General features: G+C 67.2%; 48 protein-coding genes (1 of these 48 running past the window's edge). 23 read left to right on the top strand and 25 right to left on the bottom strand.

Going from position 1 to position 57,671, the window contains the following annotated elements; translation table 11 throughout:
• The first annotated feature begins 28 nt into the window (after positions 1 to 28).
• The 3 genes from ACFPPA_RS00485 to ACFPPA_RS00475 all read left to right on the top strand — a co-directional run bounded on the left by ACFPPA_RS00485 (position 29) and on the right by ACFPPA_RS00475 (position 5,245).
• Complete coding sequence (locus tag ACFPPA_RS00485) at positions 29 to 1,249, top strand: helix-turn-helix domain-containing protein (RefSeq protein ID WP_377316199.1); 1,221 nt, start codon at positions 29 to 31, stop codon at positions 1,247 to 1,249.
• A 31-nt stretch (positions 1,250 to 1,280) separates the two neighbouring features.
• Entirely contained in the window at positions 1,281 to 1,967 is a 687-nt protein-coding gene (locus ACFPPA_RS00480) for a Vgb family protein (protein ID WP_377316197.1), read from the top strand.
• 167 nt (positions 1,968 to 2,134) lie between these two features.
• Entirely contained in the window at positions 2,135 to 5,245 is a 3,111-nt protein-coding gene (locus ACFPPA_RS00475; protein WP_377316195.1) for a WD40/YVTN/BNR-like repeat-containing protein, read from the top strand.
• Between the two features lie 15 nt (positions 5,246 to 5,260).
• Here the strand turns inward: ACFPPA_RS00475 and ACFPPA_RS00470 are convergent, their stop codons facing one another.
• The 3 genes from ACFPPA_RS00470 to ACFPPA_RS00460 form a co-directional block, all read right to left on the bottom strand.
• Positions 5,261 to 5,767, bottom strand: a complete 507-nt coding sequence (locus ACFPPA_RS00470; protein ID WP_377316193.1) for a hypothetical protein — start codon at positions 5,765 to 5,767, stop codon at positions 5,261 to 5,263.
• A gap of 94 nt (positions 5,768 to 5,861) precedes the next feature.
• A complete protein-coding gene (locus tag ACFPPA_RS00465) occupies positions 5,862 to 6,839 on the bottom strand; it encodes an aldo/keto reductase (RefSeq protein WP_377316191.1) in 978 nt (325 codons plus the stop codon).
• A 310-nt stretch (positions 6,840 to 7,149) separates the two neighbouring features.
• Complete coding sequence (locus ACFPPA_RS00460; RefSeq protein WP_377316189.1) at positions 7,150 to 8,064, bottom strand: LysR family transcriptional regulator; 915 nt, start codon at positions 8,062 to 8,064, stop codon at positions 7,150 to 7,152.
• Between the two features lie 116 nt (positions 8,065 to 8,180).
• Between ACFPPA_RS00460 and ACFPPA_RS00455 the strand changes: the two genes are divergently transcribed.
• Positions 8,181 to 9,059, top strand: a complete 879-nt coding sequence (locus tag ACFPPA_RS00455; RefSeq protein ID WP_377316187.1) for an NmrA/HSCARG family protein — start codon at positions 8,181 to 8,183, stop codon at positions 9,057 to 9,059.
• Between the two features lie 617 nt (positions 9,060 to 9,676).
• Here the strand turns inward: ACFPPA_RS00455 and ACFPPA_RS00450 are convergent.
• From ACFPPA_RS00450 to ACFPPA_RS00420, 7 genes are all read right to left on the bottom strand, one after another.
• Positions 9,677 to 10,438: a hypothetical protein gene (locus tag ACFPPA_RS00450; RefSeq protein ID WP_377316185.1), complete on the bottom strand. Its 762-nt coding sequence runs from the start codon at positions 10,436 to 10,438 to the stop codon at positions 9,677 to 9,679.
• A 103-nt stretch (positions 10,439 to 10,541) separates the two neighbouring features.
• Entirely contained in the window at positions 10,542 to 11,555 is a 1,014-nt protein-coding gene (locus tag ACFPPA_RS00445; protein ID WP_377316183.1) for an NADP-dependent oxidoreductase, read from the bottom strand.
• Between the two features lie 141 nt (positions 11,556 to 11,696).
• The gene (locus ACFPPA_RS00440; protein ID WP_377316181.1) at positions 11,697 to 12,485 is read right to left on the bottom strand and encodes an SDR family oxidoreductase; all 789 of its coding nucleotides are present in this window, start codon (positions 12,483 to 12,485) and stop codon (positions 11,697 to 11,699) included.
• A gap of 124 nt (positions 12,486 to 12,609) precedes the next feature.
• Positions 12,610 to 13,380 carry an SDR family oxidoreductase gene (locus ACFPPA_RS00435; protein ID WP_377316179.1) on the bottom strand — a complete coding sequence of 257 codons (771 nt, stop codon included), beginning with the start codon at positions 13,378 to 13,380 and terminating at the stop codon, positions 12,610 to 12,612.
• Positions 13,381 to 13,415: 35 nt separating this feature from the next.
• Positions 13,416 to 14,105: a histidine phosphatase family protein gene (locus ACFPPA_RS00430; protein ID WP_377316177.1), complete on the bottom strand. Its 690-nt coding sequence runs from the start codon at positions 14,103 to 14,105 to the stop codon at positions 13,416 to 13,418.
• 2 nt (positions 14,106 to 14,107) lie between these two features.
• Positions 14,108 to 15,178: a phosphotransferase family protein gene (locus ACFPPA_RS00425; protein ID WP_377316175.1), complete on the bottom strand. Its 1,071-nt coding sequence runs from the start codon at positions 15,176 to 15,178 to the stop codon at positions 14,108 to 14,110.
• Complete coding sequence (locus tag ACFPPA_RS00420; protein ID WP_377316173.1) at positions 15,175 to 16,407, bottom strand: acyl-CoA dehydrogenase family protein; 1,233 nt, start codon at positions 16,405 to 16,407, stop codon at positions 15,175 to 15,177. The genes ACFPPA_RS00425 and ACFPPA_RS00420 overlap by 4 nt, the downstream gene beginning before the upstream one ends.
• 140 nt (positions 16,408 to 16,547) lie before the next feature.
• Between ACFPPA_RS00420 and ACFPPA_RS00415 the strand changes: the two genes are divergently transcribed.
• Positions 16,548 to 17,474, top strand: a complete 927-nt coding sequence (locus tag ACFPPA_RS00415) for a LysR family transcriptional regulator (protein WP_377316171.1) — start codon at positions 16,548 to 16,550, stop codon at positions 17,472 to 17,474.
• A 7-nt stretch (positions 17,475 to 17,481) separates the two neighbouring features.
• Here ACFPPA_RS00415 and ACFPPA_RS00410 read toward each other — a convergent pair whose 3' ends face one another.
• Entirely contained in the window at positions 17,482 to 18,069 is a 588-nt protein-coding gene (locus ACFPPA_RS00410; protein WP_377316169.1) for a DNA-3-methyladenine glycosylase I, read from the bottom strand.
• A gap of 80 nt (positions 18,070 to 18,149) precedes the next feature.
• On the opposite strand from ACFPPA_RS00410, the gene ACFPPA_RS00405 reads away from it, so the two are divergent.
• Both ACFPPA_RS00405 and ACFPPA_RS00400 read left to right on the top strand, forming a co-directional pair.
• Complete coding sequence (locus ACFPPA_RS00405; RefSeq protein ID WP_377316167.1) at positions 18,150 to 19,058, top strand: DMT family transporter; 909 nt, start codon at positions 18,150 to 18,152, stop codon at positions 19,056 to 19,058.
• A 48-nt stretch (positions 19,059 to 19,106) separates the two neighbouring features.
• On the top strand, positions 19,107 to 20,225 hold the full coding sequence (locus tag ACFPPA_RS00400; protein WP_377316165.1) for a sterol desaturase family protein: 1,119 nt from the start codon (positions 19,107 to 19,109) through the stop codon (positions 20,223 to 20,225).
• Positions 20,226 to 20,238: 13 nt separating this feature from the next.
• Here the strand turns inward: ACFPPA_RS00400 and ACFPPA_RS00395 are convergent, their stop codons facing one another.
• Complete coding sequence (locus ACFPPA_RS00395; RefSeq protein ID WP_377316163.1) at positions 20,239 to 21,198, bottom strand: pyridoxal-phosphate dependent enzyme; 960 nt, start codon at positions 21,196 to 21,198, stop codon at positions 20,239 to 20,241.
• A complete protein-coding gene (locus ACFPPA_RS00390; RefSeq protein WP_377316161.1) occupies positions 21,195 to 22,211 on the bottom strand; it encodes an aldose 1-epimerase in 1,017 nt (338 codons plus the stop codon). The genes ACFPPA_RS00395 and ACFPPA_RS00390 overlap by 4 nt, the downstream gene beginning before the upstream one ends.
• A gap of 65 nt (positions 22,212 to 22,276) precedes the next feature.
• On the opposite strand from ACFPPA_RS00390, the gene pepN reads away from it, so the two are divergent.
• Complete coding sequence (gene pepN / locus ACFPPA_RS00385) at positions 22,277 to 24,928, top strand: aminopeptidase N (RefSeq protein ID WP_377316159.1); 2,652 nt, start codon at positions 22,277 to 22,279, stop codon at positions 24,926 to 24,928.
• An 87-nt stretch (positions 24,929 to 25,015) separates the two neighbouring features.
• Here pepN and ACFPPA_RS00380 read toward each other — a convergent pair whose 3' ends face one another.
• Complete coding sequence (locus tag ACFPPA_RS00380; RefSeq protein ID WP_377316157.1) at positions 25,016 to 25,267, bottom strand: hypothetical protein; 252 nt, start codon at positions 25,265 to 25,267, stop codon at positions 25,016 to 25,018.
• Positions 25,268 to 25,799: 532 nt separating this feature from the next.
• Here ACFPPA_RS00380 and mnmG point away from each other — a divergent pair.
• Both mnmG and ACFPPA_RS00370 read left to right on the top strand, forming a co-directional pair.
• Positions 25,800 to 27,677: a tRNA uridine-5-carboxymethylaminomethyl(34) synthesis enzyme MnmG gene (mnmG, locus tag ACFPPA_RS00375; protein ID WP_377316155.1), complete on the top strand. Its 1,878-nt coding sequence runs from the start codon at positions 25,800 to 25,802 to the stop codon at positions 27,675 to 27,677.
• A 95-nt stretch (positions 27,678 to 27,772) separates the two neighbouring features.
• On the top strand, positions 27,773 to 28,552 hold the full coding sequence (locus tag ACFPPA_RS00370; protein WP_377316153.1) for an RDD family protein: 780 nt from the start codon (positions 27,773 to 27,775) through the stop codon (positions 28,550 to 28,552).
• A 250-nt stretch (positions 28,553 to 28,802) separates the two neighbouring features.
• On the opposite strand, the gene ACFPPA_RS00365 is transcribed toward ACFPPA_RS00370, so the two are convergent.
• Positions 28,803 to 29,111: a hypothetical protein gene (locus ACFPPA_RS00365; RefSeq protein WP_377316151.1), complete on the bottom strand. Its 309-nt coding sequence runs from the start codon at positions 29,109 to 29,111 to the stop codon at positions 28,803 to 28,805.
• A gap of 291 nt (positions 29,112 to 29,402) precedes the next feature.
• Between ACFPPA_RS00365 and ACFPPA_RS00360 the strand changes: the two genes are divergently transcribed.
• The 3 genes from ACFPPA_RS00360 to ACFPPA_RS00350 all read left to right on the top strand — a co-directional run bounded on the left by ACFPPA_RS00360 (position 29,403) and on the right by ACFPPA_RS00350 (position 34,387).
• The gene (locus ACFPPA_RS00360; RefSeq protein WP_377316149.1) at positions 29,403 to 29,909 is read left to right on the top strand and encodes a winged helix-turn-helix domain-containing protein; all 507 of its coding nucleotides are present in this window, start codon (positions 29,403 to 29,405) and stop codon (positions 29,907 to 29,909) included.
• Positions 29,910 to 30,102: 193 nt separating this feature from the next.
• Entirely contained in the window at positions 30,103 to 32,418 is a 2,316-nt protein-coding gene (locus ACFPPA_RS00355; RefSeq protein ID WP_377316147.1) for a Tex family protein, read from the top strand.
• A gap of 118 nt (positions 32,419 to 32,536) precedes the next feature.
• Positions 32,537 to 34,387, top strand: coding sequence for an autotransporter domain-containing protein (locus ACFPPA_RS00350; RefSeq protein ID WP_377316145.1), 1,851 nt, complete (start codon positions 32,537 to 32,539; stop codon positions 34,385 to 34,387).
• Between the two features lie 103 nt (positions 34,388 to 34,490).
• Here the strand turns inward: ACFPPA_RS00350 and ACFPPA_RS00345 are convergent, their stop codons facing one another.
• From ACFPPA_RS00345 to ACFPPA_RS00315, 7 genes are all read right to left on the bottom strand, one after another.
• Entirely contained in the window at positions 34,491 to 35,369 is an 879-nt protein-coding gene (locus ACFPPA_RS00345) for a YbaY family lipoprotein (RefSeq protein WP_377316143.1), read from the bottom strand.
• A 164-nt stretch (positions 35,370 to 35,533) separates the two neighbouring features.
• A complete protein-coding gene (gene purD, locus ACFPPA_RS00340; RefSeq protein WP_377316141.1) occupies positions 35,534 to 36,829 on the bottom strand; it encodes a phosphoribosylamine--glycine ligase in 1,296 nt (431 codons plus the stop codon).
• An 84-nt stretch (positions 36,830 to 36,913) separates the two neighbouring features.
• A complete protein-coding gene (locus tag ACFPPA_RS00335; protein ID WP_377316139.1) occupies positions 36,914 to 38,287 on the bottom strand; it encodes an AMP-binding protein in 1,374 nt (457 codons plus the stop codon).
• A gap of 147 nt (positions 38,288 to 38,434) precedes the next feature.
• On the bottom strand, positions 38,435 to 39,007 hold the full coding sequence (gene tsaC / locus ACFPPA_RS00330; RefSeq protein WP_377316137.1) for an L-threonylcarbamoyladenylate synthase type 1 TsaC: 573 nt from the start codon (positions 39,005 to 39,007) through the stop codon (positions 38,435 to 38,437).
• Positions 39,008 to 41,536, bottom strand: a complete 2,529-nt coding sequence (locus ACFPPA_RS00325; protein WP_377316135.1) for a DNA topoisomerase I — start codon at positions 41,534 to 41,536, stop codon at positions 39,008 to 39,010.
• A 132-nt stretch (positions 41,537 to 41,668) separates the two neighbouring features.
• Positions 41,669 to 42,859: a DNA-processing protein DprA gene (gene dprA / locus ACFPPA_RS00320; protein WP_377316133.1), complete on the bottom strand. Its 1,191-nt coding sequence runs from the start codon at positions 42,857 to 42,859 to the stop codon at positions 41,669 to 41,671.
• 91 nt (positions 42,860 to 42,950) lie between these two features.
• Positions 42,951 to 44,072, bottom strand: a complete 1,122-nt coding sequence (locus ACFPPA_RS00315; RefSeq protein WP_377316131.1) for a LysM peptidoglycan-binding domain-containing protein — start codon at positions 44,070 to 44,072, stop codon at positions 42,951 to 42,953.
• 188 nt (positions 44,073 to 44,260) lie between these two features.
• On the opposite strand from ACFPPA_RS00315, the gene def reads away from it, so the two are divergent.
• From def to ACFPPA_RS00285, 6 genes are all read left to right on the top strand, one after another.
• A complete protein-coding gene (def, locus tag ACFPPA_RS00310) occupies positions 44,261 to 44,770 on the top strand; it encodes a peptide deformylase (protein WP_377316129.1) in 510 nt (169 codons plus the stop codon).
• A complete protein-coding gene (gene fmt / locus ACFPPA_RS00305; protein WP_377316127.1) occupies positions 44,767 to 45,708 on the top strand; it encodes a methionyl-tRNA formyltransferase in 942 nt (313 codons plus the stop codon). Before def ends, fmt begins: the two co-directional genes overlap by 4 nt.
• Before the next feature lie 25 nt (positions 45,709 to 45,733).
• Positions 45,734 to 47,035, top strand: a complete 1,302-nt coding sequence (gene rsmB, locus ACFPPA_RS00300; RefSeq protein ID WP_377316125.1) for a 16S rRNA (cytosine(967)-C(5))-methyltransferase RsmB — start codon at positions 45,734 to 45,736, stop codon at positions 47,033 to 47,035.
• A 92-nt stretch (positions 47,036 to 47,127) separates the two neighbouring features.
• Positions 47,128 to 48,843 (top strand): ArnT family glycosyltransferase, encoded by a 1,716-nt coding sequence (locus tag ACFPPA_RS00295; protein ID WP_377316123.1) that lies wholly within the window; start codon positions 47,128 to 47,130, stop codon positions 48,841 to 48,843.
• A gap of 250 nt (positions 48,844 to 49,093) precedes the next feature.
• A complete protein-coding gene (locus ACFPPA_RS00290) occupies positions 49,094 to 50,257 on the top strand; it encodes an O-antigen ligase family protein (protein WP_377316121.1) in 1,164 nt (387 codons plus the stop codon).
• A 12-nt stretch (positions 50,258 to 50,269) separates the two neighbouring features.
• Positions 50,270 to 51,271, top strand: coding sequence for a glycosyltransferase (locus tag ACFPPA_RS00285; protein ID WP_377316119.1), 1,002 nt, complete (start codon positions 50,270 to 50,272; stop codon positions 51,269 to 51,271).
• On the opposite strand, the gene ACFPPA_RS00280 is transcribed toward ACFPPA_RS00285, so the two are convergent.
• Both ACFPPA_RS00280 and ACFPPA_RS00275 read right to left on the bottom strand, forming a co-directional pair.
• Positions 51,259 to 52,113, bottom strand: a complete 855-nt coding sequence (locus tag ACFPPA_RS00280; RefSeq protein WP_377316117.1) for a glycosyltransferase family 2 protein — start codon at positions 52,111 to 52,113, stop codon at positions 51,259 to 51,261. The two genes, ACFPPA_RS00285 and ACFPPA_RS00280, sit on opposite strands and share 13 nt — an antisense overlap.
• Positions 52,114 to 52,150: 37 nt before the next feature.
• Positions 52,151 to 53,161 carry a glycosyltransferase family 2 protein gene (locus tag ACFPPA_RS00275; RefSeq protein ID WP_377316115.1) on the bottom strand — a complete coding sequence of 337 codons (1,011 nt, stop codon included), beginning with the start codon at positions 53,159 to 53,161 and terminating at the stop codon, positions 52,151 to 52,153.
• Positions 53,162 to 53,327: 166 nt separating this feature from the next.
• Between ACFPPA_RS00275 and ACFPPA_RS00270 the strand changes: the two genes are divergently transcribed.
• The 4 genes from ACFPPA_RS00270 to ACFPPA_RS00255 all read left to right on the top strand — a co-directional run bounded on the left by ACFPPA_RS00270 (position 53,328) and on the right by ACFPPA_RS00255 (position 57,332).
• Positions 53,328 to 54,143 (top strand): glycosyltransferase family 2 protein, encoded by an 816-nt coding sequence (locus ACFPPA_RS00270; RefSeq protein WP_377319409.1) that lies wholly within the window; start codon positions 53,328 to 53,330, stop codon positions 54,141 to 54,143.
• The gene (locus ACFPPA_RS00265) at positions 54,143 to 55,198 is read left to right on the top strand and encodes a CDP-glycerol glycerophosphotransferase family protein (RefSeq protein ID WP_377316113.1); all 1,056 of its coding nucleotides are present in this window, start codon (positions 54,143 to 54,145) and stop codon (positions 55,196 to 55,198) included. The genes ACFPPA_RS00270 and ACFPPA_RS00265 overlap by 1 nt, the downstream gene beginning before the upstream one ends.
• Positions 55,199 to 55,281: 83 nt before the next feature.
• Positions 55,282 to 57,009 carry an ArnT family glycosyltransferase gene (locus tag ACFPPA_RS00260; protein ID WP_377316111.1) on the top strand — a complete coding sequence of 576 codons (1,728 nt, stop codon included), beginning with the start codon at positions 55,282 to 55,284 and terminating at the stop codon, positions 57,007 to 57,009.
• A complete protein-coding gene (locus tag ACFPPA_RS00255) occupies positions 57,006 to 57,332 on the top strand; it encodes a tetratricopeptide repeat protein (protein WP_377316109.1) in 327 nt (108 codons plus the stop codon). Before ACFPPA_RS00260 ends, ACFPPA_RS00255 begins: the two co-directional genes overlap by 4 nt.
• Before the next feature lie 16 nt (positions 57,333 to 57,348).
• Here ACFPPA_RS00255 and ACFPPA_RS00250 read toward each other — a convergent pair whose 3' ends face one another.
• Positions 57,349 to 57,671 carry the final stretch of an LpxL/LpxP family acyltransferase gene (locus tag ACFPPA_RS00250; RefSeq protein WP_377316107.1) on the bottom strand. The gene runs 571 nt beyond the window's last position, so the window shows 323 of its 894 coding nt (coding positions 572–894); its start codon lies off the right edge, out of view; the stop codon is at positions 57,349 to 57,351.

Here is a 57,671-nt window from a genome sequence, read left to right as displayed (position 1 = left end):
GTGGCGCGATTGAGATGAGCCTGCTCCGATGGATTCGCTGATCACCGCGGCGGCGCGTGCGCTGGCGGCGGGCGACCCGCTCGGCGCACTGAAGCGCATCGCCTTGCGCGACGATGCGCCTTCGCTGGCGCTGCGCGGCGTGGCGATGGCCCAGCTCGGCGATTTCGTCCGGGCCAGGACGCTGCTGCGTCGTGCCATGCGTGCGTTCGGTCCGAAAGAGGCGATCGCCCGTGCGCGATGCATGGTCGCCGAGGCCGAGGTGGCACTCGCCTCGCGCGACCTCGGCTGGCCGGCGAAGACCCTCGACGCGGCGCGGGTGACCCTGGAAGCGCGCGGCGACCGGGTCAACGCCGCCCATGCACGGTACGTGGCGATCCGCCGCCTGTTGCTGATCGGGCGCCTCGACGAGGCCGAGCACGCGCTCGCCGGGATCGACCCGGAGCCCTTGCCGCCGGCCTTGCTGGCCGCCCACGCGCTGATGGTCGCGGGCATCGCGATACGCCGCATCCGCACGAAACCGGCGCAAGCCGCGCTGGAACGGGCCGGGCTGGCCGCGCGGCGCGCCGGCATCCCGGCCCTGATGGCGGAAGTCGAAAACGCGTGGCTGCTGCTTCGCACGCCCGCGGCGCGCGTGCTGACCCACGGCGAGGAGCGACGGCTGCTGCTCGGGGAGGTCGAGGCCCTGCTGGCGTCGGATGTCCTGGTGGTGGATGCGTGCCGCCATGCCTTGCGCCGGCAGGACGCCGTGGTCGCGCTCGCCGGTCGGCCGGTGCTGTTCACGCTGGCACGGATGCTCGGCGAGGCGTGGCCGGCGGACGTGCCGAGGAACACGCTGATCGCCCGTGCCTTCCGGGCCAGGGTCATCGACGAATCGCATCGCGCGCGGTTGCGCGTCGAGATGGCGCGGCTGCGCACGGCGCTGGGCATGCTGGCCGGGGTGCACGCGACGAAGCGCGGATTCGCCCTGGTACCGCATGGCGCGCGCCCGGTCGTCGTGCTGGCCTGGCCGATCGAAGAGCCGCATGCGGCCGTGCTCGCCCTGCTAGCCGACGGCGAGGCGTGGTCGAGCTCGGCGCTGGCGCTCGCTCTGGGAAGCAGTCAGCGCACGGTGCAACGCGCGCTGGACGCGCTCGCGACGGCGGGCAAGGTGCAGTCGTTCGGTCTCGGGCGGGCGCGTCGCTGGATGACCCCGCCCCTGCCCGGATTCACGACGACCTTGTTACTCCCCGCGCCGCTCGCGGGCGACTAGGATTCCACCATCGAATGACCCGGATGGAACCATGAAGCGATCAGCCGCCGACATCGTGCAGGAATACGGTCCCTTTCCGGGGGTCGACCGCGTGGGCGGGGTGGCCTATGACGGCGAGCGCGTCTGGTTCGCGTCCGGCGACCGCCTGAACGCGCTCGATCCGGCCAGCGGCGAAACCCTGCGCTCGCTCGACGTCGCGGCGCATGCGGGCACCGCCTTCGATGGCCAGCATCTGTACCAGATCGCCGAGGATCGGATCCAGCGAATCGACCCGGCCAGCGGCCGCGTGCTCGACACCATCCCGGCGCCCGGTGGCGGCGGCGACTCGGGGCTGGCGTGGGCCGAGGGCACGCTGTGGGTGGGGGAATATCGGGAGCGGAAAATCCATCAGGTCGATCCCCGCACGGGGACGGTGCTTCGCTCCATCCAGTCCAACCGCTTCGTCACCGGGGTGACCTGGGTCGACGGCGAGCTCTGGCACGGAACCTGGGAGAATGATGCGAGCGAGTTGCGGCATATCGATCCGCGCACGGGAGCGGTGCTGGAACAACTCGACTTGCCCGCGGGCATCGGCGTGTCGGGGCTCGACTCCGACGGCGGGGGGCGGTTTTTCTGCGGCGGGGGATACGGCGGAAAGGTCAGGGCCATCAGCCGACCGGGACGCGGAGCCGCGGCCGGCAAAGGCTCCCGTCCCCCCGTCGACGTCACCGACACGTAATCGGAGCGGCCACCGGACGCCATCGGCGATCTGCGGCATCGATCGGATGAATCGGCGGTCGCAAGCAACCCGCCCAGCCGCTCCCGTGACTTTCGGCCCATAAGCGTCACCTGCCGAAGCGCCCTACACTCACGGCTTTGAGCTTGCCCGTCCCCGGGGGATTGTCCATGCGCCTGCGTCGCTGCCTCACCGTGTTTGCCCTTGGCCTCGCCACCACGTTCGCCGCGCATGCCACGGTCGACCCCTCGCTGTACCAGGGACTGAGCTGGCGACTGGTCGGGCCGTTCCGCGGCGGCCGCGTGCTGACGGTGGCGGGGATTCCCGGCGACAGCCGGCATTTCTATTTCGGTTCGGTCGACGGCGGCGTGTGGGCCACGGCGGATGCGGGGCGCACCTGGCAGCCGATCTTCGACGACGGGAACGTCGGCTCGATCGGCGCGCTGGCGCTGGCGCCGTCGGACCCGAAGACGATCTACGTGGGCAGCGGCGAAGCCGACATGCGCTCGGACATCGCGCACGGCAACGGCATGTACAAGAGCACCGACGCCGGCGCGCACTGGAAGCACATCGGACTGGAGGACAGCCGCCAGATCGCCAGCGTGCTGGTCGATCCGCGCAACCCGGACGTGGTGTTCGTGGCGGCGCTGGGCCATGCCTACGGCCCGAACGCCGAGCGCGGCGTGTTCCGCTCCACCGACGGCGGCGCGCACTGGAGCAAGGTGCTGTTCAAGGACAACGACACCGGCGCGATCGACCTGGCATTCAAGCCCGGCGATCCGAACACGATCTACGCGGCGTTGTGGCAGACCCGCCGTCCGCCATGGAGCGTGTACCCGCCGTCGAACGGGCCGGGCAGCGGCCTGTACGTCTCGCATGACGGCGGCAGCCACTGGAGCCCGGTGCAGGGCAACGGCTTTCCCGCGCATCCGGGCCGCATCGGCATCGCGCTGGCGCCGAGCCAGCCGAACCGCGTGTACGCGCTGGTCGATGCCGCCGATGGCGAAGGCGGCCTGTACCGGTCCGACGACGGCGGCGCGCACTGGGAGCATGTCACCGCCGACCAGCGCATCTGGAAGCGCGGCTGGTATTTCTGCCGGCTCACGGTGGATCCGAAAAACGCCGACCGCGTCTACGTGATGAACACCATCGTGTTGCGCTCGGACGACGGCGGCAAGCAGTTCATCGCGCTGAAGGGCGATCCCACCGGCGACGATTTCCACCAGATGTGGATCGATCCGACGAATCCGGACCGGCAGATCCTCGGCATCGACCAGGGCACCGTGATCACCCTCAACGGCGGCAAGACCTGGTCGAGCTGGCTGAACCAGCCGACCGCGCAGATCTACCATGTCAGCACCGACAACCAGTTCCCCTACTGGGTCTATGGCGCGCAGCAGGATTCCGGCGCGGTGGCGCTGCCCAGCCGCGGCCAGAGCCACGACGGCATCACCATGGAACAGTTCCACGAGGTCACCGCGGGCGGCGAGAGCGGCATGATCGCGCCGGACCCGGACGACCACGACATCGTCTACGGCGACAAGGTCGACAAGCTCGACACGCGCACCAACCAGACCCGCAACATCGACCCCACCCTGGCCTACCCGGCGGCGCACTACCGCGGCGCGTGGACGCTGCCGCTGACGTTCTCCAGGCGCGGCACGAAGACGCTGTACTTCGCCAACCAGCGCTTGTTCCGCACCACCGACGGCGGCGACCACTGGGCACCGATCAGCCCCGACCTCACCCGCGAGGATGCCGGCACGCCGGCCACGCTCGACCCCACCACGGCGGCCGACGACAACCACGTCGACCAGCGGCGCGGGGTGATCTACACCATCGCGCCCTCGCCCCTGAACGGCCATGCGCTGTGGGTCGGCACCGACGACGGCCTGGTCTGGCGCACGGACGACGACGGCACGCACTGGCGCCAGGTGACGCCGAACGCGCTGACACCGTGGTCGAAGATCGCCGGCATCGAGCTGTCGCCGTTCGACGCCAACGTGGCGTACCTGGCGGTGGATCGCCACCGCCTCGACGACGACACGCCGTACATCTACCGCACCGGCGATGGCGGCAGCAGCTGGCAGCGCATCGACGGCGGCATTCCACGCGACAGCTTCGTCAACGTGGTGCGCGCCGATCCGCAGCGCAAGGGCCTGCTCTACGCCGGCACCGAGAGGGGCATGTATGTGTCGTTCGACGACGGGGCGCGGTGGCAATCGCTGCAGCAGAACCTGCCGATGACCTCGGTGCGCGACATCGACATCCACGGCGACGACCTGGTGCTGGCCACCCACGGCCGCGGCTTCTGGATCATGGACGACGCCAGCGCACTGCGTCAGGTCGCCGGCGTGCCTGCCGGGGCGGTCACCCTGTTCAAGCCCGCCGAGGCGATCCGCGTGCGCACGCCCAGCTTCACCGGCACGCCGCTGCCCAAGGACGAGCCGACCGCGGCGAATCCGCCCGACGGCGCGATCATCGACTACGCCTTGCCGGCCGGCGTGAAGGGACCGTTGACCCTGACCGTGCTCGACGCGCAGGGACACACCGTGCGCAGCTACAGCAGCGCGGACAAGCCACCGATGCTGGATCCGGCCAGGCTCGCCTACGCACCCGAATGGGTGCCGCAGCCGCTGCGCCTGTCGACCGCCGCCGGCATGCATCGTTTCGTGTGGGACCTGCACTACACGCCACCGGCCGGCGTCGAGTCCGAGCGCGGGCCCGCGGAAGGCGTGTGGGCGCCACTGGGGTCCTACCGCATCGTGCTGCAGGTGGACGGCAAGACCTATCGGCAGCCGCTGCAGCTGTCACCCGATCCGCGGGTGAAGGTGTCCATCGCCGCGATGCAGCGTGAGTTCGCGCTGGCACGCCAGGTCGAGCAGGCCCAGCTCCGCGCCGCCGCCGCGAGCACCGAGGCCGACAAGTTGCTCAAGGCACTGGATGCCCGGTTGCCCCAGGTCCGAGGCGCACTGCACGCGCAGATCGTGGCGTTGCTGACCACGGCGCAGGACCTGTCCGGCGTGGTGCTGCATCCGGATCCGCGCAACTCCATGGGCAGCCCGCCCAGGCGCACCGACAGCCTGCGCGCGTTGTCGATGAACCTGGCCAGGCTGGCTCAAGCCGTCGATGGCGCCGACGCCGATCCCGGCGCCGACGCACGGGCTTCCTATGCCAGCCTCAACGGCACGCTGGGCGCCACGCTCGACGCATGGACGCAGCTGAAGCGGCAGCTCAACGACAAGCTCAAGGCCGCCGGCGGCAAGCCGATCGCGCTGTAACTGCCGGACGCAGGCTCAGGCCTGCGGATCGACCCGCCCCGCCAGCCCATCGGCGGGGGCGACGTCGCCGGGCAGGTTGATCTCGATCCAGCGACCCACGAACACTTCCAGCGCCACCCGCGGCGGCACCTCGATGCCGGCGTCGCGCACGAACGCGGCGCAGGCCTGCACGAACGCCTGCCGCGACTGGCTGCAGGCCAGCCGGGTCGTCGCCTGCTGGCGGCGCAGCTGGACGATATGCGGCGAGGGCTGGCCCGGCTTGGCGAACTTCTGATAGCGGCGCAGCTCGTCGGCCACCTGCTCCGTCTCGAACGCCACCTGCAGCATCGTCCGGCGCGCCTGCAGCAAGCGGATCAGGTCGCCGACGACTTCACCGGAGCGGGCAGCGCCATCCCCCGGCCACAGCAGCCTGGCCAGCAGCGGCGACAGTGCAGCACCCGCGGGGCGGGGCGCCGCCGTGTCGTCGAGCGTCTCGAGGTAGCTGAGGAAGCCGGCGTGGGCAAAGGGCTTCGGGATGGCCATGGGACGCCTGCGGATGGGGTGCGCGGACGATACGTGTTTCGGCGGCGCCACGCCATGCGCTCGATGGTTTCGGATCTTGCCCGCGAGGATGCCCTCACGCGTGCCCGGACACCGCGTGCGGCACGTAGTGTTCCTCCAGCACGCCGATTTCCTCGGGCGTCAACGACAACGCGAGCGCCGCCATCGCATCGTCCAGGTGCTGCGCTTTCGAGGCGCCCACGATCGGCGCGGTGACCCACGGTTTGCTCAACACCCAGGCCAGCGCCACCTGCGCCTTCGGCACGCCGCGCGCGGCGGCCACGCTCGCCACCGCATCGACCACGCGGCGGTCGGCATCGGGCGTCACGTACAGCGTCTTGCCGTACTTGTCGGTCTGCAGGCGTTCGCTGCCCTCATCCCAGGCACGGGTGAGCCGGCCGCGAGCCAGCGGGCTCCAGGGAATCACCGCGACGCCCATGTCCTGGCACAGCGGCATCATCTCGCGCTCCTCCTCGCGGTAGAGCAGGTTGTAGTGGTTCTGCATGCTGACGAAGCGGGTCCAACCGTTGCGCTCCGCCACGTGCTGCGCCTTGGCGAACTGCCAGGCGTACATCGACGAGGCGCCGATGTAGCGCACCTTGCCGGCCTTCACCACGTCGTGCAGCGCCTCCATGGTTTCCTCGATCGGCGTGCGATGGTCCCAGCGGTGGATCTGGTACAGGTCGACATAGTCCGTACCGAGGCGACGCAGACTGTGATCGACCTCGCTCAGGATCGCCTTGCGCGACAGCCCCATGCCGTTGGGCCCCGCATGCATGCGCCCATGCACCTTGGTCGCCAGCACGATGGCGTCGCGCTGGCCGTGCTCCTTCAGCACGCGACCGACGAACTCCTCCGAGGTGCCGTCCGAATAGACATTCGCGGTATCCAGAAAATTGATGCCCAGCTCCAGCGCACGCCGGATCAGCGGCCGGCTGGCCTCCTCGTCCAGCGTCCAGGCGTGGGCGCCGCGCTCGGACACGCCATAGGTCATGCACCCCAGGCACAGGCGCGACACGTCCAGGCCGGTGTGGCCAAGCTTCACGTATTTCATGGCATGACTCCAGCAGGGTATGGGCCCTGCAGATTAATCGCCCGGGCGCGCCGGCGCACTCGCTCGTGCGCACATTCGTCCCCGCCAGGCCCGGGCCACAATGGCCCGCTGCTCTACCCCGGGCTCTTGTGCGGCGGCGAGGAAGAAAGGCAGGCCCGCAGAGTCAACACGGATGCCGACTCCCTTGCGCCCGGACAAGCGAGGGCATGGATGCCGGAGTCAGAGCAACGCAGGAACAGTTGCCGGAGCCCTACCGACAATCCCGGATAGCACCTCTGCAAAAACAAGAATGTCCTGCAAGCGACCCTCCCTAGTCGGGCTTCGCCGTAGCGTTTGCAAAGACTCGATGAGGGAAGGCTTCTTCCAGCGCATCGAGAAACGCCCGCACTTTGGCGCCAACCAACCTGCGCGAGTTCCGCAATGCCCATATCTCCACGGCGGGTCGGGTGTCCACGCCCCAAAGTGCCAGACGTCCCGCCTCCAGGTCGTCGGCCACCAGCAATCTGGGTAGCAACGCGGCGCCCACTCCCATCAGCACAGCCTCCCGTACCATCAGGAGGGAGGACAACCGCAAAGCCGGCACCGGTCGTGCCGCCGCTTCTGCTCCACCCTGCTGCGTGCGATATCGCCATACAAGGTCAGGGGCGGTCCGGCTCGGCAGGACGGCCTTCACCTCGGGCACGTCTGCGTCTTTGAAGCGCGGCGCCGGCATGGCAAATTCAGGATGCGCGACGACCACGCGCTGATCATCGAGGACGCGTCGCCCCACCAGTCGTTCGTCGCGCGAGGGATCAACCCGGATCACCAGATCAAAACCGTCATCGACAGGATCGACCTTGCGGTCCTCGGCGACGATCTCCAGTTGCACCTCGGGACAGGACAGTGCGAAGCGCGCACCGACGCGAGCCAGGGCGACATGCGCCAGTACCAATGGCGCGCTTACCCTCAACCTGCCTCGCGGGACAGAAGCCCCCAGCGTCACGACCTCGCCCGCTTCAGCTATGTCGGCAAGCGGGCCGCGCGTGCGCTCGTGAAGCGCGCGACCTTCGTCGGTCAACCGCAGGCTCTGGCCGCCGCGTTCGATCAACCGCACGCCCAGACTTCGCTCCAGCTCGGCCACGCGCCGCGACAGCGTCGCCTTGGAGCGTCCTGACATCCGGCTGGCCCGGCCGAAGCCGCCATGCGTGGCGACAAGTGCGAAATCCGTAAGCGCCTGCAGGTCCATGGGCATGTTCCACATTTGAGACGACAAGTCTTGATATTGGCATCTTCGCAGCATGGATGAAACGACCTAACGTGTTTCCACCCCAACGAATGTCGTCACACGACGAGGAGTTTCCCATGAGCATTCTTGTTACCGGAGCCACCGGCACGATCGGCACCCAGGTCCTTTATCATCTTCGCGGCGCCAATGTTCCGGTGCGCGCATTGACCCGCTCACCCGAGAACGCACACCTCCCGGAAGGCGTTACGGCCGTCGCCGGTGAGCTGGCGGATCCCGATTCCTTCCGGGCCGCGCTCGAAGGCGTCAGCACCCTGTTCCTGCTGGTGCCGAATGTCGCCGACGAAGTGACCCAGGCACTGCAGGCCTTGACCCTGGCTCGCGAGGCTGGCGTCAAGGGCATCGTCTATCTGTCCGTGTACAAGGGCGAGGCCTATGTCGACGTCCCGCACTTTGCGGGCAAGTACACGGCTGAGCGCATGATCGACGCGCTCGACCTGCCGGCCTCGGTGCTGCGGCCCGCCTATTTCATGCAGAACGACCTGCGGCAGAAGGATCCGTTGTTGGCCGCCGGTACATATGGCATGCCCATCGGCGACAAGGGCGTCTCCATGGTCGATATCCGCGACATCGGTGAAGCGGCCGCCCTCGAACTGCTGCGCCGTGAACGCGCTCCGGCACCGCTACCGCGCACAACCTACGAACTGGTGGGGCCGGATTGGCTGACGGGTGACGGGATCGCGAACATCTGGAGCGAAGTGCTTGGACGTCCCGTCCGCTATGGCGGCAATGAGCTGGCAGCGCTGGAAAGTCGCATGAAAACCATGATGCCCTCCTGGCACGCCATGGATCTGCGCATGATGCTTGCACGCTACCAGTCGGACGGTGCGGCAGCCACGCCGGAGGAGATCCAGCGTCTGCAGACGCTGCTGGGTCATGCACCACGCTCGTACCGCGATTTTGCAAAAGCGGCGGCCGCGCAGTGGCAGGACGTCTGAGAAGGCCGAAGCCGGATGCTTGAACGAAGGTGCGACGCTGGCTTCGCCAGCGCCGTACCGGATGCGATATTCATTCCATCATGATGGCAACAGCGAGAGTGCGTCGTAGCTAAGCCGCCGCGCCGCGGCTTCATTAAGCGCCCGCGACTGCGCCGTCAATTTCCACTCCCCAGCCCTTCCGCCGCTGCTTCTGCTCCGCTGCTTCTGCTCCGCCGCTCTTGCCGCCGCGCAGCGGCGGCGCACCGAGTGCGGGCCAGGATGGCCCGCTGCTCTACCCGGGGCCCCTGTGCGGCGGTGAGCTGGGGACGACAGGCCCGCAGGGGAGTCGACACGGATGTCGATTCCTTTTCGCCAGGGCAGGATGCCCTGTCGAAAAGCCCGGCCCCAGCTCACGGACTTGCCGGGCAGGGATGCCCGGCAAGCGCCAAGTGGGGTGGCCTTCTCTGTTGGTTACTTATCTCTTGGCCATGCAAGAGATAAGTAACTCGGGCGCCGCAGGCGCACGAAAGCTCTCGATTCAACACAGTCCACGAAAGACTGAAGGAGCTGCGCAGCTCCTTCCGGATGCAGGCGCATTTGAAGTGCGCTTTGACGCTTACCTCACTGTCCGGACTTCGCTACCGGCAATAGAGACGATCCACATCTGCCCTATCTTCTGGTGAGTAAACCTTGCCTAGAAATCGGCCGGAATAGTCCATCGCCCCGGTGAGGAATCGATGCGCGGTAGAGCTAGCCATCGGAGCCTCCAATTCAAGCCACACGGATAGAGCAAAACCGGCTTGAACCGCGAGTGATCCTTGCTCCTCAAGCAGGGCCCGAAGCGCCGCATTGTCGGGAAACGGGCCGATAATTGCGGCCCCACCCTTGGGGCGCAGCATGTCAAAGCCCGCCCTGGTGGGGTGACCTGCAAGGTTGCAGAACTTGTAGTAAATCCCCTCACGCGCGGACTTGCCTCGTCCATCATGAGTATCAAGTGCTTTACGAATGGCCACTGGACCAAATTCGCGTTGAAGCTGCTTGCGATCAGCAACACGCCAAACAGGAAGGGTCTCAGGGTTGATATGAAAATAGTTGATCAGATAAATGGTTTCGATGAGATCCCGCTGGATCAGCCCGGCTTTCTGGTAGTAACCGGACGCCATTAGTTTCCAAGCTGTCGCCAGTCCATTGAACACACGAATGCCCAAGTGTTGGATCGCGCGGCCATCGTCATCGAGTTCAACTTGCTGGCGGACGAAGACATCAATCAAGTCCATCGCCCGCTCCGTTAGATCGAGATGGGCGACCAAATCTGGATCGGCGGTTACGACCGAAATGTTCTTCTGGCGAACTTCTTCTTCGCCCCTGTGGAGCAACAACAGATTCTTAGGCACTCCCATCCTTAGCTCCTCTCCATATTTTCGGCATGCGATCACTGGATAGCTGAAGAACCAGATTTCGAGCGACCGGCAAGTCGGAAGCATGCGCTGCGGAAAGGCAAGACTACGCCTGCGGGTCTACCCGCAACACCAGCTTCCCCCGATGACTCCCATCAAACAACCGATTGAGCACCACCGGTGCATTCTCCAATCCCTCCTCCACCGTCTCCTCCGCCTTCAGCTTCCCCTCCCGAATCCACCCCGCGATGGCCCCCACCGCCTCCTTCGTCTTGGTGTAATCGAGCACCAGAAACCCGCGCATGCTGAGCCGCTTCATGATGAATGGGCTGAAGTCGTCGCTCGGCCTTTCGCCGCTGTTGTAGCCGGAGATCAGCCCGCACAGCGCGATGCGCCCGCCGATCACCATGCGCGACAGCACCGTGCGCATCACCTCGCCGCCCACGTTCTCGAAATTCACATGCACTCCGTCCGGCGTGGCCGCCTTGAGTTGCTGCTTGAAGTCCCCCGACTTGTAGTCGACCGCGGCATCGAAGCCCAGCTCGTCGACGAGGTGACGGCATTTGTCGGCACCGCGGCAGATGCCAACCACGCGGGCGCCGCGGATCTTGCCGATCTGGCCGGCGATGGAGCCGACCGAGCCGGCGGCGGCGGAGATCACCAGGGTTTCGCCGGCTTGCACCGGGGCGATGTCGGTCAACCCGTAGTAGGCGGTGACGCCGCTCATGCCGCAGGCGCCGAGCAGGGTCGGCAACGGGATGCCGGGATCGGCGGGCAGGCGCACGTAGCCCTTGGCGTCCTCATGCAGAACCAGATAATCCTGCCAGCCGGTGACGCCCTGCACCAGATCGCCCTCGTCGTACTTCGACGAGCGCGAGGCCACCACGCGGCCCAGGCCCAGCGCGCGCATCACCTCGCCGATCGCCACCGGCGGCAGGTATTGCGGGATGTCGCGCATCCACACGCGATTGGTCGGGTCCATCGAGATATACAGCGTGCGCACCAGCACCTCGCCCTCCTTCAGCTCGGGCACGGCTTGCTCGACCAGGTCGAAGTTGTCGCGCTGGACCAGGCCTTCGGGGCGGGTCTTGAGGCGCAGCTGGCGGTTGATCAGGGACATGGTGCTTCTCCGGGAACGGGGAACGGAATGAATTCGTCAGTCCAGCGAAAACTGGACGCCAGTGCCTTGATGTGGACCCAGGGGCGCTGGGTCCCAGCGTTCGCTGGGATGACGGGGGTGGTGGTCGTTGGCGATCATGGCTCAGACGGCCGAAGCGCCGCCGTCGACGCGCAGCTCGGCGGCGGTGATGTAGCGGCTCTCGTCGGAGGCGAGGTAGAGCGCAGCGTACGCCACGTCGTCCACCTCGCCCAGGCGCTTCAAGGGGATGCCGCGGGTGAGTTTGCGCACGGCCTCCTGCTCGCCCAGCTGCTCGAAGAACGGCTCGACGATGCCGGTGCGGATGAAGGCGGGGTGGATCGAGTTGCAGCGCACGTCGACCTGCTGGCTGGCGCAGTCGACCGCGACCGACTTGGTCAGCGAGGCCACCGCGGCCTTGGATGCGTTGTAGACGGTGTAGTCGGGAAAGACCTTGAACGCCGCCAGCGAGGAGATGTTGATGATCGACGCGGGTTGGTGCTGCTTCAGCAGCGGCAGCGCGTACTTGCAGCCCAGGTACACGGCGTCGACGTTGACGCCCATCACCCGCGCCCACTCCTTCGGCGTGAGGCTCTCGACGCCGCCGAGCGCGCCGATGCCGGCGTTGTTGACCAGCACCGAGAGGCCGCCCATGGCGGCGTCGGCCTCGGCCAGCACGCTCTGCCAGCGTTCCTCGTCGCGCACGTTCTGCTGTGCCGTCCACGCCACGGTGCGGCCGTGTTCGGCATTGATCGCTTCACCCACCGCGCGCACGCCGGCTTCGTCGATGTCGGTGAGGAACACCAGCGCGCCGTGGCGGGCCAGCATGCGCGCGATGGCGGCACCGAGGCCGCCGGCGGCGCCGGTGATGAACGCCTTCTTGCCGGCGACGCGGTGGGCGGAAACTTCAGTCATCGGGTATCTCCTGATGTCGCATGATTTTTTTAAGCGGGTATGGATCGACGGCGCCAGGAGCACCCCTCACCCCAGCCCTCTCCCCCGAACGGTGGAGCCGTTCGGAGGAGAGGGGGTCCAGTCGTCAGACGGACAGGTAGCCGCCGTCGACGTTGAGCACGGCGCCGGTGGTGTACGACGACGCGGGCGAGGCCAGGTACAGCACCGCGCCGGCCATCTCGGACGGCTGCGCCACGCGGCGCATCGGCACATGCGCCAGCGCCTGCTTGAGGATCGCCGGGGTGTTGACCAGCACCGAGGCGAACTTGGTATCGGTGAGCCCGGGCAGCAGCGCGTTGCAGCGCACGCCGGCCGCGGCGCACTCGACCGCGAACGCCTTGGTCATCGAGATCACCGCGGCCTTGGTGATCGAGTAGATGCCCTGCTGGAAGCCGGGCACCACGCCATTCACCGAGGCCACGTTGACGATGGCGCCGCCGCCGTTCTTCGCCATCAGCTTCGCGCCGTGGCTGGACATGTAGAAGTAGCCCCGAATGTTCACGTCCACCGTCTTCTGGAAGATCGCGGGATCGGTCTCGGTGATCGGGCCGAAGTACGGGTTGGTGGCGGCGTTGTTGACGAGGACGTCCAGACGGCCATGCGTTTGCGTGATGCCGGCGAACAGCGCCTCGATCTGCTCCATCTCGCCGATGTGGCAGGCCAGCGCCTCGGCCGAACCGCCGGCGGCGGCGATCTCGTCGACCACCCGCTGGCAGTCGGCCTGCTTGCGGCTGGAGACGATGGTGTGCGCGCCGTGCGCCGCCAGCAGTCTGGCGATCTCGGCGCCGATGCCGCGGCTGGCGCCGGTGACGAGGGCGATCTTGCCGCTGAGGTCGAACAGGTCGGGTGCGCTCATGGGGAGGTGTCCTTCTTCGGTACGGCGAAAGGGATTCAGCGATGGGTGACGAGGCCGGGGTCGCCGGCCAGTTCAAGATGCGGCCAGCCGTTGTAGCTGATCAGGCTGTGGCGGTCGCCGCCGAGCGCCACGCGGGTCAGCGAGGTGTTGACCAGCGGCCAGCCCAGCGCGAACGGGTTGTCCGCCGGTGCGCCGACCAGCGCGTTGGCGATCACCGCGATCGGGCCGCCGGAAGTGAACGCCCAGATCGTGCGCGCCTCGTGTGCGGCCAGCATCTGCAGACCGTGCAGCACGCGCTCGCGGAAGGCGGGCCAGCTGCGCGCGTACTCGCTGTCGTGGCGGCCGCCGGTCCAGCGTGCGACGGCGGCGACGAACAGCTGCTGGAACGCGCGTTGCGGATCGGCGCTGGCGCCCAGCTCGGCGCGCATGTCGTCGAACGAGGTGAGGTCGGGGCGATGCCGCGCCATGATCTCGACGTGATCGAGTTCGTCCAGCTGCGCCAAGGTCAGCTGCGGCGCCGCCACGCCGGCCGCCTCGATGCACAGCTCGGCGGTGCGGATGTGTCGCTGCATGGAACCGATCACGATCAGGTCGGGCTGCTGCCCGGTCTGCTTCAGCCACTGGCCGAGCCGGCGCGATTGCTGCTCGCCGACCGCGGACAGCTTGTCGTAATCCTCGGCGCCGAAGCTGGCCTGGCCGTGACGGATCAGCAATGCGCTGCCCATGCTCACCGCTCCGAGCGGGCGATCAGCCGCCGGCAGCGCTGACCCATGTAGGCCGCCGCCTGGCCGAAACCGGCGAACTGCGGGTTGCTGGTCTGGCCCAGCACGAAGCGGCGATGGATCTGCTGGATGATCACCATCAGGCGGAACAGGCCGAAGATCTCGTAGAAATCGAACCGGTCCACGCGCCAGCCGCTGCGCTCGCCGTAGTAATCGACCACCTCGCGCCGGGTCAGCATGCCCGGGACGTGGGTGGGCTGGCGGCGGAACGACTGGAATACCGCGTCGTCGTCGGCCTGGACCCAGTAGGCCAGCGAGCCGCCCAGATCCATCAGCGGGTCGCCCAGGGTGGCCATCTCCCAGTCGAGCACGCCGATGATGTCGAGCGGGTTGGCCGGGTCGAGCACCACGTTGTCGAAGCGGTAGTCGTTGTGGATCACGCAGATCGCGGTTTCGCCCACGGGCTGCTCCTGCGCCAGCCAGGCCAGCACGTCCTCGCACGGGTCGGAGTCGTCGGTCAGCGCCTTGCGCCAGCGCTCGCTCCAGCCGCCGACCTGGCGCGCGATGTAACCCTCGCCCCTGCCCAGCGCGGCCAGCGCCGGCGGCGTGGCATCGACCCGGTGCAGCTCGACCAGCCGGTCGATGAAACCGTGGCACAGCTGGCGCATGCCAGCTTCGTCGAGGCCGAGGGCGGGCGGCAGCTCGCGCCGCAGGATGATCCCGCGCAGGCGTTCCATCACGTAGAAGTCGGTGCCCAGCACGGCCGGATCATCGCAGCGGGCGAGGATCCGCGGCACATGTGGATAGGCGGTTTTCAGCGCCGCCATCACCTGCGCCTCACGCAGCATGTCGTGGGCGGATTTCGCCTTGACCCCGGCCGGCGGGCGGCGCAGCACCAGCTCGCGTTCGCCGTAGCGGATCAGGTAGGTGAGGTTGGAGGCCCCGCCGGGGAACTGGCGGATCACCGGCTCGCCGTGCAGGTCGGCGACGTGCTGCTTGAGGAAGGCATCGACGGCGGCGACATCGAGACGGTCTTCCTCGCGCATCTCGCGCGTGTCGTCGAGCGCGGCGTTCATGCGCCCGCCTCCATGGCCTTCAGCTGGGCGCGCAGTTCGAGTTTGGCGATCAGGCCGCGATGCACTTCGTCCGGGCCATCGGCCAACCGCAGCACGCGGGCGTACGCATACAGCGAAGCCAGCGGGAAATCGTCCGACAGCCCGGCGCCGCCGTGGATCTGCATCGCCGCATCGGCGGCGCGCTGCGCCACCCTCGGCGCGATCACCTTGATCTGCGAGATCTCGCTCATCGCCGCCTTCACGCCTTGGGTGTCGATCAGCCAGGCGGCCTTGAGCGTCAGCAGCCGCGCCTGCTCGATCGCCATGCGCAGGTCGGCGACGATGTCGGCGTTGCCGCCGAGCTTGATCAGCGGCTGGCCGAACGCGGTGCGCGTGGTGGCGCGGGTGCACAGCAGCGCCAGTGCGCGCTCGGCCGCGCCGATCGCGCGCATGCAGTGATGGATGCGGCCGGGGCCGAGCCGACCCTGGGCGATCTCGAAGCCGCGGCCGGGGCCGAGGATGATGTTTTCCGCCGGCAGGCGCACGTCGCTGAAACTCACCTCGCCGTGCCCGGCCGGTTCGTCCAGGTCATGGAATACGTGCAGCATCCGCTCGACGGTCACGCCGGGCGCATCCAGCGGACAGAGCACCATCGCGTGACGCTGGTGCGGCGGCGCGTCGGGGTTGCTGACGCCCATGAAGATCACGAAGCGGCAGTGCGGATGGCCGATGCCGGTGGACCACCACTTGCGCCCGTTGAGCACCACCTCGTCGCCTTCGATCGTGGCGGTGGCCTGCATGTTGGTGGCGTCGGACGACGCCACGCCCGGCTCGGTCATGCAGAACGCCGAACGGCTCTCGCCGGCCAGCAACGGCGCCAGCCAGCGCGCCTGCTGCGCCGGCGAACCGTAGCGCGCCAGCACCTCCATGTTGCCGCTGTCCGGCGCGTTGCAGTTGAACACTTCCGGCGCGATGAACGAGTGGCCCATCAGCTCGGCCAGCGGCGCGTAATCCACGTTGCTGAGCCCGGCGCCATGCCCGGGTTCGGGCAGGAACAGGTTCCACAGCCCGGCCGCGCGCGCCTTCGCCTTCAGCGCCTCCATCACCGCTGGCTGGCGCCACTGGCGCCAGTCGGCGCTGCCGCTGAGCTCGCTCGCATAGACGGCCTCGGCCGGGGCGATCTCTTCGTGCATGAAGCGCTGCAGGCGCTCGATCAGCGACTGGCTGCGTGCGGAGTGGGCGAAATCCATCGGTAGGTCCCGTGACAAGCGCGCCGGCGAAGCGGTCAGCCTACGCCGATAGTCATCCATCGGCCTAATGCATAGGTTTTATGTCCAGCCATCAACGACGCTAATATGCATGCACCGTCATTCCCGCCGAGCCGCCACCGATGAGCCGCCCCGATCTGCGCATGGATCTGAACCTGTTCCGGGTGCTGGAGGCAATCCACACCCAGGGCGGGATCAGCGCCGCGGCGCGTTCGCTGCACCTGACCCAGCCGGCGATCACCCACTCGCTGAACCGGTTGCGCGAGCTGTTCGGCGACCCGCTGTTCGTGCGCCAGGGCAACCGGGTGATTCCCACCGACAAGACCCGCGCGGTGATGGCCGAGGTGCAACTGCACCTGAAGGGCTTGCAGGCCACCACGCGGATGCAGCCGGCGTTTCGCGCCGCGGCGCTGGAGCAGGAGTTCAGCGTGGGCTTTCGCGACGTACTGGAGTCGATCGCGTTTCCGCCGCTGCTGGCACGGCTCGCTCATCTCGCGCCCGGTGTGCGCCTGCTCAGCCGGCGCATTGCCGCCAGCGAGGTCGAGCGCGAACTCACCGCCGGTGGCATCGACCTGGTGATCGACCGCCGCCTGGCCAGCAGCCCGCGACTGTCCAGCGAACACCTGCTGGACGAGTCGTTGGTGGTGGTGATGCGACGCAAGCATCCGCTGGCCGGCGGCAACCTGCGCAAGGCCGACTACCTCGCCGCCCGCCACGTCGCCGTGTCGCAACTGGGCGAGGCGGTGCCGCTTGATGTGCTGCTGACCCAGGACGGCCGCCCGCGCCGGATCCAGCTGGTCTGCCAGCACTATTTCTCCGCCTGCCAGGTGGTCGCCACCACCGACCTGCTGCTGACCATGCCCAGCTCGTACGCCGCCGGCTTTTCGCGCCTGTTGCCGCTGGCCACGCAGGCACTGCCGATCAAGCTGAAGCCCATTCCAATCCTCGCCTACTGGCACCAGTCCCGCGACCACGACCGCGCCCATGCCTGGTTCCGCCAGCTGCTGATCGACACCATCCGCGCCGCGCCGGAATTCGCCGGGCATTGAGCAGCGCTTACACTTCGGCGGCGCAGGCCTTGTGCCGGAAGCAGCCGACCAGATGGTCGTTGACCATGCCGGTGGCCTGCAGCAGCGAATAGCAGATGGTGCTGCCGACGAAACGGAAACCGCGTTTCTTCAGCGTCTTGCTCATGCGGTCGGACAGCTCGGTGCTGGCCGGCACCTCGCCCATGCCGCGCCAGCGGTTGCGCAAGGGCTTGCCGTCGACGAACGACCACAGATACGCGTCGAGGCTGCCGAACTCCTCGATCACCGCCAGCGCGACGATCGCGTTGTCGCGGGTCGAGGACACCTTCAGGCGGTTGCGGATGATGCCCGGATCGAGCAGCAGCTTGTCGAGTTCGCGATCGGTCATCGCGGCCACGCGGGCGATCTCGAACTGATGGAACACCTCGCGGTAGCGCTCGCGCTTGGCCAGCACGGTGCGCCAGGAAAGCCCGGCCTGCGCGCCTTCCAGCACAAGGAACTCGAACAGGCGGCGGTCGTCGTGCAGCGGCACGCCCCATTCGGTGTCGTGATAATCGCGCAACAGGGCGTCGCTGGTGGCCCAGTGGCAACGGGTCGGCTCGGCGGTCTTGGTCATGGCGGAAGGGTAGCCGTTCGGTGGCGCACACCGTAGCCGACACCGCTAGACTTGTCGCCCCTCTCCCGGCACGCCTGCTCATGTCGCCCTCCTCGTCACCGCTGCGCGGCGCCGTGCTCGCCTTGCTTGCCACCATTGCGATCTGGGCCTACAGCTGGGTCGTGATGAAGCAGGTACTGGCGCATGCCGGCCCGTTCGATTTCGCCGCGCTGCGCTACCTGATCGGCGCGGCCGTGCTGTTCGCCACGCTGCTGCTGTCGCGCCGTTCGCTGCGCCCGCCGCCGTTGTTGCCGACGATCCTGATCGGGCTGTGCCAGACCGCGGCGTTCCAGGGGCTGGAGCAATGGGCCCTGATCGACGGGGGCGCCGGTCACGTCGCCCTGCTCGCCTACACGATGCCGTTCTGGGCGGTGCTGCTGGCCTGGCTGCTGCTGGGCGACCGACCCACCGCGCGGCATTGGCTGGGCCTGGCGCTGGCCGCGACCGGCCTGCTGTGCATCATCGAGCCCTGGCATGCGCTGGGCAGCGTGCTGAGCACCACGCTGGCGATTGCCGGCGGGCTGGCCTGGGCGGCCGGCACGGTGCTGAGCAAGCGCATGTTCCGCCGCCATGCGCCGTCCGTGCTCAACCTCACTGCGTGGCAGATGCTGGTCGGCGGCGCGGCGCTGGGCCTCGTGGCGCTGGCCGTGCCGCAGCGGCCGATCGCCTGGGACTGGCCGTTCATCGCCGGGCTGGCCTACAGCGCGGTGCTGGCGTCCAGCGTGGCCTGGTGGCTGTGGTCGATCGTGTTGCAGCGGCTGCCCACCACGGTGGCCAGCGTGTCCAGCCTGGGCGTGCCGATCGTCAGCGTGCTGCTGGCCTGGCTGATCCTGCACGAACGACCATCGCCGATGGAGGCACTGGGCATCGTGTTCGTGCTGCTGGGCCTGCTGGCGGTCAGCGGCATCGGCACGCGGCGGCGCGCCCGGGCGCCGGTTCAGCCCGCGTGATTTCAGTCGGCGATATGCTATGCGCTCACGGATTGCGAAGAAGCAGCGATGTCTGATCTGTCGTCATGGTGGGCCTTCCTGGTCAACTGGCTCAGCGTTCACGCGGTGGTGCCACTGCTCGATGCGCTGCACCTGAGCGGATTGTCCGGCAACCCCGACGATATCGCGGCCTCGCTGCTGATCGCGGCGCTGCAGGTGGGCATCATCGGGCTGATCTTCCGCCCGCTGGAGACCTGGTTTCCGGCCGAGCAATGGACCGACCGCAAGCTGACCCTGGTCGATCGCAACTACACGTTGCTGATGCTGCTGGGCATCTTCCCGCTGTTCACCTACCTGGTGCTGACCCCGTTCAGCCATCTGTTCGGCGGCGCCGACAGCGCCAGCTCGAGTACCGGCTCGCCGCTGGCACTGACGCATTGGGTGCCGTGGTTCAACCTGCATCCGTATGTGCTGTTCGCGGTCTACTACGTGGTCTACGACTTCGTGTACTACTGGATGCACCGCACCCAGCACGCGATCCCGTGGTGGTGGGCGCTGCACAGCATGCATCACAGCCAGCGCCAGATGAGTTGCTGGACGAACGACCGCGGCAGCCTGGTCGACGGTTTCATCCAGTCGATGATCCTGGCCACGGTGGGGCTCGCGATCGGCGTCGATCCGGACGAGTTCGCCTGGCTGATGCTGATCGGCGAACTGATGCAGAACTTCTCGCACACCAACGCGCGCATCGGCTTCGGCCGGGTGTTCGAGCGCGTCTTCGTGGACCCGAAGTTCCACCGCCTGCATCACATGCTGGTCGACCCGGAGCGGCCGACGCTGCATATCTGCAACTACGGCCAGGTCCTGTCGATCTGGGACGTGCTGTTCGGTACCGCGCTGTACGGCCTGGCGCCACGGCCGACCGGGGTCGGCGATCCGGTCGTCGATGCCGACAACGACTACGGCCTGATCGGGCTGCACTGGGTCGCGCTGAAGCGCTTCTGGGGCGCGGTGCGCCGACCGGCCGGCTGGAAGCCGGGCGAGGTGGCGTTCGGCGAGGACTACCGGCCGATTCCGGTCAGCCAGCTGGATCTGCATGCGCTTGCCCATGCGCTGCCGACCGCGGGCTTCACGCCGCCGCCGGCACCGGCCAGCGGCGATGCGGCGGTGGAAGGCGCCATCGGCTGAGCGGCGCGCGTCCCTACCAGGGCAGGGCCTGCAGATCCACGTTGCCGCCGGTGATCACCACGCCGACGCGGCGCCCGGCGAAGCGTTCGCGCTGCTGGAGGATCGCCGCCAGCACGGTGGCGCTGGACACCTCCACCACCTGCTTCAGTTCCGACCAGATCAGCTGCATCGCCGCGACCGTCTCCGCATCGCTGACCGTGATCAGCTCCACCCGGTGAATGCGCAGCGCCTCCAGGTTGGACTCGCCGATCAGCGCGCGCAGGCCGTCGCAGATGGTGTCCGGTACGATCGTGGTCACCCGCCGGCCCTGCGCCAGCGATCGGGCCGCATCGTCGGCGCCCTGCGGCTCGGCGCCGAACAGTGCCAGCCCGGCGTCGATCGCGTGCGCGGCGATCGCCACGCCACTGGCCAGTCCGCCGCCGCCGACCGGCGTGATCAACGCATCCAGCCCGGCGGCCTGCTGCAGCAGCTCCAGCGCCAGCGTGCCCTGCCCCGCCATCACCCGGGTGTCGGCGTACGGATGCACCATCACCGCGCCGGTTCGGCCCTGCACTTCGGCGGCCATCGCCTCGCGGGCCGCCTGGGTCGGCGCGCAGCGATGCAGGATCGCGCCGGCGCGTTCGATCGCCTCGACCTTGGCGCGCACCGCGCCTTCCGGCACCACCACGTGGGCCGCGATGCCGCGGGTCGCCGCGGCCAGCGCCAGCGCGTTGCCGTGGTTGCCGGAGGAATGGGTGACCACGCCATGCGCGGCCTGCGCATCGCTCAACGCCCACACCGCGTTGCAGGCACCGCGGAACTTGAACGCGCCGCCGCGCTGCAGGTGCTCGCACTTGAAGTACAGCTCGGCACCGCTCAGTGCATCCAGCGTCGCGCTGCGCAGCACCGGGGTGACCCGCGCATGCGGCGCGATCCGGGTCGCGGCCGTGCGGATCTGCTCGATGTCCGGCAGGCCATCCATTACTTCACTCATGCGTACTCGACCTCCACGCCACAGCGGAAACTTCGTTCGGCGCCCGCTTCCAGCCGGATCGCCGCGGCGCACTCGGGACGGTTGAACGCATTGGCCATGCACTCCATCGGCTCCAGCGCGATCGCCCGGCGGACATCGCGGCTCACCGTGTCGGCAGTGAACGCATGCATCACGCCGCGCTCCTGCCATACCGCGATGCCCAGCCCGCTGGCCGGATCGCGCAGGCGGGTGCGTATGCGACCGTCGTCGTCGGCTTCCAGATCGGTGTAGCCCTGGTCGATGATGCTGTCGCCGATCCGGCGCGGCTCGCGGAAATCCAGTGCCGGCGCGTCGTCCAGCGCCACGTAGGCGGCGGCGCCGGACAGCGCGATCAGCTGGGCGTCCGTGCGTATCAGCGTCTGCGCCGGGATCTGCAATTGCCAGTCGTCGACGAGGCTGTCGTCGGCGAGGCGGAAATACGGATGCCAGCCGAAGAAGCACGGCGCGGCCTGCTTGCCGACGTTGCGCATGCGTGCCTCCAGGGTGAGGCCGGCGGCATCCAGGGTGTAGCTCAGGCGCAGATCGATCGCATACGGATAACCCGGCTGCGGGCGGATCGCGCAGGTGCTCAACTGCACCTGCGCAGCGTCGTCGTCCGCCGTCAGTGCATCGATTTCGAATTCCACGTCGCGCACGAAGCCATGCCGGCTGGCCCGCTCGGCACCGACCACGCCCGGCTGCAGATCCTGCGATCGACCATCGAAGTGGTAGCGCGCATCGGCAATGCGGCCGGCGAACGGCGCCATGATCGCAAAGCGCGAACCGGGCCGGCCGAGCACCTCGGCCGCATCGCGGTAGCCCGCGGCGAGATCGCGCGCGCCGCCGCCGAATGGAACCTCGAACCCAAGCAGGGCCGCGCCATGCCGCGCGATGCGCAGGCGCCGGTGGCCGCCGCGGTCATTCAGCACCACGATTTCCTGGTCGCCCAGTTCCGCCCGTTCCGCGCCGTAACGCGTCGTATTGAATGCCGCCACCGGGTTCTCCTGCGACTGAAACGCCCCATGTTACCCTTATCGGTCCCCATTCCCGCGCTGTTTCCATGCAAACTCTCTCAGAGCAAGCCCCTGCACTGATCCGCCTCAGCGACTACCGCGCGCCTGCCTGGCGGGTCGAAACGGTCGCGCTGGATTTCGACCTCGGCATCGATGCCAGCGAGCTTTGCGCGCGCCTGCTGCTGCGTCGCGACCCCGCGCAGGACGCACCGTTGCGGCTGGACGGCGAGGACCTGCAGCTGCTGTCGATCTCGCTCGATGGCCTGCAACTGCCGGCCACGGCGTATCGCTACGCCGACAACGTGCTGGAAGTCGACGGCGCGCATGATGGCAGCGTGCTGGAAACCCGGGTACGCCTGCGCCCGGCGGCGAACACCGCGCTGGAAGGCCTCTATCTCTCCGGTTCGCGCGAGTCGGGCTTCCTGCTGACCCAGTGCGAGGCGGAAGGCTTCCGGCATATCACGTTCTTCCCCGACCGGCCCGACGTGCAAGCGCGCTACAGCGTCACCCTGCGCGCCGACCGCGAACGTTTCCCGGTGCTGCTGGCCGGTGGCAACCCGGACGGCGCGGGCGAACTGGAGGGTGGCCGGCACTGGGCGCGCTTCGTCGATCCGCATCCCAAGCCGAGCTACCTGTTCGCCCTGGTCGCCGGTCGGCTGGAGAAGCTCGAGCGCGACTACGTCACCGCCGACGGCCGTCCGGTACAGCTGAAGATCTGGGCCGAGGCCGACGTGATCGATCGCTGCCACTACGCCATGGACGCGCTGGAACGCTCGATGCGCTGGGACGAGCAGACCTACGGGCGCAATTACGACCTGGACGTGTTCCACGTCGTCGCTACCAATGATTTCAACATGGGCGCGATGGAGAACAAGGGCCTCAACATCTTCAACGCGAAGTACCTGCTGGCCGACCCGGACAGCAGCACCGACGAGGAATACCGTCACGTCGAGGCCGTGGTCGCGCACGAGTATTTCCACAACTGGAGCGGCAACCGGGTGACCTGCCGCGACTGGTTCCAGCTGTCGCTGAAGGAGGGCCTGACCGTCTTCCGCGAACAGAGCTTCTCGGCCGACATGAACTCCGCGCCGCTCAAGCGCATCGAGGATGTCGCCCTGCTGCGGCGGGCGCAGTTCCCCGAGGACGCCGGCCCGCTGGCGCATCCGGTGCGGCCTGCTCAATACAGCGAGATCAACAATTTCTATACCGCCACGGTGTACGAGAAGGGTTCGGAACTGGTGCGCATGCTGGCCGGTCGCCTGGGTCGGGATGGGTTCCGTCGCGGCATGGATCGCTACTTCGAACGAAATGACGGCCGCGCCGCCACGCTGGAAGATTTCCTGGGCGCCCTGGGCGAGGCCAACGACACCGACCTGATGCCCTACCTGGCCTGGTACGGCCAGGCCGGCACCCCGCGGCTGAAGGCACGGGGTCATTACGATCCGGCGCGGCGCGAATACACCCTGACCCTGGCCCAGCATGCGCCGGGCGTCGCGGGAAAAGAGCCCCGACCGCCGCTGCCGATCCCGGTCAAGCTGGCCCTGTTCGCGCGCGACGGCACGATGCTGCCGCTGCATCTGCAGGGCGCGGCATCCGGAAACCTGCACGAACGCGTCGTGGTGTTGACCCGGACCGAACAGAGCCTGGTTTTCACGGACGTCGCGAGCGAGCCGGTACCGTCGCTGCTGCGGGGGTTTTCCGCGCCGGTGATCCTGGAATGCGATTACACGCCGGCCGAACTGGCACTGCTGCTGGGCCACGATGTCGACGGCTTCAATCGCTGGGAGGCCGGCCAGCAACTCGCCACGCGTGCCTACGAAGACCTGCGCGATGGCGACGCGACACATGCCCTGCATGCCTGGTGCGACGCGCTGGCGCGGCTGTTCGATAGCGAGGCCATCGACGACGCGCTGCTGGCCGACCTGCTGACGCCTCCGGGTGAGATCGAGCTGGCCGAACGCGAGACGGCGATCGATCCCCAGCACATCCATGGCCTGCGCCAGGATCTGCAACGACACCTCGCCGAGCGGCTGGGTGCCGATGCACTGTATCGACGCTACCAGGCCCTGGCCGGACACACCACGATCGAGCTCGATGCCCCGAGTCAGGCCCGTCGCCGACTCAAGCGGCGCGTACTCGAACTGCTGCATCTGCTCGACGCCGAAGGCGCGTGCCTGCTGGCCGCGGCCCAGTATCGTGATGCGCCGGGCATGACCGACCGGCTGGCCGCACTCGCTGTGCTGGTGCGCGGTCATGCCGACGCCGCCGCCGGCGCGCTGCTCGACTATCGCCAGCGCTATGCCGACAACACGTTGGCGTTGGACAAATGGTTTTCGGTGCAGGCGCAGATGCCGGGCGAACCGGCGCTGGAGCGGGTGCTGGCACTGGAAAAGGACGCCGCATTCACGCCGAAGAACCCGAATCGGGTGCAGTCGCTGCTGGGTGCGTTCGTGCGCGGCAATCCAAGCGGGTTCCATCGGGTCGACGGTGCCGGCTATCGGTTGCTCATCGAACGTCTGATCACTCTCGATTCGTTGAATCCGCAGGTGGCGGCACGATTGGCCACGGCCTTCAACGGGTGGCAGCGGCTTGAACCGAAACGACGGGAGGCGGCGCGGCTCGCGATTGCCGAACTGGCGGGGCACGTCGGGCTTTCACGCAACCTGGCCGAAATCATCGGCAACGTACTCAACCATTGATCAGCCGCGGGATGCCACCGGGTATCGATGCGGCCTCGCCGTGGTGTGCGTGGTGGAAACACCACGCACACAGGCGGCATGTTTCATTCAGACGGCCAGATGGTCGAGTGCTTCGAGCAGGCTCTCCATGCGCGACTCCAGATCCGGCTGCAGCGCACCGCGCTCGACATCTTCGCGCTCGCTCAAACCATCAATCGCCATTTCGACCTGGCCGATCTCGACCAGCAGGTCATGACGCGGATATACCGGCTGAAAATCGAAATTCATGTCCATGGCAAATCCCTCTTGGTTGGTGAGGAGGAAGATGCAATGGGCATGCCAATATGTGATGTCCGTCACGATCCATTTGAGGTGAAACTCGCGAGACTGACGCCACACGTCAGCTGTTGCCGTGGCAGGACACAATTTTCCGTTTCAGTCACCCCTCGTTCACGCGTCTGCGGCGAATATCAGCTCACGTTCCGCGACTGCGGCACGCTGTTGGAGCCCATGCATTTTCGGTTTCTGGCGCTCGGCAATACGGTCATCCTGGATTCCCCCTGTTCCTGAGACCGCCGGGCGCCAGATCTATCAAGCCAAGGCCCCGTAGCCATCAAGCCGCGGGGCCTTGTGTTTTGTGCCTTTCCGGGATTTTGTGAGGCCACAAAGGACGACGGCACCCCGAGGGGTGCCGTCTTGCTTCCTTTCCCGGTACGCAATCGAACCCCTGTCAGTTCGATCTCGGCGCGCGTGGTCGCGCAGCGTCTGCCCGTGAAAGTGCAAAGATGTTGCAAGCAGGAAACATGCCAGTTATGCAGTCCGGCCAGCAACGTGTTGATGGCGCTAACATAGCGTCCAATTTTGTCACTTTTTGTACCGTCAGGGCAATTCGATGTACCACCCGACCCACTACGACGTCATCGTGATCGGCGGCGGCCATGCCGGTACCGAGGCGGCATTGGCGGCCGCGCGTGCGGGAGCGCGTACGCTGCTGCTCAGCCACAACATCGAGACGATCGGCCAGATGAGTTGCAACCCGGCGATCGGCGGTATCGGCAAGGGGCATCTGGTCAAGGAAATCGACGCGTTGGGCGGAGCGATGGCTCACGCGGCGGATCGTGCCGGCATCCAGTGGCGCACGCTCAATGCCTCCAAAGGCCCGGCCGTGCGCGCGACCCGTTGCCAGGCCGATCGTGCGCTGTACAAGGCGGCGATCCGGCATATCGTGGAAACCGAGCCGAACCTGCAATTGTTCCAGCAGGCGGTGGACGACCTGATCATCGAGAACGGTCGCGTCCGCGGCGTGGTGACCCAGATGGGCCTGTCGTTCGGCGCGAACGCGGTCGTGCTGACCGCGGGCACTTTTCTCGCCGGCAAGATCCACATCGGCCCGGCCCAATACGCCGGCGGTCGCGCCGGCGATCCGCCGGCCAGCACGCTGGCGGCGAAGCTGCGGGAACTGCCGGTCGCGGCGGATCGCCTGAAGACCGGCACGCCGCCGCGCATCGACCTGCGCAGCATCGACTTCAGCGGGCTGCAGGAACAGCCCGGCGACGCGCCCGCACCGGTGTTCTCCTATCTGGGCACGCGTGACGAGCACCCGCGCCAGGTCAGCTGCTGGATCACCCATACGTCCGAGCACACGCACGAACTGATTCGCGGCGCGCTGGATCGCTCACCGCTGTACACCGGCCAGATCGAAGGCATCGGCCCGCGCTATTGCCCCTCGATCGAGGACAAGGTGGTGCGTTTCGCGGAGAAGACCTCGCATCAGATCTTCATCGAGCCGGAGGGGCTGGACACCTTCGAGATCTACCCGAACGGCATCTCCACCTCGCTGCCGTACGACGTGCAGCTGGCGCTGGTGCGCTCGATCAGGGGCTTCGAGAACGCCCACATCACCCGCCCCGGCTACGCGATCGAGTACGACTACTTCGATCCGCGCGGGCTCAATCCGTGGCTCGAGACCAAGGCGATTCCCGGCCTGTATTTCGCCGGCCAGATCAACGGCACCACCGGTTACGAGGAAGCCGCCGCACAGGGCCTGATCGCGGGGCTCAACGCCGCGCTGGCCGTGCAGGGCAAGGCGCCGTGGTATCCGCGCCGCGACGAGGCCTACATCGGCGTGCTGATCGACGACCTGACCAGCAATGGCACGATCGAACCGTATCGGATGTTCACCTCGCGCGCCGAATACCGGCTGCACCTGCGCGAGGACAATGCCGACCTGCGCCTCACCGAAACCGGTCATGCGCTGGGCGTGGTGCCGCAGGCACGCTACGACGCGCTGCGCGCCAAGCGCGAAGCGGTGGAACGCGAACTGCAACGCCTGGCCGGTGTATGGGTGACCCCGGCCAATGCGCTGGGCGCCGCCGTCGAGCGCCAGCTCGGCATCGCGGTCAGTCGCGAGACCCCGGCGACGGACCTGCTGCGTCGGCCGGAACTCGATTATGCGCAGCTCACCAGCGTGGACGGACTCGGACCGCCGGTGGCGCGCGACGATGTCGCGGCGCAGGTCGAGGTACAGATAAAATACGCGGGTTACCTCGAACGCCAGCGCGAGGAAATCGAGCGCCAGCAGCGGCACGAACACACGACGATTCCCGCCGGGTTCGACTATGACAAGGTGCGTGGCCTGTCCGCCGAGGTGCTGCTCAAACTGAAGCGCACGCTGCCGGCGACGCTCGGTCAGGCGGCCCGCGTCAGCGGAGTCACTCCCGCGGCCATCTCGTTGCTGCTGGTGCATCTGAAGCGTCGCGACGCGGCCTGACGTCGCTCGCACCGCGCCGGCGTGCGACCCGGGCCGGCCCGTTCCCCGGGCCAGTCATGGCATCATGCCGATTCTGACCAGCAGGGGGACGCGCAATGGAAGTATGGATCGGCCGCGACGGCGAACGACATGGCCCTTACAAGGAAGACGACGTACGCCAGTGGCTGCGCAGTGGCCAGGTCAGCCCGAAGGATCTGGCCTGGTACGAAGGCCTCGCCGACTGGCAGCCGCTGTCGGTGTTGTTCCCCGATGAGGCGAAGGCGACACCGCCGCCCCTCGATGCCAGCAACCCCTACGCCGCCCCCACCGCCCCGTTGCTGCCGCAGGTCACCACGGCAGCGCTGGAGGACCATGCCGGGTTCTGGAAGCGCGTGGGTGCCTACATCCTCGACGCGATCATCCTGTACATCCCGCAGCTGTTGATCCAGAAGGCCTTCGGCGTCGATGCCGCCAAGGAAACGCTGCAGCAGGCCGTGCTCAATGCGGGCGGCGACATGCAGTTGGTGATGACTGCCCAGCAGCAGTTTTACGCCGCGATCTGGCCGGCCATGCTGCTCGGCCTGGTGCTCGGCTGGCTGTATTTCGCCCTGTGCGAAAGTTCGGCGTGGCAGGCGACGCTGGGCAAGCTGGCACTGGGCATCCGGGTCACCGACCTGCAGGGCCATCGGATCAGCTTCCCGCGGGCGCTGGGCCGTTATCCAGCCAAGATCCTCAGCGGCCTCATCCTGGGCATCGGCTTTCTCATGGTCGCCTGGACCCAGCGCAAGCAGGGACTGCACGACATGATCGTGGGCACCCTGGTACTGAACGGCCGCGCCAGCGAGTTCAACGACGCCTCGCGCCCGGCCGCCAGCGGCAGCTCTTTCAGCGCCTGATCGCATGGCATCGCCAGGGTCTGCTGAGATCGGACCCTGGCCGTTTCCGCACGAGCTCGACACACCGAAATCCCGGTCGGCCCGCGGCCGCCCATCGCGAGGGCCCGATCCCGGTTCGATCGGGCGCGGGCGTCCGCGGGAAGCGGATCCGGGACCCGCAAGAAGCACCCGAAATTTTCCCGTCGCATCCCGCCGGATGCATCCGATGGACTTCGGCGCAATCTGCGCAGGCCGGATCGCTGTCGATCGGTCAACGCAGCTTCACCACGGCGACCGCCTTGTCCGGGCCGATCACCCGGATTTCCCCGGCCACGCCGGCCGAGTTGTCGATCGCCACGGCAGCCACCGTCAATGGACCCAGCCCGAGATGCCGGCGGCCCTCCCAGTTGTCGGCGGCCTGCTTGGCTCGCGCATACTCGGCGGGCGAGTTGCCGACAAAGGCGATCAAGCCATAGCCGAAGTGCAGGTTGATGGCGTACGTCTCCAGTCGTGCGGCGCTGGCGCTGCTGGCGCACGCCACGCCCAGGGCGACACTTGCTGCAATGATCAGACGTTTCATGGTGGTTCTCCCGGCAGGCGGAAATGACCCGTGGTCACCATAGGCCGCCGTGGCGGAACAGGCATGAGGAATTCGCGGGAAACCTCGATGAAGTCGTGAGGATTTCGCGCGAACTCGCTCGCCAATGATGTCCGGACCGTCGCCCTTCGGGAGCCCTTCGCGGCACGTGCCATGCGTGGCCGTCTCGCTCCTCGATCGCACCCTGTCGTTTGTCATGGTGAATTCGCCGACGTGCCGGCGTACGCTCGGAGGCGCTGGAGGCCATCACGACGAGGCATGATCATGGGCAGGATGAGCACGCTGTCCCAACCCGCGAATTGCTGGATCTATCAGTGCGACGACATCGTCGTCGAACCCCGCTCGCACCGGCTGGATCGCGCCGGACAACCTGTTCCGGTCGAGCCCAAGGCATATGTCGTGCTGGTGGCACTGATGGAGCAGCCCGGCACGATGCTCGACAAGAACACGCTGCTGGACACCGCCTGGGGTCATCGCAATGTGACTCCCGGCGTACTGAGCCGGGTGATCTCGCAACTGCGCCATGCGCTGGGCGATTCGCCCACCCGTCCGCGCTACATCGCCACGGTGCACAGCCTGGGCTACCGCTTCATCGGTCAGGTGTCGCGCAGGGCCGCTCCGCCCTCGCTGCGGACCTTGTCGGTGCCGATGTCCGCGTTCATGGACACCACCGGCATCCACAACGCCACGCTGTGCGCGGTTGCCGACAACATATTCTTCGATCGGCGTCAGTCGAGCCTGGGCCGGGCGAACCCATCGGACCGCCGCAGGACGAGCTGATCCGTCACTTCGTGCGCGCGCGGCCAGCGTTACTCGATCGTTCATGCCGGAATCCGGGACGGATTCATCGCGACCTGCCGACCGGCGCAGGGCCGACGGCCGTACGGCTGCCGGTCGGCCGCTGCATGCAGGCGACTTGATATCATTCACGGTTCCATCAGGCGTGAGCCTGCCGCAAGGAATCGTGACATCCATGCCAAGCATCGAACAACGCATCGCCCATGACATCGCCGCCCGCCCCGACCAGGTGCAGGCGGCCGTGGATCTTCTCGACGGCGGCGCCACCGTGCCGTTCATCGCACGCTATCGCAAGGAGGTCACCGGTGGCCTCGACGATACCCAGCTGCGCCTGCTGGAAGAACGCCTGCGCTACCTGCGCGAGCTGGAAGACCGCCGCGCGGCGATCCTCGCCAGCGTGGAGGAACAGGGCAAGCTCAGCGAGACATTGAAGGGCGAGCTGCTCGCCGCCGACACCAAGGCGCGACTGGAGGATCTGTACCTGCCGTTCAAGCCCAAGCGCCGCACCAAGGCGCAGATCGCGCGCGAAGCCGGGCTGGAGCCGCTGGCCCTGGGTCTGCGCGAAGATCCCACGCGGTCACCGGAAGCCTTCGCCGAAGCGTTCGTCGACGCCGACAAGGGCATTGCCGACGTCCGCGCCGCGCTGGACGGCGCGCGCGCGATCCTGATGGAATCGATCGCCGAAGACGCCCATCTGGTCGGCGAGCTGCGCGACTGGCTGTGGGCGCAGGGCCAGATCCGCGCGAAGCTGGTCGAGGGCAAGGAACAGGCCGGCGCGAAATTCCGCGACTACTTCGACCACGTCGAGCCGATCGGCAAGATTCCCTCGCACCGGCTGCTGGCGCTGATGCGCGCCCGCAACGAAGGCGTGATCGAACTCGAGCTGGCGCCCACCGCCGATCCCGAGCAGGGCCACGCCGAAGGCGAAGGCCGCGTCGCCGCGCACGCCGACATCCACAACCGTGGCCGTGCCGCCGATGCATGGCTGCGCGAGACGGTGCGCCTGACCTGGCGGGTGAAACTGCATCTGCACCTGACCCTGGATCTGTTCGGCCGCGTGCGCGAAGGCGCCGAGGACGAGGCGATCCGCGTGTTCGGCGACAACCTCAAGGACCTGATGCTGGCCGCGCCGGCCGGCGCCAAGACGGTGATGGGACTGGATCCGGGCATCCGCACCGGGGTCAAGGTGGCCGTGGTCGATGCGACCGGCAAACTGCTGGCCACCGACGTGATCTATCCGCACGAACCGCGCAAGCAGTGGAACGAATCGATCGCCCAGCTCGCCCGGCTGAGCAAACAGCATGGCGTCGACCTGATCGCGATCGGCAATGGCACGGCCTCGCGCGAGACCGACAAGCTGGCCGGCGAACTGATCAAGAAGCACGCCGACCTGAAGCTGTCCAAAGTGGTGGTCAGCGAAGCCGGCGCGTCGATCTACTCGGCCTCGGAACTGGCCGCGAAGGAATTCCCCGAGCTCGACGTGACCTTGCGCGGCGCGATCTCGATCGCCCGCCGGCTGCAGGACCCGCTGGCCGAACTGGTGAAGATCGAGCCGAAGGCGATCGGCGTGGGCCAGTACCAGCACGACGTCAACCAGATCAAGCTGGCGCGCGCGCTGGACGCGCGCGTGGAGGACTGCGTCAACGCGGTCGGGGTCGACGTGAACACCGCCTCCGCGGCGCTGCTGTCGCGTGTCGCCGGCCTGAGCGCCAGCGTCGCCGAGAACGTGATCAAGCACCGCGACGCAAACGGCCCGTTCGCCAACCGCAAGGCGCTGCTGAAAGTGCCGCGGCTGGGCGACAAGGCGTTCGAGCAATGCGCCGGCTTCCTGCGCGTGTCCAACGGCGACAACCCGCTGGATGCCAGTTCGGTGCACCCGGAAGCGTACCCGGTGGTCGAGCGGATCATCGCGCAGTGCGGTCGAGAGGTGCGCAACATCATCGGCGACAGCAGTTTCCTGCGCGGGCTCCAGCCCGAGCAGTTCACCGATGACAAGTTCGGTGTGCCGACCGTGCGCGACATCCTCAGGGAACTGGAAAAGCCCGGCCGCGATCCACGCCCGGAATTCGTGGCGCCTACCTTTGCCGAGGGCGTCGAGGACGTGAAGGACCTCAAGCCCGGCATGATCCTCGAAGGTCGCGTCACCAATGTCGCCGCGTTCGGCGCCTTCGTCGACATCGGCGTGCACCAGGATGGCCTGGTCCACGTGTCGGCGCTTTCCCACGGCTTCGTCAAGGATCCGCGCGACGCGGTGAAGGCCGGCGACATCGTCAAGGTCAAGGTGATGGAGATCGACCTGCCGCGCCAGCGCATCGGCCTGTCGATGCGACTCGACGACGAACCGGGGCAAGGCCGCTCTCGACCCATTGCCGGCGCGGCCGAGCCGCGTCGTGGCGGCGGCCCGCGACACGCTGGCGGACCCCCGAAACCCGCCGCGGCACCGGCGAACAACGCCTTCGCCGAAGCCTTGCTGCGCGCCAAGCAACGCTGAGTAACCCGCTCGAGCGAGCGCATGCAGCGTCACGGTGCAGCGCAGCATGCGCTCCGGTATGGAGTAGATTACCGTAACCGAAATATAACGTGATCTACCCACCCTGGAGTTTGATGACATGCACCGTACCCGCGTTCTCGCCGGCGCCATCGCAGCCTCGTTGTTGGTCAGCATGGCTGCCAGCGCCGCTCAATTCAGCAAGGTTGTCATCATCGGCGATAGCCTCAGCGACGCTGGCAATCTGTCGCTGGCCCTGGGCTCGCCCACGCCGTCACGATTCACCACCAACCCCGGATTCACCGCCCCGGAAATGGTCGCCAGCGGGCTCGGCCTGCCTGTCACCGCTTCGCTGCTGGGTGGCACCGACTATGCCTTCGGCGGTGCGGGCCTGGTGAACAACTCCAGTGCAGGCCCGATCCCGACGCTGCCGCAACAGCTGCAGATGTATCTGGCTGCCAGTGGTGGCGCGGCTGACCCGCATGCGCTTTATCAGGTGTGGGGCGGCGCCAATGACATCTTCTATCTGACCGCCACGTCGACCGATCCCAATGTACTGGGTGCGGGCACGCTGACCGCTGCCCAGACCGAACTCGGCCTGATCGGCAGCCTGCAGACGGCGGGCGCCAGGTATGCGGTGGTCTACAACCTGCCCGACATCGGCAAGACGCCGGCCGGCATGGCCGGAGGCGCGGCGGCGTCCGCCGGTGCAACCCAGCTGTCGGCGCTTTACAACAACCAGCTGAACATTGGCCTCGGCCAGCTCAGCTCCAATGGCATGAATATCATCCCGGTCAATGCCTTCGCGCTGGTCAATGAAGTCATTGCCAATCCGTCAAACTATGGCTTCACCAATGTCACCGCACCGGCTTGCACAGGCGGAAGCGGCAGCTCGCTTCAATGTGGTCCGCAGGGTTCGGGGGCACCGGTGACGTACGCTCCGGGCACCGAGAACACTTACCTGTTCGCCGATGGCGTTCACCCGACACAGGCAGCTGATCGCCTGCTGTCGCAGGTCGTGCTCTCCGAAATTGCCGCGCCAGGCCAGACTTCCCTGCTCAGCCAGGCTCCGCTGACGGCCGTTACCACGCAGACGCAGACCGTTCGCGGCGAAATGCTCAACGACGGATCTGGCGGTGGCACCCGCTTCTTTGCACATGCCAACTACGCTCAGCAGAGATTCGATGGCTCCGACACGTCGCCAAGAGCCAACAGCAACAACTTCGACCTGACCCTCGGCGGCGATCTGAAATACAGCGACAATGTGTCGATGGGCGCTGCGCTGGGCCTGGGTCACAACAACACGGGGGTTTCAGGGGGTACTGGCGGCTACAAGATGCAGGATGTCTCGGTGCTGGCCTATGTCACTTATCACTCCGGCGGCGCCTACCTGGGGGCTTATGGCGAAGCGGGACACTCGCACTTCACCGACGTGAATCGCATCATCCAGATCGGCCCGATGACTCGCACGGAGAGCGGCAATACCGGTGGCTCGCACGGTGGTCTGGGCTTCACTGGCGGCTGGTGGTTCGGCCAGAACAAGCTGCAGTACGGCCCTTTCGCCAACGTCGAGTGGCATGACTTCGGCGTCAGCGGCTACCACGAAAGCAGTGGTGACAGCACCGCAATGTGGTTCGCCAACCAGGAACGCAAGGCACTCATCAGCACCCTCGGCTGGCGAGTGCAAGGCGAGTTCCAGATTTCGAACGCCGTCTTGAAGCCTTACGCCGAACTGTCGTGGAACCACGACAGCAAGGCTGACCCGAGGGAGGTCACGGCTGGACTTACCAGCATGGGCGGCTCGTTCACCCTGACCGGTTATGTACCGGACAAGACCTGGGGCATGGCCAGCCTGGGCCTGTCTACCCAGCTCACCCCCACGGTGTCCAGCTGGATCGGCTATAGCGGCCGCTTCAGCGACAGCAGCCAGCGTTACAACAGCGTAAATATGGGATTCAAGATCGCGCTCTGAACTGCCACTCGTGGCCATTGGCCCATAGGTACAACGCAACAACAAAAAGGCCGTCCGCATCAGCGGACGGCCTTTTTGTTGCCGATGCGAATGCCTGGACGGCTTACTTGTTCTTGCCGCCAGTCGCCAGGCTGAGGATTTCCATCGCCTGCTTCTTCAACGTCGCGGCGGTGTCGGCGTCCAGTGGCTGGACGTCGTCACCGACCTGATGCTGCTTCAGCACCAGCGAGCCATCGTCGCTCCAGCCGGCACGATCGATCGCGCTCGGCTTGCCGTCGCGGCTGGGCTTGGTCTGCTGCACGATCGCCCACGGCTTGCCGTCCTTGTAGGCGTAATCGGTGCTGCTGAAACCCTTGGCGCCGTAATCGACCAGCTCGCGGATGAATTTGACCTGGCCCGCCTCGCGGAACAACTGCCAACCACGCGAGACGTCCTTTTCGAGCTTGGTGCCATGACTGACCTTCATGCCACCGAGCTGCTTCTGTTCGGCGGTGAAGTCGGCCAGAACCTTTTCGCCCGGCGTCTGCTCGGCGACCAGCTCGATCGCCACGCCGTCATTCTTGCTGCCCTTTGCCAGCACCGGCGCCTGGATCGGCATCGAATAATGACGATCGCCGTCGGTCAGGATCGCCTGGATGACGTACAGGTCGTTCGGCTTCACCTCGGCCGGATTGAAGGTGAGCTGGAACGGCTGCGGGAACGTACCCGCCGGGGACGTCTTGCTGGCCAGCGGCGCGGAGCCGACGGCCGTCGATGACACGTCGACCAGGTTCAGCACCAGGGTGGCTGTCGCGGACGGCTGCGGGGTGCCTGCGCGCAAGGAGATCGTGCCGCTCACCTCGTTGGGAATCTTGCTGGCCATACCCACCGTATCCGCCGGGGCAGGCGCACCCGCGCCGGTTTGCTGCGGCGAATTGGGGGCACTGCAAGCTGAAAGAGCCAGCGCCGCGAGCGACATCAGCGACAAAACCGTCTTGCGCATGGGAAAAACCTCATCAACGTGAATACAAGCACGTGGTCGTTCAGACGCTGCTGCGCCATGACTCTACGCGGGGGAAGCCCCAAGCATAGCGGAAAAATTGCGGCGCGGAAAAGTCAATCCATCCAATGGCCTACCATGCGCAGGCGTACGCCGACGCAACGCGGTCAGTGGCGCCGCAACGCCCGATACGCGATGTCCCGGCGCCAGAACGCGCCGTCGTAGTGGATCCGGCTGACCGCCGCATAAGCATGCTCGCGTGCCGCGGCGATGTCCCGACCCAGCGCGCACACGGTCAACACGCGGCCGCCCGCGGTGACCGCACGACCCTGCTCGTCGAGCCGGGTGCCGGCGTGGAACACCTTCACGCCGGCATTCCGATCGGCTTCGACCGACACGTCGAGTCCGTCGATCGGGTCCCCACTGCGCACCCGCCCCGGGTAACCGCCGGCCGCCATCACCACGCCGATTGCCGGGCGTGCGTCCCAGCGCGCCCGGGTGTGCTCGAGACGACCGTCGAGGGCGGCATCGATCAATTCGACCAGATCGGATTTCAACCGCATCATGATCGGCTGGGTTTCCGGATCACCAAAGCGCACATTGAACTCGATCACCCTGGGCGTACCGCTGGAGTCGATCATCAGGCCGGCGTACAGAAAACCGATGAACGGCGCCCCCTCGGCCGCCATCCCGCGCAGGGTCGGCTCGATCACTTCCCTGAGGATGCGCTGCTCGACTTCGGGCGTGACCACCGGTGCCGGCGAATACGCGCCCATGCCGCCGGTATTGGGGCCGAGATCGCCGTCGTCGCGACGTTTGTGATCCTGGCTGCTGGCCATCGGCAACGCGTGGCTGCCGTCGCTCATCACGATGTAGCTGGCTTCCTCGCCTTCGAGAAATTCCTCGATCACCACCCGCGACGAAGCCTCGCCGAAACTGTGCGCACCAAGCATGTCATGCAGCGCCAGCTCGGCGTCGGCCAGGCTCAGCGCGACCACCACGCCCTTGCCGGCAGCCAGTCCATCGGCCTTGATCACGATGGGCGCGCCGTGCTCGCGCACGTAAGCCAGTGCCCGGTTCAACTCGGTGAATACGGCATAGCGCGCGCTGGGAATATTGTGCCGCTGCAGGAAGTCCTTGGCGAAGGCCTTGGAACCCTCCAGCTGCGCGGCGATGGCGCGTGGCCCGAAGATGCGCAGACCGGCGGCGCGGAAACGATCGACCACACCGGCCACCAGCGGCACTTCGGGACCGACCACGGTCAGACCCACCTTCTCGCGCCGGGCCAGCTCCAGCAGTCCGTCCAGATCATGCGCCGCCACGTCGGCATTGCGCACGCCCGGCTCATGCGCGGTGCCTGCGTTGCCGGGAGCCACGATCACCTCGTCGACCCGTGCCGATTGCACCAGCTTCCAGGCCAGCGCGTGTTCGCGACCGCCACCGCCGATGACCAGAACCTTCATGTCCAACTCCCGAGCCCAGGGCGCATGCAGCGCAAACGGCCATTGTACCGGGTGCCATGACCGCGCCGCGCACGGCGGTGGCGCTCAGTCGTGCCGGTGCAGCAGCTCGAGCAGGGCCGCGCGCGGCAACTTGCCGGTCTCGTTGCGGGGCAGCGCATCCACCAGACGCAGCGGGCGCGGCAGGAACAGCGGATCGATCGCCTGGCGCAAGGCATCGAGGATGACGTGCTCGTCCAGCCCCGGCGCCACCACGAGGGCGGCGATACGGTGCACACCCAGCGCATCGCCGCCATCCAGCTGGAACACCACGCCGTCCTTCACGCCGGGAATCGCCAGCAGGCGGCGACTGAGATCCCCCAGCGACGCTCGCTTGCCGGCAATCTCCAGCATGTCGGCATGGCGACCGCACAGGCGGAAGCGGCGGCCGCCGTCGGACAGGCTGACGATATCGGCCAGGATGGTGGTTCCATTCAACTGCGGCGCCTCGACCGCGGTGCCGTCCGGTTGCGGGTGCAGGATGACGCCGTCGTACAGCAACCAGTCCTCATCCACCGCCGGGCGGCGACTGGCAAACACACAAGTCTCGGTGGAACCGAACACTTCCAGCACCGGCCCGCCAAATCGCTGCTCGGCGACGCGCGCCAACTCGAGCGGCAACGGCGCGGTGGCCGATACGATCGCGGCAATACGCGGCAACGCAATACCCGATTCGACCAGCGCACGCAGATGCACCGGCGTGGTCACCAGCAGCCGCGGCGACGGCACCTCGGCCAAGGCGGCGGCCACATCGGCAGGAAAGAACGGCCGCCCGGTATGCACGCCGTACTCGCCCAGCAGCGGCAGCAACACCGACATCTCCATGCCGTACATGTGCTGCGGCGGCACCGTGGCGACGATCTCCGCCCGTCGGCCGAGCGCCGCACGCAGCATCGCCAGATTGCCGCCGTTGCTGGCGTGAAAACTGCCCCAGGTCTTCACATTCGCGCTGGGCGTGCCGGTGGAACCGGAGGTATAGCCAATTGCCACGACCTGATCGGCCGAAATCAGCGGCCAGACCGTGTCGAGCGCAACCGGCAGCGTGACATCCAGCGATGGCAGTTGCCGATAGCCCGGTGGCGCCGGATCGAGGGCCGATTCACCCACGGCATAGCAACCCGGATGCGCCGCCATCACCTCGTCGATCGCCTGCGGTGCACGCGAGGACGGCAGCAGATTGACCTGGCCACGCAGCACGATGGCGCAGAACGCCACCAGGAAGGCATAGCGATCCTCGCACAGGTTCACCGCCGCGGTGGCGGTCGGCAGACCGGCAGCCACGGCATGCACCTGGGCCAGGAACTGGGCGGCCGTTACCGCTGTGCCGTGGCGTCGGGCAAGCACCCGCGCAGGATCCGCCGCATGCAACAGCGGCAGCCGCCGGGGCGCCTCACGCCGGTAGGTGTCGTAAACAATGGCCAAGCCGTAATCTCCCTATATTTCTATATTTTCGCTACCGGCTGAGCATGGCCCCGGCCGATTCACGTGGATGTGAATGGCGAAGCCGCTTCCCCGTATCGCTTCGCGGCGCCGGTTGCCGGATCCCCGGCGACGCCTGCCCCTTGCCGCTCAGGCGCGAATGATAGCCCCCGTCAACGCATCACGAATCACCGTGGGACGGTCCTGGCCGCCCAGTGGCGCGTCCAGCAGGCCATCCAGGGCATCACCAAAATATTCGCTGACCATCTGCGCCGTGCGCGCCGGCGGTACACCATGCGGGTTCGCGCTGGTGGATACCAGGGCACCGCCGAACGCCCGGCACAGCGCCGCCGCCGGCGCGTGCGCGGTGACCCGCAACGCGACACCGGCATGTTCGCCGGCGATCCACGCAGGCACCTGCGCCGAGCGGGGGAACACCCAGGTGTGCGGCCCCGGCCAGCTCGCCCGGACCTGTTGCAGGATCTCTGCCGGCACGGCAGCCAGCTCGATATAGCGCTCGACCTGCGCGAACTCCGCCGCAATCAGCAACACACCCTGTGCCGGCGGTCGCTGCTTGAGCGCGAACAACCGTTCAAACGCGATGCGGTCGTGCGGATCGCAGCCGAGGCCGAATACCGCCTCGGTCGGATAGGCCAGCACGCCGCCGGCGCGCAACAGCGCGGCGGCGGCAGTCAGCTCGTCGAGGCCGAAACGTTGAAGCACTCAGACCTCGGCTTTGCCGACGGCGACTTTTTCGACTGTCGCCTTTTCCGCAGCAACCTTCCTGGTCGCGGTCTTCTTGGCGGCGGTCTTCTTTGTCGCGGCCTTCCTGGCGGCGGTTTTCTTTGTTGCGGTCTTCTTGCTGGCGGCTTTCTTGACGGCGGTCTTTTTCGCCGGCGCCGCCTTCTTCGCGGCAGCCTTCTTGGTCGCGGTCTTCTTGCCGAAGCGCCCCTTGCGTACCGGCGCCGCCGCCAGCAGCTCGAGGCACTGCGCCTCGGTCAACTCCTTCGGCTCCTGCTCCTTCGGGATGCGGGCATTCTTCTCGCCATCGGTGATGTAGGCGCCGTAGCGACCATTCAGCACCTGCACGCCGTTGCCGAAATCGAGGATCAGCCGGTTCGCCAGCATCTCCAGCTTCTCGGCCACGATCTGCAGCGCACGCGGCAATTCGATCGTGTACGGATCGTCCTCCGGTTTCAGCGAGGCGTAGGTGCTGCCCTGTTTCACGAACGGGCCGAAACGACCGACGCCCACCATCACTTCGTCGCCGTTCTCCGCCTGGCCGAGCTGGCGCGGCAGCTTGAACAACTCCAGCGCCTCGGCCAGCGTGATGGTATGCATGCTCTGGCCGGGACGCAGGCTGGCGAAGGTGGGCTTCTCCTCGTCATCCTTGGTGCCGATGGCGGCATACGGTCCGAACCGTCCCAGCCGCACCGAGACCGGCTTGCCGGTTTTCGGATCGCTGCCGAGTTCGCGCGCGCCGGTGGCTTCGCTGCGATCGACCGACTCGGTCTTCTCGTCGACCTGCTGCTTGAACGGCAGCCAGAACCGCTCCATCAGCGGCACCCAGGCCTCCTCGCCGCGACTGACCGCATCGAGCTCGTCTTCCATCTTCGCGGTGAAGTCGTAATCGACGTAGCGGGTGAAGTGCGCGGTGAGGAACTTGCTGACCGCACGACCGACGTCGCTGGGCTTGAAGCGACGGCTGTCGAGAAAGACGTATTCGCGGTTCTGCAGCACCTGGATGATGCTGGCGTAGGTGGACGGCCGGCCGATGCCGTGCTCTTCCAGCGCCTTGACCAGGCTGGCCTCGGAATAGCGCGGCGGTGGCTCGGTGAAGTGCTGGTCGGCGGCGATCTCGTGCAGCGGCACCTGCTCGCCCACCGTCAGCCGCGGCAGGCGGCGGCCCTCGTCGTCATCGTCGGCCTTCTTCTGGTCGCTGCCTTCCTCATAGACGGCGAGGAAGCCGGGATCGATCACGGTGGTGCCGCTGGCGCGGAACGACGCGTCGCCACCGGCGACATCGCGCAGGGCGAACTCCACCGACACGGTGTTCAGTGTGGCGTGAATCATCTGGCAGGCCACCGTGCGCTTCCAGATCAGCTCGTACAGCTTGCGCTGATCATCGTTGAGGAACGCCCCGATCGATTTTGGCGTGTACATCGCCGAAGTGGGGCGGATCGCCTCATGCGCTTCCTGCGCGTTCTTCGACTTGGTCTTGTACATCTGCGGCGCATCCGGCAGCGCCTGCGTGCCGAAGTCGCGGGCGATCAGCTGGCGCAGCTCGGCCAGCGCATCGTCGCCAAGCATGGTGGAGTCGGTACGCATGTAGGTGATCAGGCCGACGTTGCCCTCGTCGCCGAGCGCCACGCCTTCGTACAGGCCCTGCGCGACCTTCATCGTGCGACTGGTGGTGAAGCCCAGCTTGCGCGCGGCTTCCTGCTGCAGGGTCGAGGTGGTGAACGGTGCGGCCGGGCGGCGCTTGCGCTCCTTCGAGCCGACATCGCTGACGGTGAGCTGGCCGTGCGCGGCCTGTTTCAACGCATCGCGCGCAGCCTGTGCATCGGCCTCGTTGGTCAGATCGAACTGCTCGAACTTCTTGCCGTTGAGCCGGCTCAGGCGGGCCGTGAAGTCGCCTTCGGCGTGCTTGAGTTGCGCCTCGATGCTCCAGTACTCACGCGCGTTGAACGCCTCGATCTCTTCCTCGCGCTCGACGATCATGCGCAGCGCCGGCGACTGCACCCGGCCGGCGGACAGGCCGCGCTGCACCTTGCGCCAGAGCACCGGCGAGAGGTTGAAGCCGACCAGGTAATCCAGCGCGCGGCGGGCCTGCTGCGCGTCGACCAGATCGTGCGACAGCTCGCGCGGCGCGGCCACGGCGGCCTTGATCGCCTTCGGCGTGATCTCGGAGAACACCACCCGATGCATGCGCTTGCCCTCGACCAGGCCGCGCTCCTTCAGGATCTCGCTGATATGCCAGCTGATCGCCTCGCCCTCGCGATCCAGATCGGTCGCGAGATAGATGTCGTCAGCCAGCTTGGCGGCCTTGGCGATCGCGTCGACATGCTTCTGATTGCGCTCGATCACCTCGTAGGCCATGGTGAAGCCGTGCTCGGTATCGACCGCGCCCTCCTTCGGCTTCAGGTCACGAACGTGACCGTAGGAGGCCAGGACCTGGAAGTCCTTGCCGAGGTATTTGTTGATCGTCTTGGCCTTGGCCGGTGATTCGACGATGAGCAGGTTTTTTGCCATGAAGCTGGATTTCCGCAAGTGAACCACCGGCGCTTCCGTGCCGGACATATATATAGTTGAAACCATGCCGCGCCAGCGGCTGTCAAGCGCCGCGGCGGCCGGCGACGCTCCGCCGGGGATGGATGCACCGGATCAGCCATTCATGCTGCCACCCGGCAATTGCTGGTAACGGTTGCCGGGCAGACTCTCGACCCGTGCCTCCAGCTCCAGCATCAGCAGCATCGAGGACAAGGCCGCCGCAGACAAGCCGGTACGTCGGACAAGTTCGTCCATTGTCGCCGGTTCGTGGCCAAGTTCAGCCAAAAGTCGCCGATACTCAGGATCCGGGCACCAGGCGGAGGTGCTGCACGAGCCATTCGCCACACCATCGCCAACCCCCTGCAGCGCCTTCGCGCCATCGGTATCCAGCTGCAGTCGGGCATTCAGCTCGGCGCCAAGCATGCGCGCTGCCGGTGCCAATGTCTCGATAATTTCCGCCGCGCTCTCCACCAGGCGTGCGCCGTCACGAATCAGGCGATGGCAACCGCGGGCCAGCGGATTGTGGATGGAACCGGGCAAGGCGAACACCTCCCGCCCCTGCTCGGCGGCAAGGCGCGCGGTGATCAACGAGCCCGAGCGCAGGCCTGCTTCGATCACCAGGGTGCCCAGCGAGAGGCCGGAAATGATCCGGTTGCGGCGCGGAAAATGGTCGGCGCGAGCGGCCGTGCCGGGCGGAAACTCACTGATCAGGGCGCCCCGTGCGGCGATCCGCGTAGCCAACGCGTGGTGCTTGCGCGGATACACGCGATCCGGTCCGGTACCGATCACCGCCAGCGTGGCCGCACCGGCGTCCATCGTGGCAGCGTGAGCCGCACCGTCAATGCCGTCGGCCATGCCGCTGGTGATCACGAAACCGGCGCCGACCAGGCTTCGGGCAAACGCGCGCGCATGCGCCAGCCCGCCCGCGCTGGCGCCGCGGGCGCCGACAATCGCGACCTGCGGATACAGCAACTGGCTGGCATCGCCGACGACGAACAGCACCGCGGGTGGTTGCGGGATGTTTTCCAGCTGCGGCGGAAAGTCCGCCTCGGTGCAACGCAGCAGTCGATGCCCCGGCTCCGCCAGCCAGGCCAGATCGGTAGCCAGCAACGCCTCATCGGGTTGCGCCAGCCATGCCTGCGCCGACTCGCCGAGCTGCGCAGCGTGGCGCCGCAGCTGGGTCAGCGTCCGGCCGATGTCGCCCTCGGCGGCATCGAGCCGCTCGCGCAGCCCGCCGGGGCCCAGGCCCGGTGTACGCAGGGCGATCAGCCATGCGCGCAGTTCATCCATGTCGTCCATGTGCATACGTTGCAGTTTACGGAGCTCACACAAACAGAAACGGCGCGGTGATCGCCGCGCCGTCTTGTAGGCAGATACCGATGCCGGTGCCCGGAGGTTATTCCGGCGCGCGCAGACGGCCGCCGATATGCACCGGTCGCAGGCTGTCCATGATCAGGCCATAGCTGACCCGGTTGAAGGTGCGGAACACCATCACGTGACCGACGTATTCGTCCGGCAGGGTGACACGCTTGCCGATATCGCGGTGCCAGCTGTTGCTGGCCACGTCGTCGTGGATCGTCTCGCCCGGCTCGTAGACGGTGAAGGTCTGGCCATTGTCGACCCCATCCCTGGCGCCGATCGACAGCATCACCACCTGGCGCGAACCCGCCGCGTCCAGGGCATCGGCGAAGCCGATCACCTTGGCGCCGGCAGGTACCGATTTCGGTGCATGCGGGTAATAGAAGGGGTCGTACGGTGTGTCGTCGATCGGCATGATGCGATCGCCGCTGCGGATTTCCATGGTCGAACCGAGCAGCAGCAGGGTCGACGGATCGCCCATGCGCAAGGTCTCCGCCGTGCCGATCACGCTGACCTCGACACCGAGGTCGTCACCTTTGCCATAGTGGCCGTCGTTGCGCGAATCCTCGCGCCACGGCGCATTGACCATCGCCGCATTGCTGTCCAGACCGTGACTGACCAGATCGGCGCCGCTTGCATCGCCCTGATCGAAACCACGGAATACATGGGTCGGACGCACGATCGCCCAGCGCTGTCCCGGCTCGCCCTGAAGGCCACGCACATAGATGTTCTGGCCGACGGCGCCACGCAGGCGGGCCTCTTCCAGACCCACCACATACGGTGCGGAACTGACCGCGTTGGAGTCCATCACCCGCATGTCCTTGAGGAACATCTTCAGCTCTGACAGCGGAATCGCCGGCACCGCCTCGCCTTCGGGATGCACCTGCGGCTGCAATCGCAGGCTCGGTCCATTGATGAAGGACAGGTTGAGCACGTCCCCGGGGTAAATCAGGTGCGGGTTGCGAACCTGCGGATTGGCCTGCCAGATTTCCGGCCACAGCCAGGGCTTGGACAGGAATTTGGCGGAGATATCCCACAAGGTGTCGCCCCGACGCACGGTGTAGCTGTCAGGGTGATCTGCCCGCAGTTGCGCGCCAGCTGCATAGACAGCGACGGTGACCAGCATGCCGGCCAGCAACACGATAATTTTTCTGATCATTGGCGGGAATCCCCCTTCCCCAGATGCTCGGTCGAGTGTAACCGAATGGTTAACCCGCGCAACAGGCGCGAGTTGGCAAAAATCGTCTGCACTCGCGTGCTTGCCGACGTACAATGATGCACATTCTAGATCGCACCGGGGTGGCTTTTTACCAAATCGCCCGCAATTCCGGCGCCGAGGTGAAATCCATGTCCGTCCTTTCCATACTCGAATTTCCCGACCCCCGCCTGCGCACCCGCGCCGAACCGGTGCGTGTGTTCGACGCCGAACTCAAGCAGTTCGTCGCCGACCTGTTCGAAACCATGTATGCCGCCAATGGTGTCGGCCTCGCCGCGACCCAGGTCAACGTGCACCGGCGCGTGCTGGTCGCCGACATGAGTGACGACCGCAAGCAGCCACTGGCGCTGATCAACGCGCAGATCCTCGAAAAGGAAGGCTCGCAGGTCTATCAGGAGGGCTGCCTGTCGTTTCCGGGCCTGTACGCCGATGTCACCCGTGCACTGAAGGTCAGGGTGAAAGCGCAGGACGTCGATGGCAAGGAGGTCATCGTCGAGGCCGAGGGCCCGCTGGCGGTGTGCATCCAGCACGAGATGGATCATCTGGAAGGCAAGGTGTTCGTCGACTACCTGTCGTCGCTGAAACGCGCACTGCTGTTGAAGCGACTGGACAAGCAGCGCAAGCAGGCGGCAGCGGTTTGAACAACCGCCCGTTGCGGCTGGTATTCGCCGGCACTCCCGAGTTCGCCGTGCCCTGCCTCGAGGCCTGCCGCGCCAGCGGCGCCGAGGTCGTCGCCGTCTATACCCAGCCCGACCGCCCCGCCGGCCGCGGACGCAAGCTGACCCCGAGCCCGGTCAAGCAGGCCGCCCTGGCCGCCGGTATCGCGGTCGAGCAGCCCGAGTCGCTGAAGTCCGCCGAGGCGCAACAGACGCTGGCCGCGTACCGGCCGGACCTGCTGGTCGTGGTCGCCTACGGACTGATCCTGCCGCGCAAGGTGCTGGCGATCCCGCGACTCGGCTGCTGGAACGTGCACGCCAGCCTGCTGCCGCGCTGGCGCGGTGCGGCGCCGGTGCAGCGCGCCATCCTCGCCGGCGATGCCGAAAGCGGCGTCGACCTGATGCAGATGGAGGCCGGCCTGGATACCGGCCCGGTATTGCTGCAACGGCGCACGCCGATTGCCTCCGTCGAAACCGGCGGCTCGCTGCATGACCGCCTGTCCGCCCTGGGCGCCGAGCTGCTGGCCGAGGGCCTGCGACGCACGCTGGCCGGTGAAACGCTGACCGCCACCGCTCAGCCGGACGAAGGCGTCACCTACGCGCACAAGCTGGACAAGGCCGAGGCGAAGCTCGATTTCAGCCGTCCGGCGATCGAGCTGGAACGCCAGGTGCGCGCGTTCGACCCGTGGCCGGTGGCCGAAGGCGAGATCGCCGGGGAGCCGTTGCGGATCTGGGCCGCGCAGGCGCTCGCGCTCGATCACCACGCCGCGCCCGGCAGCCTGCTGAAAGCCGGGCGCGACGGTATCGAACTCGCCTGCGGCACCGGCGTACTGCGCATCACCGCGCTGCAGCGCGCCGGTGGCAAACGCATCAGCGCCGCGGACTATCTCAATGCCCGACCCGACTTGCGCCGCGCCGGATGAGGGCTGACCCGATGGGCTTCTTCCGATGAAGGTCGACACCCGCGCCCTGGCTGCCAGGGGACTGGCGGAGATCGCGCTGCGCGGCGCCTCGCTGCGCGACGTGATGGAACGCTCCGCCCCCCGGCTGGCCGACCCGAGGGACCGCGCCCTGCTGATGGCCTTGCTCAGCGAGGGTGCGCGCTGGTGGCTGCGCTTCGATGCCGCGGTCGACGGCCTGCTGGAGAAGTCCCTGCGCCACAAGGATCCTGCCGTGCACGCGCTGCTGGTGCTGGGCCTGGTGCAACTGGAGATCCTCGAACTGCAGGACTACGCCGCCGTGGCCGCCACGGTCGAAGCGGTGCGCGCGTTGAAACGGCCGCAGCTGGCCGGGCTGGTCAATGCCGTGTTGCGCCGCTGGCAGCGTGAACGCGAGACCCTGCTGGCCCGGCTCGATGCCAGGCCGCAGACCCGCCACGCGCATCCGGCATGGCTGGCCGCGGCGCTGCAGCGTGACTGGCCGGCGCAGGCCGACGCCGTGATGGCCGCCGACAACCGCGAACCCTCGCTGATGCTGCGGGTGAATCGCCAGCGCAGCGAGCGCGCGGCGTTGATCGAACAGTTGCAGGCCGCCGGTTATGCGGCCCTCGCGCATCCGTGGCTGAGCGACGCGCTGGTGCTGCCGCACAGCACCGACGTCACCCGCATGCCCGGCTTCGAGGACGGCCTGTTTGCCGTGCAGGACGGCGCAGCCCAGGTCGCTGCCGACCTGGCCGATCTCCGCGACGGCCTGCGCGTGCTCGATGCCTGCGCCGCGCCGGGCGGCAAGGCCTGCCACCTGCTGGAACGCGCTGACATCGACCTGACCGCGCTGGAGATGGATGCCGCTCGCGCGGAACGCATCCGGCAGAACCTGATGCGGCTGCGCCTGAATGCGAAACTGGTGATCGGCGACGCCGGAGCGCCCAAAGGCTGGTGGAAGGGCCAACCGTTCGATCGCATCCTGATCGACGCGCCCTGCTCGGCCACCGGCGTATTGCGGCGACGGCCGGATGTGCGGCTGCATCGGCGCGAACGCGATATCGGCGCCATGCACCTGCAGCAGCGGCGCATCCTGTCCGCGCTGTGGCCACTGCTGGCGCCGGGGGGGCGGCTGGTCTACATCACCTGCTCGGTGCTGCGCGCAGAGAACGAGGCCATCGTCGACGAACTGCTGGCAGCCCAGCCCGACGCCCAGGCCGTGGCGTTCAGCCTGCCGGCAGGCCGGGCCGCCGCGACCGGGTGGCAGATCCTGCCCGGGGACGATGACCTGGACGGCATGTATTACGCGGTGTTGCAGAAACTGCGCTGAACCCGGCGCCGACAGTACATGCCGGCGCTGATGATGCCGGCCAGCCCGGCTATGCTTGGCAGCATTGAACGCCGCCGACGGAACGACCGCCCGTGAAGCCTTGTTTACCCCTCTCCCGCGCACGCCCGCTGTGGTTGCGCGACGCCCGCTGGGAGCTGCTGCTGTTCGGCGTGTTCGCCCTGCTGCTGCTCGGTCTGGGCATCGGCCTGCGCGATCCCTGGCCGTCCGACGAGCCGCGCTTTGCGCTGGTCGCGCGGCTCATGGTCGAACACGGCCAGTGGCTGTTCCCGCATCGTGGCCACGAGCTGTATCCGGACAAGCCACCGATATTCATGTGGCTGCAGGCTCTGGCCTATCTCGTGGTGGGCAACTGGCGGGTGGCATTCCTGCTGCCGTCGCTGGCGGCCGGGCTGGTGGCTCTGGCGCTGGTCTATGACCTGGCGCGACGGCTGTGGAATCACCGCAGCGCGCTGCTGGCCGCCACCGCGCTGCTGCTCACCATCCACTTCACCTACCAGATGCGCAATGCGCAGATCGACCCGCTGTTGCTGGGCTGGATCACCCTGGCCAATTACGGCCTGCTGCGCCATCTGCTGCTGGGGCCGGCGTGGCGCTGGTTTGCGGTCGGCTGCTTCTTCGCCGGCGTCGGCGTGGCGACCAAGGGCGTCGGCGTGCTGGCGTTGCTGATGCTGATTCCGTATCTGTTCGCGCGGCGGCGCGGCTGGCATCGGCTCGCACTGCCCGTCGGCGGATGGCGCTGGGCCGGCGGACTGGCGCTGTTCCTCGTGCCGATCCTGGGCTGGCTGCTGCCGATGCTGCTGACCGCTCGCGCCGACGGTGACCCGCAACACGCCGCCTACGTGCAGAACATCCTGTTCGGGCAGACCGTCCATCGCTACGCCACGCCAAGCGGGCACTTCCATTCGCCGTTCTATTTCCTCGGCATCATCGCAGCCGACTGGTTGCCGCTGTCCCTGCTGCTGCCGTGGGCCCTGCCTGCCTGGTGGCGGCGTCTGAAGCGACACGATGCGCGGTTCCTGTTGCCACTGGGCTGGATCGTGCTGATCGTGCTGTTCTTCTCGTTCAGTCCAGGCAAGCGCGACGTCTACATTCTGCCGGCCCTGCCGATGATGGCGCTGGCCCTGGCGCCTCTGCTGCCGGGCCTGCTGCGCCGACGCGACGTGCGCGCGACGGTATTCGGCTTGACCGCGCTGCTGTCCGGCGCCCTGACTCTCGCCGCCGCACTGGCACTCCATCGACATCCCGCCTGGGCCGGCCGCATCGAGCAAAGCCTGGATCCGCAGATCTGGTGGCTGCTGCTGAGCGTGGGTGTGGCCGGGCTGTTGATCGTCGCGTCCACCCGGGTGCGCCGCGCGCCACTGGGCTGGCTGCTGTTTGCCGGCGTGCTGTGGGGGCTTTACGGCCTGTGGGGTTATCCGATGCTCAACGGCGATCGTTCGGCATACGACGTGATGGCAAAGGCCCGCGGCATCGCCGGACCGGACGCCACGATCGGCCTGCTCGCCTGGAAGGAACAGAACCTGCTGATGGCACAGGGGCCGGTCGCCGAATTCGGCTTCCTCAAACCGTGGCCGCAGCAATATGCCGACGCCATCACCTGGTTGCGGCAGGCTCCCGCGCAGCGCTGGATCTTCAGCCTCGACGAGGCGATGGGTTCATGCGTGGATCGCCACCATGCCATCCATGTCGGCCACGCCAATCGGCGGGAATGGTGGATGTTCAGGGCCGATGCGGTAATCCCCGGCTGTACCCCCGGAGCGGGCACGGACGAGGACGACACGCCTTAGCATGGGGCCGTGCCTCCCCTGCAAGCGCAACAATTTGCGTTCGCACCGGTGTCGGCCACAAGAAGGATGAACCTCGGTGTTACGATGTTTCGCGCGCGCGCCACGCGGAGGACACTGGCCGGATAGCATTGCAAGAAGGGAATCCATGCTGGTTAGACAGGTACATGATGTGCGCGCTTTTCCGGTTTCACGGCAAATCTGGGTGGTTTCGCTGCTGCTGGCAATGATGCCGCTGTGTTTTGCGCTATCCATGCGTCTCAAGACCGCACCGATGGCAGTGGCTTTCCTGATCGGCATCGCGGCCTTGATCACCCGCAGGGAAACCCGGCTCGCCTGGCGCGTGGCCTGGCCTGTCGCCGCGGTCTGCCTGCTGCGGCTGCTGTACGACATCGGCAATTTCCTGGGCCATCGCCTGGCGTGGTCGACACTCGACCTGCCGGCACAGACGTTGTTGTTCCTGGCCATCGCCGCCGCATTCACCTTGCCGCTGAAGCAGCGTGTGATCGCGATCGGCTTCAGCCTGACCACGGTGCTGCTCGGCGCGACGTGCCTGTTCCAGCGCTACGTGCAAGGTGTCGATCGCCCGTACGGGCTGAACGGCGGCGACTGGGCCGCGGTCGAGTTCGCCATGTACCTGCTCGTGCTGGTCCTGCTGTCGATGTTGCAGGCGCTGCGTCCGGGCACCTCGCGTCCCGATCGATGGCTGCACGCGATGGCAGTGGCGATCGGGCTGTATGGCGCCGTGCTGACCCAGAGCCGCGGACCGTTGCTGGCGTTTGCTCCGATCTACCTCGGTCTCATGCTTTGGTATGGCTTGCGTTCGCGGCACTGGCGCCGGATGCTCACGCTGTTCGCGATCACCGTCGCGGGCATGCTGGCGGTCACCGCCACCCTGCACCGGGAGATGGTCGATCGGCTTGCCGATGTCCCCGCCGAGATGGCCAGCTACAGTGCGGACGACACCACCGGCGCGGTGCGCGAACGAATGGAGATGTGGCACATGGCATGGCAAGCCTTCACCGAACATCCGCTGGCCGGCATCGGCCTCGATCAGTTCGGCGTCTATGTCCGCGAACAGGTCGCGCTCGGCAACGCCAGCCCGGCGATCGCCAAATACGTGCATCCGCATAGCGAGTATTTCGAATCAATGGTCGCTGGCGGCTTGCCTGCCCTGCTGGTTTTGCTGCTGTTTCTCGCCGTGCCGCTGGGATTCTTCGCGCGCCAGCTGAAGCACGCGGATGAATCGGTCGCCGCCGCTGCCGCCGCCGGGCTGATGGTGATCGGCATGTACGCTCTCTGTGGGTTCAGCGACAATGTGTTTTATCGGGCCATGCCGCAATCGCTCTACCTTTTCCTCGTGTTGGGCCTGGCCGTCAGCATCGGTCAACAGCTGCGCAACGCTCCCATCCGCTGACCCAGAAATAGCATGGCCCGTATCAATCTGCTCGCGTGGGACAACCAGCGCGGACTCAGCCACGACATCCGGCTGCTGTCCGGAGCCCTGGTCACGCTCGGCCACGAGGTCCACGTGACCCGGCTCGGTTCGCATCGGCGGGATGGCTGCTGGCAAAGCCGGCGGCTGCATCTGCGCATGTGGTGGCAGCGGCTGCGCAGCGGCGATCGACATGCCACCCCGTACGACATCAACATCGCGCTGGAACATGTTCGCCCCACCTGGTTCGGACTGGCCCGGCTGAACCTGCTGGTACCGAACCCGGAATGGCTGTCGCCGCGCAGTCAGCGCTACCTGCGGCGCTTCGACGCCATCCTGTGCAAGACCCGCTACGCCGTCGACCTGTTCAACGCGCGCGGCTGCCGTGCCTTGCACATCGGCTTTCGCAGTACCGATTGCCTTGTACCGGAGATCCCACGCAAGGCCACCTTCCTGCACCTGGCCGGCGCCAGCCGGATGAAGGGCACCCAGCGCCTGCTGGCCCTGTGGCAGAGGCATCCGGAATGGCCGAAGCTGCTGGTACTGCAGTCACCTCGCACGGCGATCGCGCAGCCCGATCCGGCGCCGGCCAATATCGAGCATCGGGTCGGCTACCTGGATGACATCGCTGAACTCCGCCGCCTGCAGAACTCGCACATCTTCCATCTGTGCCTCTCCGAAACCGAGGGCTGGGGCCATTACATCGCCGAAGCGATGAGCTGCAAGGCGGTGGTGATCACCTGCGATGCGCCGCCGATGAATGAGCTGGTCACTCCGGCGCGAGGCATCCTGGTGAAGGCCAGCGAGGCGGGCCCCTTCAATCTGGCTACCCTGCACCGGTTCGACGAGGCCGCGCTGGAGACCACCATCACGCGCCTGAGCGGCATGCCCGAGCGCGAGTACACGGCGCTCGGCGAGCAGGCACGGGCGTGGTTCGACACGAACGAGGCGTCCTTCGCCGAACGACTGGACGCCGCCTTGCGTCAGCTGCCCTGAGTCACCGCGGCAGCGCGCACGACTGCGCGAAGGTCGACCGCCGGGCGGGCAAATTCGGCGAGGTGCCGTTCCACCCCCAACTCGCAGCGAATCAGCCGGCGGGCCCGGGTGTCGTCCACGATGCGATCGTTCGGATTGTCGACCACGTGCTTGCGGGTGCGATGGTACAGATGCGTCGCCAACGCACTGAAACGCAGGTCGCGCCTCAGCAGGCCCAGATGGAAGGCACGAGCCGCCAGTTCGGTGTCCTCGCGCCCCCAACCGGTCATCGCCTCGTTGAAACCGTTGAGGACCAGCAGGTCATCGCGCCAGAACGCCATGTTGCAGCTCTTGATCCCGCGCCGTTTGGTACCGGGCCGGGCATACCAGCGCGCCAGCACCGGCAGGCGCAGGGTATGCCGGCGACGCTCGATGCCGCGACTGAAGAAGCCCGGCATCAGCCGGATATTTTCCAGCATGCGCCGGGTCAGCCGGGCATCGGTCAGCACGCGTGAGCCCTGCACGAAGCAGCCGCGACGCGCGAACGCGCGGTGATCCGCAATGAAATGGCGCTCCGCCACCATGTCGCCATCGAGCAGGATCACATAGTCGCCCTGGGCCGCGGCGATCGCGCGATTGCGCGCCCGGCTCATGCGCGCGCCATCGTCGGGCTGCCACAGATGCACCAGGCGCACCGGGTAATCCAGCGCCATGCGCTCGAGCACGGCGCGCGTCGCCGGCTGCGAACCGTCGTCGGTGACGATGACCTCGTACGGCAGCTCGCTCTGTGCGGCAAGCGCCGTCAGCACCCGCTCGAGTGCCTCCGGCCAGTTATAGGTAATCACGGCCACACTGATCCGCACGGTCAATACCCCATGCGGGATGCGCGCGCCAGCGGCCTCATCCGCGCAGCTTCCAGCCGCGCAGGAAAATGGTCAGCGCGCGCTCCCACTTCCGCCATGGCGAGACTCGCCGCATCATCACCAGCCTCACGTAGCGCTTGGTCTCGCTCCAGGTCGGATGCGGCTTGGTCATGAATTCCAGCTTGCTGAACTCGATGCACTCCGGTCCCATCCCGACCCGATCGGCGTAATGCCGGATCAAGGCGCTGGAAGTCATCTTGTTGACGTATTCGATGCGCGGCGACTGATTCGACCACCAGCCGTTCTTGCCGTGGATGCGGTAGCCGACACACCCCGTCGGCAGGTAGTACTTGTGCGCCCCCAGCACGCTGCAGCCGAACACCAGGCAATTGTCGGCCGACAGCCGCCAGGTCCGCTGGAACGCCTCCGGCAGATCCAGTGCCTGCCGCGCCCAGGAGGCGCGCATCGACAATGCCGAGGTCGGCGCGCCGTACCACTGGGTCAGCACGTAGGTGCTGATCGCGGTATAGCCCAGATCGACCGCACGATCGTGGAACTTCATCACCCGATCCTGCTGGTCGAACAGCTGCAGGTCGGAAAACACGAAGTCGATGTCCTTGCGCGCGTCATACAGCTCACCGAGGCGAGCCAGATAGTCCGGTTCCCAGCGATCGTCGGAGTCGAGGAAACAGACCACCTCCGCACGCACTTCGTCCACGCCTCGCTGGAACGCACTGAGCTGCCCACCGTTGCTGCCGGTCAGCAGGGTGACCCGCTCATCGTCACCAAAGCGCTCGCGCAGCAGGGCTTCCGATCCATCGGTAGAGCCATCGTCGACCACGATCACCTGGGCCGCCCGGCGGCTTTGCGCCAATGCGCTCTCAACCGCCTCGATCACGAAATCGCGATAGTTGTAGCTGGTGATGACCACGGCAAGGCTGGTGGCAGGGGGCCGCGCGCCGGCACCTTCGCCAGCCGATCCGGTGACCCGCGTCACGGATGGCTTCTCGAGGACGGCGTCGCCGCTCACGGTATCGCTTGTTTGCACGATCTCCCCCTCTGCGCTGGGCAGGATTGCGGCAATGGACGCCAGACGACGGCTGCAGGCATGCTGGATGCGAGCGCATGCGTGCATCATAACCAACCGGGCAGCGTCGCTGCTCGCACAGGCCGCTGGAGTGGCCGGACCGATCGGCTAGAATCCGCCCATGTCCATGCCTACCCTGCCGCTGAGCCTCGCCGTCATCACCCACAACGAGGCCGACAACATTGCGCGTTGCCTGGACAGCGTGCCGTTCGCGGCCGAAAAGCTGGTGGTCGATTCGGGCAGCGACGACGCCACGGTCGCGATCGCGCAGGCCCATGGTGCGCGCGTGGTGCAGCAGGACTGGCTCGGCTTCGGTGCGCAGCGCAACTTCGCCACCACCCAGTGCAGCCATGACTGGATCCTGGTGCTGGATGCCGACGAATACCTCACCCCGGAACTGGCCGCGGAGCTGCAGCAGCGCCTGCCGCAACTGATGGCCAGCGACGCCCCGGCCGCCTGGCTGCGCCGCAGCACGATCTACATGGGTGCGCCGATGCGCTGGTATCGGCCGGCGGTGGGCGAACGGCTGGCGCGGCTGTACCACCGCGAACGCGCTCGCTGGACCGACGCTCGGGTGCACGAGTCGCTGCGTTTCGACGGCATCGCGCCGACGCTGCGCGCGCCGTTCAACCATGTCAACAACCCGACCCTGGTGCACAAGCAGCTGAAGGTGTTGCGCTATAGCGAGCTGAAGTGTCGCGACTGGCTGGAACGCGGCAAACCGGTGCGGATGTGGCAGACCCCGTTCGTGTACGCGCTGGCGTTCCTCAAGGATTACCTGTTCCGGCTGGCCTGCCTCGACGGCTGGCGCGGCTTCATCATCGCGCACACCGCGGCCAGCTACGCGGCCTACAAGCGTCTGCGCTACTACGAGATGCGCCACAACCCCGAGTCGGTGGCCCGCGCCGCCCATATCCTCACCCACCATGGCATCGATCGCTGATGAGCAACCCGCCCGCCCCGGCCAGGTCCGCCGCGAAGCATTACCTGCTGTACGGCTCCGAACGCTACGCGCTGGCGATCCTGCGCCCGCTGCAGGTGGCGATCCGCGCGCGCGGCGACGAGGCGGCGTGGTTCTTCGACGGCCCGGGTGCCGAGGACCTGACCGCAGACGAGCGCCTGCTGACGGTGCAGGAAGTCCGCCACTGGAAGCCGCTGGCGGTACTCACGCCCGGCAACCACCTGCCGCACTTCTTCCCCGGTGCGAAGGTCGAGGTGTTCCACGGCTTCGATGCCGGCAAGCCCCGGCACATCTATATCCGCGGCTTTTTCGACCTGTACTGCACCACCGGCCCTCGCGATACCGCGCAGTTCCAGGCGCTGGCCGACAAGCTGGGCCACTTCAGCGTGGCCGAGACCGGCTGGCCCAAGCTCGATCCGTTCATGCGCGAGATCGCCGGCCCGTTGCCGCCGGTGCGCCAGCCGCCGGTGATCCTCTACCACTCCACCTTCTCGCCCTCCTGGAGCGCCGCCGAGACGCTGTACGAGGAGGTCAAGCGGCTGTCGCGCGACGGCCGCTGGCGCTGGATCATCACCTTCCATCCGAAGATGAATCCGGACACCGTGGCGAAGTTCAAGGCGCTGCAGAACGAGCACCTGCGTTTCGCAGAGAACGACAACATCCTCGAGCTGTTCCCGCAGGTCGACCTGATGTGCTCGGACACCTCCTCCGCGCTCAACGAATTCCTGCTCACCGGCAAGCCGGTGGTGACCTACAAGAACCGCCGGCCCGGTCCGCAGCTGATCGACATCGACGACCCGGCGCAGTTCGAGCCGGCGATCGAACGGGCGCTGGCGCGACCGCCGGAACTGATGACGGCGATCCGCGACTACGCCAATGCGATCCACCCATACCGCGATGGCCGCTCCAGCGAACGGGTGCTGCAGGCGATCGATACCTTCCTCGCCGCCGGCGCGCGCAACCGGCGACGCAAGCCGCTGAATCTGTGGCGCAAGCTGAAGCTGCGCCGGCGCATCGGCTACTGGGGACCGGCCTGACCACGCACCGGATCGTGCCCACGGTCGACTTGCAGACGCCCGGCGCAAGCTAGAATCTGTTCACGCCCGCCAAGAGTCCGCCCGTGTCAGCCAGCCGTTACAGCCGTTCCGAACAACTGCGCACCGTCTGGCCCTGGCTTCCGCTGTGGACGCTCGTGGCCCTGCTGGCCATCTTCTCGCACGGCCCGATGCCGCTGTATTCCACCCGCACCCTCGCGGTGGCGTGGGACATGTGGAGCCACGGCCACTGGCTGGTACCGCACATCAACGGCCAGCCCTACAGCGAGAAGGCCCCCTTGCTGTTCTGGCTGATCCAGTGCGGCTGGTTCGTGTTCGGTGTCAGCGACATCTGGCCACGAGTGCTGGAAGTGCTGATCGGCGGCGCGCAACTGGTGCTGGTGTCGATGCTGGCGCGACGACTGTTTCCGAGCCGGCCGTGGATGGCCAGGGCCACGCCCTGGATGCTGCTGGCATTCGGCTACGCGTTCCTGTTCGGCCTGCAGATCATGTACGACGTGCTGCTGGCGCTGTGGGTGCTGGCCGCCCTGCTGTGCCTGACCCCGAAAGCGCGCCGCGCCGAACCGCGCTGGCTGCTGTTCGGACTGTGCATCGGGCTGGGCCTGCTGACCAAGGGTCCGGTGATGTTGCTGCATGTCATCTTCCCGTGGCTGCTCGGCCCGCTGTGGAACGACTGGGCACGCCAGCATCGCGGGCGCTGGTACGGACGCGGCCTGCTGGCGCTGCTGCTGGGCGGCGCCATGCTGCTGGCGTGGGCGTTGCCGGCCGGGTTTGCCGGTGGCGAGGCGTATCGACAGCGGCTGTTCTTCACCCAGACCGCCGGCCGGGTGGTCGACAGCTTGGCGCACGGCAAGGATCTGCAGAACCACTCCGAGCCGTTCTGGTTCTATCTGCTGTGGCTGCCGGTCCTGCTGTTTCCGTTCAGCGGCTGGCCGCGGATGTGGGTTGCCCTGGCCGGACTGCGACGCCCGCTGGAATCGGGCCTGCGCTTCGCGCTGTGCTGGCTGCTGCCCTGTTTCATCGTGTTCTCGCTGATCAGCGGCAAGCAGCTGTATTACCCGTTGCCGGAACTGGCCGGCATGGCATTGCTGATGGCCGGTGCGATCGCCGTGCTGCGCGAGCGCCGGCCCGTCCTGGCCGAGCATGACTGGCTCGGCACCTGGCCGCTGGGAGTGGGCGGCATGCTGTTTGCGCTGGCGCTGTTCGTGCTGCCCATGCTGGTGGCCGGCCATGTCCTGCAAGCCGACTGGGCCGAGGCGGCTGCGCCGTACAGCCGCTATTTCGCCGTGGTGTTCCTGCTGCTCGGTGGCCTGCTGCTGTTGCGCGGGCGCGGCGAATTGCGCCGTCTGGCGGTGGCCGGGCTGGTCGGCGTGCTTGCCCTGAATACCCTGTTCACGCTGACCCTGTGGTCGCGCTGGGACCTGCGCCCGGCGGCGCATCTGCTCGGCGCGGCCGAGCAGGCGAATCACCCGCTCGCCTACCTGGGCAATTACGAAGGCGAGTTCCATTTCGAGGGCCGGCTGACCCGTCCGATCCAGGAACTCTTCGGCGACAAGGCGATACAGGATTATGCGCACGCGCATCCGGACGGCCTGATCGTCACGCACCCAGGACAGCTCGAACCGGCCGACCTGCGTTACGCCTTGCTGGTCCAGCCGTTCCGTTCATCCTGGCTGGTGATCTGGCCTGCCGCCTCGCTGGCCGACCTGCGCGCCGGGCGAACCCCGCCGGAGCCGGCGCAGCCCACCCTGGTCTATCCGGTGGACGACTGGCGCTACCACGCGCAGCCATGAACGCCGGACTGATCGCCAACCTGCGCCGGCAGTGCGGCGGCCCACGCGACGGCGCGCTGCTGCGGTTTTCGCTGGGCAATGCGCTGCTGGCCGAGGGTGCGGTCGACGAGGCGATCGACGAGCTGCGCCGTGCCACCGTGTTCGACCCCGCCTATTCGGCGGCATGGAAGCTGCTGGGCAAGGCCTGTCTCGACGCCGGCCAGCCGCAGGCCGCCGCGGACGCCTGGCGCCACGGCATCGCCGCCGCCGCCCAGCGCGGCGATCAGCAGGCCGGGAAGGAAATGCAGGTGTTCCTGCGCCGCCTGGAAAAAAACTCGCCGTAAGTCGCGGCGCGCGCGGCTACCCCTGCTCGCGATCGTACGGACTGACCAGGCCATCGGCCGAATAGCGCTTGTACTGCCACTGGTACTGGGCAAACGCCAGCTCGACGCAGTCCTGCACGCCACGGTTCAACGCCGCGCAAGCCACGTCCGGATCCGCATCGGCCAACCCCGCGGGTGCCGGCAGCAGATGGATGCGGTAACCGGCACCCGCCGGCAACCGTTCGGCGAACGCGAACAGCACGGTCGCGCCGGTGCGCGCGGCCAGCCGCGGCAACAGCACCATGGTCAGCGCCGGGCGGCCGAAGAACGGCGCGAGACGACCCTCGCCCGAACGCGGCT

It is taken from the genome of Rhodanobacter ginsengisoli (assembly GCF_042657065.1).
In the GTDB taxonomy this organism is placed as follows: domain Bacteria; phylum Pseudomonadota; class Gammaproteobacteria; order Xanthomonadales; family Rhodanobacteraceae; genus Rhodanobacter; species Rhodanobacter ginsengisoli.
This window is presented reverse-complemented; position numbering and strand designations above follow the sequence as displayed.

Excerpts from the sequence above, each read along its gene's own strand:
- ACFPPA_RS00485 (WP_377316199.1), top strand. The coding sequence starts at position 29 with ATGGATTCGCTGATCACCGCGGCGGCGCGTGCGCTGGCGGCGGGCGAC.
- ACFPPA_RS00480 (WP_377316197.1), top strand. The coding sequence starts at position 1,281 with ATGAAGCGATCAGCCGCCGACATCGTGCAGGAATACGGTCCCTTTCCG.
- ACFPPA_RS00475 (WP_377316195.1), top strand. The coding sequence starts at position 2,135 with ATGCGCCTGCGTCGCTGCCTCACCGTGTTTGCCCTTGGCCTCGCCACC.
- ACFPPA_RS00470 (WP_377316193.1), bottom strand. The coding sequence starts at position 5,767 with ATGGCCATCCCGAAGCCCTTTGCCCACGCCGGCTTCCTCAGCTACCTC.
- ACFPPA_RS00465 (WP_377316191.1), bottom strand. The coding sequence starts at position 6,839 with ATGAAATACGTGAAGCTTGGCCACACCGGCCTGGACGTGTCGCGCCTG.
- ACFPPA_RS00460 (WP_377316189.1), bottom strand. The coding sequence starts at position 8,064 with ATGGACCTGCAGGCGCTTACGGATTTCGCACTTGTCGCCACGCATGGC.
- ACFPPA_RS00455 (WP_377316187.1), top strand. The coding sequence starts at position 8,181 with ATGAGCATTCTTGTTACCGGAGCCACCGGCACGATCGGCACCCAGGTC.
- ACFPPA_RS00450 (WP_377316185.1), bottom strand. The coding sequence starts at position 10,438 with ATGGGAGTGCCTAAGAATCTGTTGTTGCTCCACAGGGGCGAAGAAGAA.
- ACFPPA_RS00445 (WP_377316183.1), bottom strand. The coding sequence starts at position 11,555 with ATGTCCCTGATCAACCGCCAGCTGCGCCTCAAGACCCGCCCCGAAGGC.
- ACFPPA_RS00440 (WP_377316181.1), bottom strand. The coding sequence starts at position 12,485 with ATGACTGAAGTTTCCGCCCACCGCGTCGCCGGCAAGAAGGCGTTCATC.
- ACFPPA_RS00435 (WP_377316179.1), bottom strand. The coding sequence starts at position 13,380 with ATGAGCGCACCCGACCTGTTCGACCTCAGCGGCAAGATCGCCCTCGTC.
- ACFPPA_RS00430 (WP_377316177.1), bottom strand. The coding sequence starts at position 14,105 with ATGGGCAGCGCATTGCTGATCCGTCACGGCCAGGCCAGCTTCGGCGCC.
- ACFPPA_RS00425 (WP_377316175.1), bottom strand. The coding sequence starts at position 15,178 with ATGAACGCCGCGCTCGACGACACGCGCGAGATGCGCGAGGAAGACCGT.
- ACFPPA_RS00420 (WP_377316173.1), bottom strand. The coding sequence starts at position 16,407 with ATGGATTTCGCCCACTCCGCACGCAGCCAGTCGCTGATCGAGCGCCTG.
- ACFPPA_RS00415 (WP_377316171.1), top strand. The coding sequence starts at position 16,548 with ATGAGCCGCCCCGATCTGCGCATGGATCTGAACCTGTTCCGGGTGCTG.
- ACFPPA_RS00410 (WP_377316169.1), bottom strand. The coding sequence starts at position 18,069 with ATGACCAAGACCGCCGAGCCGACCCGTTGCCACTGGGCCACCAGCGAC.
- ACFPPA_RS00405 (WP_377316167.1), top strand. The coding sequence starts at position 18,150 with ATGTCGCCCTCCTCGTCACCGCTGCGCGGCGCCGTGCTCGCCTTGCTT.
- ACFPPA_RS00400 (WP_377316165.1), top strand. The coding sequence starts at position 19,107 with ATGTCTGATCTGTCGTCATGGTGGGCCTTCCTGGTCAACTGGCTCAGC.
- ACFPPA_RS00395 (WP_377316163.1), bottom strand. The coding sequence starts at position 21,198 with ATGAGTGAAGTAATGGATGGCCTGCCGGACATCGAGCAGATCCGCACG.
- pepN (WP_377316159.1), top strand. The coding sequence starts at position 22,277 with ATGCAAACTCTCTCAGAGCAAGCCCCTGCACTGATCCGCCTCAGCGAC.
- mnmG (WP_377316155.1), top strand. The coding sequence starts at position 25,800 with ATGTACCACCCGACCCACTACGACGTCATCGTGATCGGCGGCGGCCAT.
- ACFPPA_RS00370 (WP_377316153.1), top strand. The coding sequence starts at position 27,773 with ATGGAAGTATGGATCGGCCGCGACGGCGAACGACATGGCCCTTACAAG.
- ACFPPA_RS00365 (WP_377316151.1), bottom strand. The coding sequence starts at position 29,111 with ATGAAACGTCTGATCATTGCAGCAAGTGTCGCCCTGGGCGTGGCGTGC.
- ACFPPA_RS00360 (WP_377316149.1), top strand. The coding sequence starts at position 29,403 with ATGAGCACGCTGTCCCAACCCGCGAATTGCTGGATCTATCAGTGCGAC.
- ACFPPA_RS00355 (WP_377316147.1), top strand. The coding sequence starts at position 30,103 with ATGCCAAGCATCGAACAACGCATCGCCCATGACATCGCCGCCCGCCCC.
- ACFPPA_RS00350 (WP_377316145.1), top strand. The coding sequence starts at position 32,537 with ATGCACCGTACCCGCGTTCTCGCCGGCGCCATCGCAGCCTCGTTGTTG.
- ACFPPA_RS00345 (WP_377316143.1), bottom strand. The coding sequence starts at position 35,369 with ATGCGCAAGACGGTTTTGTCGCTGATGTCGCTCGCGGCGCTGGCTCTT.
- purD (WP_377316141.1), bottom strand. The coding sequence starts at position 36,829 with ATGAAGGTTCTGGTCATCGGCGGTGGCGGTCGCGAACACGCGCTGGCC.
- ACFPPA_RS00325 (WP_377316135.1), bottom strand. The coding sequence starts at position 41,536 with ATGGCAAAAAACCTGCTCATCGTCGAATCACCGGCCAAGGCCAAGACG.
- dprA (WP_377316133.1), bottom strand. The coding sequence starts at position 42,859 with ATGCACATGGACGACATGGATGAACTGCGCGCATGGCTGATCGCCCTG.
- ACFPPA_RS00315 (WP_377316131.1), bottom strand. The coding sequence starts at position 44,072 with ATGATCAGAAAAATTATCGTGTTGCTGGCCGGCATGCTGGTCACCGTC.
- def (WP_377316129.1), top strand. The coding sequence starts at position 44,261 with ATGTCCGTCCTTTCCATACTCGAATTTCCCGACCCCCGCCTGCGCACC.
- rsmB (WP_377316125.1), top strand. The coding sequence starts at position 45,734 with ATGAAGGTCGACACCCGCGCCCTGGCTGCCAGGGGACTGGCGGAGATC.
- ACFPPA_RS00290 (WP_377316121.1), top strand. The coding sequence starts at position 49,094 with ATGCGTCTCAAGACCGCACCGATGGCAGTGGCTTTCCTGATCGGCATC.
- ACFPPA_RS00285 (WP_377316119.1), top strand. The coding sequence starts at position 50,270 with ATGGCCCGTATCAATCTGCTCGCGTGGGACAACCAGCGCGGACTCAGC.
- ACFPPA_RS00270 (WP_377319409.1), top strand. The coding sequence starts at position 53,328 with ATGCCTACCCTGCCGCTGAGCCTCGCCGTCATCACCCACAACGAGGCC.
- ACFPPA_RS00265 (WP_377316113.1), top strand. The coding sequence starts at position 54,143 with ATGAGCAACCCGCCCGCCCCGGCCAGGTCCGCCGCGAAGCATTACCTG.
- ACFPPA_RS00255 (WP_377316109.1), top strand. The coding sequence starts at position 57,006 with ATGAACGCCGGACTGATCGCCAACCTGCGCCGGCAGTGCGGCGGCCCA.